At 50.7% G+C, this 44,932-nt stretch carries 37 protein-coding genes and 1 pseudogene (1 of these 38 running past the window's edge); 11 read left to right on the forward strand and 27 right to left on the reverse strand.

Going from position 1 to position 44,932, the window contains the following annotated elements; translation table 11 throughout:
- Nucleotides 1-991, forward strand: the 3' portion of a protein-coding gene (locus EXW96_RS24490) for an MBOAT family protein (RefSeq protein ID WP_174351627.1). It extends 164 nt beyond the left edge of the window; the window shows 991 of its 1,155 coding nt (coding positions 165-1,155); its start codon lies beyond the left edge, outside the window; its stop codon occupies nucleotides 989-991.
- Between the two features lie 61 nt (nucleotides 992-1,052).
- On the opposite strand, the gene EXW96_RS24495 is transcribed toward EXW96_RS24490, so the two are convergent.
- On the reverse strand, nucleotides 1,053-1,337 hold the full coding sequence (locus EXW96_RS24495) for a hypothetical protein (protein ID WP_054820281.1): 285 nt from the start codon (nucleotides 1,335-1,337) through the stop codon (nucleotides 1,053-1,055).
- Nucleotides 1,338-1,621: 284 nt separating this feature from the next.
- Here EXW96_RS24495 and EXW96_RS24500 point away from each other — a divergent pair, with 284 nt between their 5' ends.
- Complete coding sequence (locus EXW96_RS24500; RefSeq protein ID WP_054820282.1) at nucleotides 1,622-2,590, forward strand: sugar phosphate isomerase/epimerase family protein; 969 nt, start codon at nucleotides 1,622-1,624, stop codon at nucleotides 2,588-2,590.
- A 152-nt stretch (nucleotides 2,591-2,742) separates the two neighbouring features.
- On the opposite strand, the gene EXW96_RS24505 is transcribed toward EXW96_RS24500, so the two are convergent.
- The 3 genes from EXW96_RS24505 to uvrB form a co-directional block, all read right to left on the reverse strand.
- The gene (locus EXW96_RS24505) at nucleotides 2,743-2,958 is read right to left on the reverse strand and encodes a hypothetical protein (protein ID WP_062410109.1); all 216 of its coding nucleotides are present in this window, start codon (nucleotides 2,956-2,958) and stop codon (nucleotides 2,743-2,745) included.
- A 478-nt stretch (nucleotides 2,959-3,436) separates the two neighbouring features.
- The gene (gene uvrA, locus EXW96_RS24510) at nucleotides 3,437-6,319 is read right to left on the reverse strand and encodes an excinuclease ABC subunit UvrA (protein ID WP_174351628.1); all 2,883 of its coding nucleotides are present in this window, start codon (nucleotides 6,317-6,319) and stop codon (nucleotides 3,437-3,439) included.
- Between the two features lie 23 nt (nucleotides 6,320-6,342).
- Nucleotides 6,343-8,340: an excinuclease ABC subunit UvrB gene (uvrB, locus tag EXW96_RS24515; RefSeq protein WP_054817652.1), complete on the reverse strand. Its 1,998-nt coding sequence runs from the start codon at nucleotides 8,338-8,340 to the stop codon at nucleotides 6,343-6,345.
- Between the two features lie 269 nt (nucleotides 8,341-8,609).
- On the opposite strand from uvrB, the gene EXW96_RS24520 reads away from it, so the two are divergent.
- Together EXW96_RS24520 and EXW96_RS24525 are read left to right on the forward strand one after the other, a co-directional pair.
- Nucleotides 8,610-9,407 (forward strand): flagellar motor protein, encoded by a 798-nt coding sequence (locus EXW96_RS24520; protein ID WP_062410111.1) that lies wholly within the window; start codon nucleotides 8,610-8,612, stop codon nucleotides 9,405-9,407.
- Entirely contained in the window at nucleotides 9,391-10,143 is a 753-nt protein-coding gene (locus EXW96_RS24525) for a flagellar motor protein MotB (protein WP_062410112.1), read from the forward strand. Before EXW96_RS24520 ends, EXW96_RS24525 begins: the two co-directional genes overlap by 17 nt.
- A 78-nt stretch (nucleotides 10,144-10,221) precedes the next feature.
- Here EXW96_RS24525 and EXW96_RS24530 read toward each other — a convergent pair whose 3' ends face one another.
- The 5 genes from EXW96_RS24530 to ftsE all read right to left on the reverse strand — a co-directional run bounded on the left by EXW96_RS24530 (nucleotide 10,222) and on the right by ftsE (nucleotide 16,173).
- On the reverse strand, nucleotides 10,222-11,514 hold the full coding sequence (locus EXW96_RS24530) for a PDZ domain-containing protein (RefSeq protein ID WP_174351629.1): 1,293 nt from the start codon (nucleotides 11,512-11,514) through the stop codon (nucleotides 10,222-10,224).
- A gap of 225 nt (nucleotides 11,515-11,739) precedes the next feature.
- Entirely contained in the window at nucleotides 11,740-13,188 is a 1,449-nt protein-coding gene (locus EXW96_RS24535) for a S41 family peptidase (protein WP_062410113.1), read from the reverse strand.
- Between the two features lie 93 nt (nucleotides 13,189-13,281).
- Nucleotides 13,282-14,523: a murein hydrolase activator EnvC family protein gene (locus EXW96_RS24540; protein WP_174351630.1), complete on the reverse strand. Its 1,242-nt coding sequence runs from the start codon at nucleotides 14,521-14,523 to the stop codon at nucleotides 13,282-13,284.
- Nucleotides 14,524-14,579: 56 nt separating this feature from the next.
- Nucleotides 14,580-15,497 carry a permease-like cell division protein FtsX gene (gene ftsX / locus EXW96_RS24545; protein WP_054817653.1) on the reverse strand — a complete coding sequence of 306 codons (918 nt, stop codon included), beginning with the start codon at nucleotides 15,495-15,497 and terminating at the stop codon, nucleotides 14,580-14,582.
- On the reverse strand, nucleotides 15,487-16,173 hold the full coding sequence (gene ftsE, locus EXW96_RS24550) for a cell division ATP-binding protein FtsE (RefSeq protein WP_054817654.1): 687 nt from the start codon (nucleotides 16,171-16,173) through the stop codon (nucleotides 15,487-15,489). The genes ftsX and ftsE overlap by 11 nt, the downstream gene beginning before the upstream one ends.
- 344 nt (nucleotides 16,174-16,517) lie before the next feature.
- Here ftsE and EXW96_RS24555 point away from each other — a divergent pair, with 344 nt between their 5' ends.
- The gene (locus EXW96_RS24555) at nucleotides 16,518-17,990 is read left to right on the forward strand and encodes a VanW family protein (RefSeq protein ID WP_174351631.1); all 1,473 of its coding nucleotides are present in this window, start codon (nucleotides 16,518-16,520) and stop codon (nucleotides 17,988-17,990) included.
- A 188-nt stretch (nucleotides 17,991-18,178) separates the two neighbouring features.
- Here EXW96_RS24555 and argH read toward each other — a convergent pair whose 3' ends face one another.
- The 7 genes from argH to argC form a co-directional block, all read right to left on the reverse strand.
- On the reverse strand, nucleotides 18,179-19,594 hold the full coding sequence (gene argH / locus EXW96_RS24560) for an argininosuccinate lyase (RefSeq protein ID WP_062410117.1): 1,416 nt from the start codon (nucleotides 19,592-19,594) through the stop codon (nucleotides 18,179-18,181).
- 76 nt (nucleotides 19,595-19,670) lie between these two features.
- The gene (locus EXW96_RS24565; protein WP_062410118.1) at nucleotides 19,671-20,912 is read right to left on the reverse strand and encodes an argininosuccinate synthase; all 1,242 of its coding nucleotides are present in this window, start codon (nucleotides 20,910-20,912) and stop codon (nucleotides 19,671-19,673) included.
- Nucleotides 20,913-20,937: 25 nt separating this feature from the next.
- Nucleotides 20,938-21,894 carry an ornithine carbamoyltransferase gene (argF, locus tag EXW96_RS24570; RefSeq protein WP_062410119.1) on the reverse strand — a complete coding sequence of 319 codons (957 nt, stop codon included), beginning with the start codon at nucleotides 21,892-21,894 and terminating at the stop codon, nucleotides 20,938-20,940.
- Nucleotides 21,895-21,935: 41 nt separating this feature from the next.
- Entirely contained in the window at nucleotides 21,936-23,126 is a 1,191-nt protein-coding gene (locus EXW96_RS24575; RefSeq protein ID WP_174351632.1) for an acetylornithine transaminase, read from the reverse strand.
- Between the two features lie 33 nt (nucleotides 23,127-23,159).
- A complete protein-coding gene (gene argB / locus EXW96_RS24580; protein WP_174351633.1) occupies nucleotides 23,160-23,951 on the reverse strand; it encodes an acetylglutamate kinase in 792 nt (263 codons plus the stop codon).
- Between the two features lie 88 nt (nucleotides 23,952-24,039).
- Nucleotides 24,040-25,272 (reverse strand): bifunctional glutamate N-acetyltransferase/amino-acid acetyltransferase ArgJ, encoded by a 1,233-nt coding sequence (gene argJ, locus EXW96_RS24585; RefSeq protein WP_054817656.1) that lies wholly within the window; start codon nucleotides 25,270-25,272, stop codon nucleotides 24,040-24,042.
- Nucleotides 25,273-25,298: 26 nt separating this feature from the next.
- Nucleotides 25,299-26,348, reverse strand: a complete 1,050-nt coding sequence (gene argC / locus EXW96_RS24590; RefSeq protein ID WP_174351634.1) for an N-acetyl-gamma-glutamyl-phosphate reductase — start codon at nucleotides 26,346-26,348, stop codon at nucleotides 25,299-25,301.
- A gap of 286 nt (nucleotides 26,349-26,634) precedes the next feature.
- Between argC and EXW96_RS24595 the strand changes: the two genes are divergently transcribed.
- The 3 genes from EXW96_RS24595 (at nucleotide 26,635) to fdhD (ending at nucleotide 30,319) form a co-directional block, all read left to right on the forward strand.
- Nucleotides 26,635-26,997, forward strand: a complete 363-nt coding sequence (locus EXW96_RS24595) for a Na-translocating system protein MpsC family protein (protein ID WP_062410123.1) — start codon at nucleotides 26,635-26,637, stop codon at nucleotides 26,995-26,997.
- 182 nt (nucleotides 26,998-27,179) lie between these two features.
- Nucleotides 27,180-29,531, forward strand: coding sequence for an FdhF/YdeP family oxidoreductase (locus tag EXW96_RS24600; protein ID WP_174351635.1), 2,352 nt, complete (start codon nucleotides 27,180-27,182; stop codon nucleotides 29,529-29,531).
- Nucleotides 29,528-30,319, forward strand: coding sequence for a formate dehydrogenase accessory sulfurtransferase FdhD (gene fdhD, locus EXW96_RS24605; RefSeq protein WP_062410125.1), 792 nt, complete (start codon nucleotides 29,528-29,530; stop codon nucleotides 30,317-30,319). Before EXW96_RS24600 ends, fdhD begins: the two co-directional genes overlap by 4 nt.
- Before the next feature lie 92 nt (nucleotides 30,320-30,411).
- On the opposite strand, the gene EXW96_RS24610 is transcribed toward fdhD, so the two are convergent.
- The 11 genes and pseudogenes from EXW96_RS24610 to EXW96_RS24655 all read right to left on the reverse strand — a co-directional run.
- Complete coding sequence (locus tag EXW96_RS24610) at nucleotides 30,412-31,248, reverse strand: YitT family protein (protein ID WP_174351636.1); 837 nt, start codon at nucleotides 31,246-31,248, stop codon at nucleotides 30,412-30,414.
- A 268-nt stretch (nucleotides 31,249-31,516) separates the two neighbouring features.
- Nucleotides 31,517-32,636, reverse strand: a protein-coding gene (gene prfB / locus EXW96_RS24615; RefSeq protein WP_174351637.1) for a peptide chain release factor 2 whose coding sequence is annotated in 2 segments (ribosomal slippage) — nucleotides 31,517-32,563 and nucleotides 32,565-32,636 — 1,119 coding nt in all. Because the reading frame shifts where the segments join, the coding sequence is not laid out codon by codon here.
- A 90-nt stretch (nucleotides 32,637-32,726) separates the two neighbouring features.
- Nucleotides 32,727-35,240: a preprotein translocase subunit SecA gene (gene secA / locus EXW96_RS24620; protein ID WP_062410126.1), complete on the reverse strand. Its 2,514-nt coding sequence runs from the start codon at nucleotides 35,238-35,240 to the stop codon at nucleotides 32,727-32,729.
- 188 nt (nucleotides 35,241-35,428) lie between these two features.
- Nucleotides 35,429-35,983 (reverse strand): ribosome hibernation-promoting factor, HPF/YfiA family, encoded by a 555-nt coding sequence (gene hpf / locus EXW96_RS24625; RefSeq protein ID WP_062410127.1) that lies wholly within the window; start codon nucleotides 35,981-35,983, stop codon nucleotides 35,429-35,431.
- 210 nt (nucleotides 35,984-36,193) lie between these two features.
- Complete coding sequence (locus EXW96_RS24630; protein ID WP_062410128.1) at nucleotides 36,194-36,391, reverse strand: cold shock domain-containing protein; 198 nt, start codon at nucleotides 36,389-36,391, stop codon at nucleotides 36,194-36,196.
- 498 nt (nucleotides 36,392-36,889) lie between these two features.
- Nucleotides 36,890-37,225, reverse strand: a complete 336-nt coding sequence (fliT, locus tag EXW96_RS24635) for a flagellar protein FliT (protein ID WP_174351638.1) — start codon at nucleotides 37,223-37,225, stop codon at nucleotides 36,890-36,892.
- Complete coding sequence (fliS, locus tag EXW96_RS24640) at nucleotides 37,218-37,619, reverse strand: flagellar export chaperone FliS (protein WP_054817662.1); 402 nt, start codon at nucleotides 37,617-37,619, stop codon at nucleotides 37,218-37,220. The genes fliT and fliS overlap by 8 nt, the downstream gene beginning before the upstream one ends.
- Before the next feature lie 17 nt (nucleotides 37,620-37,636).
- Complete coding sequence (gene fliD / locus EXW96_RS24645; RefSeq protein ID WP_254611548.1) at nucleotides 37,637-39,205, reverse strand: flagellar filament capping protein FliD; 1,569 nt, start codon at nucleotides 39,203-39,205, stop codon at nucleotides 37,637-37,639.
- A 23-nt stretch (nucleotides 39,206-39,228) separates the two neighbouring features.
- A complete protein-coding gene (locus EXW96_RS24650; protein WP_309225213.1) occupies nucleotides 39,229-39,612 on the reverse strand; it encodes a flagellar protein FlaG in 384 nt (127 codons plus the stop codon).
- A gap of 83 nt (nucleotides 39,613-39,695) precedes the next feature.
- The gene (locus tag EXW96_RS28715; RefSeq protein WP_375256476.1) at nucleotides 39,696-39,872 is read right to left on the reverse strand and encodes a DegT/DnrJ/EryC1/StrS family aminotransferase; all 177 of its coding nucleotides are present in this window, start codon (nucleotides 39,870-39,872) and stop codon (nucleotides 39,696-39,698) included.
- Nucleotides 39,873-40,062: 190 nt separating this feature from the next.
- A pseudogene (locus tag EXW96_RS24655) lies at nucleotides 40,063-40,539 on the reverse strand (nucleotide sugar dehydrogenase); the annotation flags it as partial.
- Nucleotides 40,540-41,600: 1,061 nt separating this feature from the next.
- Between EXW96_RS24655 and EXW96_RS24660 the strand changes: the two are divergent.
- The 3 genes from EXW96_RS24660 (at nucleotide 41,601) to EXW96_RS24670 (ending at nucleotide 44,916) form a co-directional block, all read left to right on the forward strand.
- The gene (locus EXW96_RS24660; protein ID WP_375256423.1) at nucleotides 41,601-43,181 is read left to right on the forward strand and encodes an IS5 family transposase; all 1,581 of its coding nucleotides are present in this window, start codon (nucleotides 41,601-41,603) and stop codon (nucleotides 43,179-43,181) included.
- Nucleotides 43,182-43,512: 331 nt separating this feature from the next.
- On the forward strand, nucleotides 43,513-44,304 hold the full coding sequence (locus tag EXW96_RS24665) for a recombinase family protein (RefSeq protein ID WP_375256479.1): 792 nt from the start codon (nucleotides 43,513-43,515) through the stop codon (nucleotides 44,302-44,304).
- 138 nt (nucleotides 44,305-44,442) lie between these two features.
- Entirely contained in the window at nucleotides 44,443-44,916 is a 474-nt protein-coding gene (locus EXW96_RS24670) for an IS110 family transposase (RefSeq protein ID WP_174351640.1), read from the forward strand.
- The last annotated feature ends 16 nt before the right edge of the window (nucleotides 44,917-44,932 follow it).

Below are 44,932 nucleotides of genomic sequence, written 5' to 3' on the forward strand. Positions count from 1 at the left end.
TACATCGCTGAATTACATGGCCTTCCTGTTTCTGTGCCAAACCCGACACTTCCGCAAGGGCTGGTTTATTACGCTGATCGGTGCCAATGTGGCGGCGGTGTCCACACTGCGGCTGTTCGGCATGGAGGTGTTCACGAACCCGCTTTTTGACGCGGTCATGCTGCTCGGCTTGATTTACAATGTCCTGAAGGTCATCGACGCGCTCTATTTCGCCTATTTCTTCGGAAAAGACGCCCGTACGCCGGTTTTGGACTATTTTAACTATATTTTATTTATTCCTACCTTTACGTCCGGCCCGATTCTAAAATTCCGCGACTTTATGGCCGACACGAAACAGCCATACCAATTGAACGCTGCGCAGACCGAACAGGCCATCAAACGGATCATTCTGGGCATGTTCAAAAAGATCGTGCTCGTCACCTGGATGACGGACGTGTTCAATCAGGTTTCCCAGCAGCCGGATCTGCATACCCACCAGTCGCTCTTTCTGATGGTCTGGTTTTACGTACTGATCTTCTTTGATTTCTCCGGCTATTCGGATATTGCGGTCGGTTTCGGACGGCTCATGGGCTACAACATCCCGGAAAACTTCAAGAAGCCGTTCTCTTCTCCTACTTTGACGCAGTATTGGCGCAACTGGCACGCCACGCTCGGCGATTGGTTCCGCGACCATATCTTTATCTTCTTCTCCCGGCAGGCACCCACCAAATGGACCGCAGCGGGCTTATCCGTCCTGATCATGGTGCTGATCGGCTTATGGCACGGATTCAGCTGGCTGTATCTGCTTTGGGGCATGTATCACGGTGTGCTGCTTGCACTGGAGAATCTGCTTGGAAAATCTACGGTCAACAAGAAAAAGGTATCCCGCACTTACTTCTACGCCCGCTGCGCTTTGACGCAGTTGTTCGTTACAGCGGCCGTTATCGTATACAGCGGTCACGAAGAAACCGTGCTACACATTTATCGCGGCCTCATGAATTGGCCCGTCTGAATGTGATAAAGCAGCGTCCCGATCCTACGGGCGCTGCTTCTTTGTTTAAGCTCATTCGTTTTCAGCTGGCATCCGATTGCTGCAAAGATCTGTCCTCTTCCGGATTCTGCGCCGAAACGGCCGAGCATTGCAACTGATTCCCCGTCGAAGAGATAAAGACATCGCCTATGTACTGGTACACATGGTTTCCGTCTTTTTTGTACACATTCACGCTACCGTTTTTCACATTAATGTTCAATGAAATCTGATCGGGCAGTTCTACCAGACAGTGAGACTTTTTGAAGCTGTTTGGAAAGCGAAGCCATGTCCCGGCGACCGTTTCAACGATTTGGGTGTCTTTGTTCATCTCTCAGATCAGCCCTTTCATTCCAGTTATCCAAACCACTGTTTTTCATGAAACAATATTATATTAAACTTCGCCGGGTGCAAAAAAACAGGAACGCTGTAAATTTTTTTGTCGAATTGCATTTTATTCCACATATGATGTCCATTGTGAACCTTTTTACGCTAACCGATAAACTTTTACTTCCTAAACTAAAAAAGTTTGCGTTGCCTGGATTCAATGATATAATTTGGATGGAACGTTATGTTGTACACGCGTTCATTTCCAATATTTTTCGGAGGTGTCCCATGAAATTAGGCGTTTTTACGGTATTGTTCCAACAAAAGCCTCTGGAAGAGGCTCTGGATTACATCGCAGCCCAAGGCCTTGAGGCTGTAGAGCTCGGTACGGGAGGCTATCCCGGTAACGCTCACTGCAATCCTGACGTGCTGCTGAAAGACGAAAGCAAGTTAAAGGAATTCAAAAAAGCGGTGGAATCCCGCGGACTCATCATTAGCGCTTTAAGCTGCCATGCGAATCCTTTGCATCCGCAAAAAGCGATTTCCAAGGCCGACCATGAGGCGATCCTCAAGACCGTTGATCTCGCGCAAAAACTGGAGGTTCCCGTTGTCAATACATTTTCCGGGTGCCCTGGAGATTCCGAGGACGCCAAGTATCCGAATTGGCCTGTTGCTCCATGGCCGCCGGATTATCAAGAAATTTTGGACTGGCAGTGGACCAATAAAGTCATTCCGTACTGGACCGAAACCGGTAAGTACGCAGCCGACCGCGGCGTCAAGTTCGGTCTGGAGCTTCACGGCGGATTCTCCGTTCATACCCCGGCAACCCTGCTTCGTCTCCGCGAAGCGGCAGGGGAGGTCATCGGCGCGAACCTTGACCCGAGCCATATGTGGTGGCAAGGCATCGATCCCGTGCAAGCGGTTCAAATTCTCGGACGTGCCGGTGCCATTCACCATTTCCATGCCAAGGACACAACCATTGACCCGATCAACGTCAACCGCTACGGTGTAACCGATATGCAGCCATACACGAATATGCTGGACCGTGCTTGGCAGTTCCGTACCGTTGGTTACGGACACGACATCAAGACTTGGGCGGATATCATCAGCGCGCTGCGTCTTACGGGCTACGATTACGTGGTCAGCATTGAGCACGAAGACGGACTCATGTCGATCGAAGAAGGCTTCACCAAAGCCGTTCAAAATCTGCAGCAAGTGCTGATTAAAGAGCCGCTCGGCGAGATGTGGTGGGTATAACATAGGCTAAAATCACTAAGAGGTGCGGCTTGGCCTGCAGCAGGCGGAGACCGCATCTTATTTTTGATGTACGGAAAGTTTCGAACAACAAAAAAAACAGTGCCTGAGCACTGCCTTTGATACGTCTCTATTTATGTTTGTGAAACGTATACTTACAATTTACCCAACCAACCCATCACCATGACAACGTCCAAAGTTAAAAAAACCAACAAGCTTACGATCGTAAAACCAATGGCAAAAGGATTCTTCTTAGGTGCAGCCAGCAGACGTACCAAGCCAATGGCGATAATAATCGTAAACAAAATTACAAATGGATCGAATCCGGTAAATTTGCTTGCTGTAGCTGCTGCCTCTTCAGCCAAAAACATGGAGAGACCTCCTTCAATATACAAAAATGCTTAGTTTCTATCTTATCTTGACTCGTCCGGATGTGCAAGCGATTTTATCCGCAGAGCGTTTTGCAAAAGGCATAAAACCTCAAATGTAACAAGATTGTCAACTTTTCACCGGTAAATTCCAACTCCAATTTCGTTAAAACCATCTGTTCACCGGTTGTATGCCGGAGACATTGACGTGCCGCCCCAAAAGGGTCAAATGCGGCCGTGATTTCTTGAACCTTCCACGTAAATATAAAATGTCCATTTCTTCTAATATTTATAACGTTCGGACATGCCGAAATTCAATGTTAGGCATTTAGTCCCGCAGCGAAAGGGGATCGACGGGAAAAAAGTTATCAACGTCCAGTCGAACATCACGAAAAAGGGGTAACCCGATAAGTGAGCATTTCACTTAAAGGGTCAGCCCTTCCTGTCATCTGCCTTCAATAAATGGCTTCCGAAGGCATCGTTACACCACTGCGTCTTCCATCTCTTTCAACCGCTGACGGTAATCCTCCGAACGGGCGGTGTCCCGTTCAAGAATCGGTTTTAAATACTTGCCCGTATAGGAGGCTTCGACGTTTACGATATCTTCCGGTTTACCGGTAGCTACAATCGTTCCTCCGCGATTTCCGCCCTCCGGTCCGAGGTCGATGATATAATCGGCCGTCTTGATCACATCAAGATTATGTTCGATGACAAGTACGGAATCGCCGTTCTCCACTAAACGGTGCAGCACTTTAAGCAGACGGTCGATATCGTGGATATGCAGGCCTGTAGTCGGTTCATCGAGAATATAGATCGTCTTGCCGGTACTGCGCCGGTAGAGCTCTGCAGCCAGCTTCACACGCTGCGCTTCGCCGCCCGAAAGTGTCGTAGCAGGCTGTCCAAGGTTCATATATCCGAGCCCGACATCCAGCAATGTCTGAAGCTTCCTGTGGATACGAGGAATGTTTTTAAAGAACTCGCAGGCGTCCTCGATGGTCATCTCCAGTACATCCGAAATACTTTTCCCCTTGTATTTGACCTCCAGTGTTTCCCGGTTGTACCGCTTGCCCTTGCACACCTCGCACGGAACATAGACATCCGGCAGAAAATGCATTTCTATTTTGATAATCCCGTCGCCGCGGCAAGCCTCGCAGCGTCCGCCCTTCACATTGAAGCTGAACCGGCCTTTCTTGTAGCCCCGTACCTTCGCTTCGTTCGTCGCCGAGAAAAGATCACGAATATCGTCGAACACGCCCGTATAGGTAGCCGGGTTGGAACGGGGCGTCCGCCCGATCGGAGACTGGTCGATGTCAATGACTTTATCGATATGCTCCAGCCCTTTAAACTCCTTATATTCACCTGGACGCACCTTGGCCCCGTTTAGCTCTTTGGCCAGTGTTTTGTACAAAATCTCATTGATCAGCGTACTCTTGCCCGAGCCCGAAACGCCAGTCACGCAGGTGAACACGCCCAGTGGAATCTTGACATTCACACCCCGCAGATTATTTTCTTTGGCGCCCCGGATTTCCAGCCACTTGCCGTTAGGCTTACGGCGCTCCGCCGCAATCGGGATAAACTTGCGGCCGCTCAGATATTGCCCCGTCAGGGAGTTGGGATCCTCCATGACCTCTTTCGGCGTGCCTTGAGAGATCACCCTGCCACCGTGAATGCCCGCCCCCGGTCCGATGTCAATGATATAATCCGCAGCCAGCATCGTATCCTCGTCATGCTCTACCACAATCAGCGTATTGCCGAGGTCGCGCATGTGCTCCAATGTCTTGATCAACCGGTCATTATCCCTCTGATGCAGACCGATGCTCGGTTCGTCCAGAATATACAGCACGCCCATTAAGCTGGAGCCAATTTGCGTAGCCAACCTGATCCGCTGCGCTTCCCCGCCGGATAAGGTGCCTGCCGCGCGATGCAGCGTTAAATAATCCAGCCCTACATTCACCAGGAAACCGAGTCTTGCTTTGATTTCTTTAAGGATCAGGTGTGCGATCTGCAGCTCCCGGTCGGTCAGGGTGAGCGATTCAAACCACTCCTGTGCCTCGCCGATGGACAGCGACGTTACATCGGAAATGTTTTTCGAATTAATGAAGACTGCGAGCGACTCAGGCTTTAGACGGTGTCCTTTACATTTGCCGCAAGCCTTCGCGCTCATATACGTTTCGATGTGCTCACGAATGCCGTCGGAGAACGTCTCCCGGTAACGGCGCTCCAGGTTGTGCACAATTCCCTCAAAGGCGACCATAGCTTCTTTTTTATGGCCAAAATCATTCTCGTAACGGAAGCGCACCTTTTCCCCGCCCGTTCCGTAAAGCAGCTTCTGCATATGGTCCTTGCTGAGCTCGGCAGCCGGCTTATCCTGCGGGATTCCGTAATGTTCGCACACGGCCGCCAAAAACTGCGGGTAATAGTTGGAGGTGCTGCCGGCCCATGCTTCAAAAGCCCCTTCGCGGATCGTCAGCCTCGGGTTTGGCACGAGCATCTCGGGGTCAACCACCATCTTCTGTCCGAGACCGTCACACTCGGGGCAAGCACCAAACGGACTATTAAACGAAAACATCCGCGGCGCCAGCTCCTCGATGCTAAAGCCGCATTCCGGACAGGCCAAATTTTGGCTGAACAAGAGCTCCTCCTGTTCCATCACATCGACGATAACGCGGCCTTCCGCCAGCTTCAGCGCGGTCTCCAATGAGTCTGCCAAGCGGGTCTCGATATCTGCCTTCACCACAATACGGTCGACAACGACTTCAATATTGTGTTTTTTGTTTTTCTCCAGCGTAATCGATTCCGATAACTCCCGGATTTCACCGTTGACCCGCACCCGTACAAAGCCCTGCTTTTGAATCTCCGCTAGCAGCTTCGTATGCTCGCCTTTACGTCCGGAGACGATCGGCGCCAAAATTTGCAGCTTTGTCCGCTCCGGATACTCCATGATCCGGTCGACCATTTGTTCAACCGTTTGCGAAGTAATTTCGATGTGGTGCACCGGACAATGCGGGCGTCCAATACGTGCAAACAGCAGGCGCAGATAATCATAGATTTCGGTTACCGTTCCGACCGTGGAACGCGGATTTCGGCTTGTCGTTTTCTGGTCGATCGAAATGGCGGGTGACAATCCGTCGATCGAGTCGACATCCGGCTTATCCATCTGACCCAGGAACTGCCGTGCATAGGCGGACAGAGACTCTACGTACCGTCTCTGTCCTTCGGCATAAATCGTATCGAATGCTAGCGAAGATTTGCCAGAGCCGCTAAGCCCCGTAAGTACGACGAACTTATCCCGCGGTATGGTGACGTCGATATTTTTTAGATTGTGCGCTCTCGCGCCTTTAATTACGATATTGTCTCTGGCCACGCGCCTGTCCACCCTTCCCTTCGTTACAGCTCCGCCTTCAGCTCAAGCACAGCATCGCGCAGCTCTGCCGCGCGTTCGAACTGCAGGTTTTTGGCTGCTTCCTTCATTTCCTTCTCCAACCGTTCGATCAACGACATCCGGTCCTTCTTGGACATCTTGGTCTGCTTGATATCCGCCAAATATTCCGTCTTCTGCTCGGCGACTTTCGTCGCTTCAATCACATCGCGCACTTTCTTTTGTATCGTTTGCGGCGTTATGCCGTGCTTTTCGTTATATGCCATCTGAATGCGGCGGCGGCGTTCGGTTTCTTGAATCGCTTTGGCCATGGAGTCTGTGATCTTATCGCCGTACATGATGACACGACCGTTCGCGTTCCGTGCAGCGCGGCCAATCGTCTGAATAAGCGATCGTTCGGCGCGAAGAAAGCCTTCCTTATCCGCATCGAGTATGGCCACCAGCGACACCTCCGGAAGGTCAAGTCCTTCCCGTAATAGGTTGATCCCTACCAGCACGTGGAATACGCCAAGCCGCAGTTCCCGTAAGATTTGCATGCGCTCCAGCGTCTTGATATCCGAATGCAGGTAGCGCACCTTGATGCCGATTTCTTTGAGATAGTCGGTTAAATCTTCCGCCATTTTCTTAGTCAGCGTCGTCACCAGCACGCGTTCGTCCTTCTTGATGCGGTCCTGAATTTCTCCGACCAGATCGTCGATTTGGCCCTTCGTGGGTCTGACGTCGATCTCCGGATCCACCAGTCCGGTGGGCCGGATGATTTGCTCGACCATTTCCGGACAGTGCTCGATTTCGTACGGTCCCGGCGTAGCCGATATATATAAGATCTGATTGATCTTTTGTTCGAATTCTTCGAATCGGAGAGGCCGGTTATCCAGCGCCGACGGAAGCCGGAAGCCGTGCTCCACCAATACTTCCTTGCGCGCCCGGTCGCCGTTGTACATGCCCCGAATCTGCGGAAGCGTGACATGGGATTCATCAACGATGATCAGCATATCGTCCGGAAAATAATCCAGCAGCGTGTATGGTGTGGCTCCGCGTTCGCGGAATGTCAGCGGACCGGAATAGTTCTCAATGCCCGAGCAAAAGCCCATTTCCTGCATCATCTCAATGTCATAGCGTGTACGCTGCTCCAGCCGCTGGGCTTCCAGCAGCTTACCCTGTCCTCTCAGCTCGGCCAGCCGTTCCTCCAGCTCCCGTTCAATATTGACGAGCGCCCGCTTCATATTATCCTCGTGGGTTACGAAGTGCGATGCCGGAAAAATGGCGATGTGATCCCGTTGGCCGATAATTTCTCCCGTGAGCACGTCGATCTCCGTAATCCGTTCGATCTCGTCTCCGAATAACTCGATGCGAACCGCCTGTTCCCCCCGTGAAGCCGGGAATATTTCAATGACATCACCGCGGACACGGAATGTGCCGCGGACAAAGTTAAAATCATTTCTCTGATATTGAATATCGATCAACCGATGCAGAATTTCATTGCGGGAGCGTTCCATCCCCACCCGCAGCGACAAAACCAAATTGCGATACTCCATTGGCGAACCGAGACCGAAAATACAGGACACGCTGGCCACGATGATCACATCTCTGCGTTCAAACAAGGAACTCGTAGCGGAGTGCCGCAGCTTATCAATTTCTTCGTTGATGCTGGAATCCTTCTCGATGTAAGTGTCTGTCGACGGGATATACGCCTCGGGCTGATAATAGTCATAGTAGCTTACAAAATACGATACTGCATTATTCGGGAAAAACTCCTGCAGCTCGCTGCATAACTGCGCAGCGAGCGTCTTATTGTGAGCAATCAGCAGCGTAGGCCGGTTCAACTGGGCAATAACATGAGCCGCCGTAAACGTTTTGCCTGTGCCCGTCGCTCCTAGCAGTGTTTGGTGTTTCTGTCCCGAACGAATGCTTTCCACCAGACGCCTGATCGCTTCCGGCTGGTCTCCCTGAGGCTCGAATTCCGATACCAGCTGAAACTTCTTATCGCTTACCACTACCTCGTTCATCTCATCACCCGCTTCATGGAAAAGAGTTCTCTATATAAACTTTTATTTGACTGTTTCCGATGAAATATATAGGCACCAAACGCACAGATTCGATGCTGTCCGTACAATTTTTGCTATAGGAATATTTGTTCCCATATATTATACCTTTTTTCCCTCTTTGTTGCAAATGGCTTCCATTTCCTCTTTTTCCAATGAGGAACGTTTACACCGCTAAACCAATCAACCGCGATATGGCTATTATACAAGAAAATCTAGGGGTGGAACCAATCATGGATATCACTGCAGTTCTTGGAATTCTTATCGGTTTAGGAGCTTTGATCGGAGGGTACATCTGGGACGGAGGGCATGTAGAGGCGCTATTCGTCCCCAGCGCGGCATTAATTGTCATCGGGGGCACGATCGGTGCGGTCATTGTCAGCTTTCCGATGTCCCAGTTAAAACAAATCGGCAAGGCCCTGAATATGGCCTTCAAAGAATCCAAAACCGATTCTTCGTTGATCATAGAAGAGCTTGTCGACATGGCTACCTCCGCGAGAAGAGAAGGCGTTCTCTCTCTGGAGCAGCGGGCGTTGGAGCACCCGAACGAATTTCTGCGGGAGGGTCTGGTCATGGTCGTTGACGGAACCGATCCCGAATTAACACGGCAGATTCTCGAGCTGGAAATGGACGCGCTGGAACACCGGCACGAAGGCTGGGCCAAAATGTTCGAAGCGGCGGGAGGCTTCGCGCCGACCATGGGAATTATCGGAACCGTGATGGGTCTTATCCATGTTCTCGGGAACCTGTCCGATCCCGGTTCTCTGGGTCCTGCGATCGCCATTGCCTTCTCCGCTACGTTATATGGCGTTGCTACAGCCAATGTGATTTACCTGCCGATTGCCAACAAAATCAAAACCCGCAGCAAAGAAACCATCGCTGTAATGGAACTAATGCTTGAGGGTATTTTGGCGCTCCAAGCCGGAGAAAATCCCCAGCTGATCAAGAAAAAACTGAATTCCTTCCTTCATCGGGAGAACAAAACCGTTGAAGGCGCAAGTGCAGGTGACAGCGATGGCGAGGAGAAATAGGCGCAAACACCAGCAGCAGGAGAATCATGAACGCTGGCTGATCACATATGCCGATTTGATTACACTGCTGCTGATTTTCTTTGTCGTAATGTACGCCATGAGTAAAATAGATGCCAAGAAATATGATGTATTGTCGCAGGCGCTGAAATCGGAATTTCTCAAAGCCGATTCGATCATGCAGCAGGGGGAAGGTGTCATGGGTGCAGCCAACCCGGCCAAAGGCGGATCGGACGAAACGAAGCGCGAGCAGCAGGAAAAAGAGCATGAAGAAAAGCAGCTTGAGAATTTGCTGGAGCAAATTCAAGCCTATATCGATGAACACCAGCTTCAGACCCAAATTTCAGCGGCCGACACTCCTCGGGGGGTCGCCATTACGTTAAACGACCTGTTCCTGTTCGATCTGGGCAACGCCGAGCTGAAGCCCGCCGCTTTCCCGATCCTGAATCAGCTGGCAAGTCTGTTCCCTTCGCTGGATGCGACCATTAGTATCGAAGGACATACGGACAATCTGCCGCTGGCGACCGGTTCGGTCTTTCGGGATAATTGGGGATTATCCCAAGCCCGTTCATTATCGGTTCTGCGCTATTTCGTCAATCATGCAAAACTTGACGAAAAAAAGTTTATTTCGACCTCGTATGCGGATACCCGGCCGGTGGCGGATAACAACACGCCGGAGAACCGCGCCAAAAACCGTCGCGTAGAAATCGTCGTGCTGAGGGAAAAATCGACCCCTTGAAGGCATGAACACCGAAAGGCGTTCCTAATCTCCTGCTGCAGCAGGAGATTAGGAACGCCTTTCTTACGTTTCTTTTTCTTACATCGACTCTGAATTTCGCTTATTGTTATTCAAGCCTGCAGGTTTACGCCTAAAGTAGGCCCAAATCGAGGTCTGCTTCTCCTCCGCGTAGTATAACGCGTCCTGATCCGGAGCCAGAATGATTCCCAGTTGATGATGATCCCCGGAGAACACCGCCCGTTTCAAAAATTTGCTCTCTCCCGCCAAATTCAATACCTCCAGCTTACAGAAGGCCGAATTTTGCTGCATGGCCAGATGAAGCTCTTGTTTGGTTCGTACAGGCACACCGTTCACTTTATGAACGATTTCCCCCACGACAAGCCCCATTTCCTCAGCCGGACTACCAGGCAAAATCCCCAATATTTTAAGGCCCTTGCTGCTGTGTACGAACAATGGTGCTCTCTTTGCTTCATCCCAGCGGCTGTAGGCGATCAACGCTTCGTGCATGGCAATGCACAGCAAGCAGGCGGCAGCCGTGAACGCAGGCCACAGCGCTGTCATTCCCGCAAGCAGCAGCAGCACTGCGGAATACAACACAAGCCAATTCGAGCTGACCTTGATCTTTTCCTTCGGAAGCCTTGACATGGTCATCTCCGTAAAACCGATCATAACGGGAAAGCCAATGACGGTCCAGCCGCTATTCCATAAATCTCCCCCAAGCAGCGGTGTCCACGGAAGCGGTCCAACTCCGCCGTTCTGCACGGGTACCAGCAAAAACAGCGCCACCGGCCAAAATCCTTGAAGCTGGTATCCGCCGACGATTTTACCCCGCTTGCTCTCGAAAAACATCGGCGTACCGAATCGCGCTCCCTGACGGCGTATAAGCATCGCCTCGACCAAATGGAGTATGGCAATAAGCGCCAGCATGGACGGCATATTCACTGCAAGCAATGGTGCCGTGAACCAAGCCCAGGACGCACTGCTGTCCTGCAAAGCCGGAACCGCCAATACAATCGCCTGAAGCACGCCGATGACGCCGATAGCGTAAGCCCAGCACAAAAACCGCACGCGTATCAAAATCAGCAGCAAAGAGATCAACCAGATCAGAATTACCGCCTCAGGGTCGATCGTTGCTCCCACTCCCGCCATGACAACAGAAGCGGCGATGCCGCCGATCCAACCCCACAGTACGGTTCGCCAGGTCTCCGAAAGAAGCGAGTGAAGCTTAGTGGAGAAAAGCTTGCGTTCAAACGCAATTTGCCTGCGGTATTGTAAGAGGATAAACAATATTCCTGTGTAATAAAATGGGTGCATGAACAATTGCAACAGAGCATGAAGCCCTTGAACGCCCAATTCCATAACCCAATTCATGGCCTGCTCCTTCGCCAAATAAGGATAAACGGCTCCGGTGTTCTTTGAAGAACACGAGCGTTTGTCATCTTGATGTCTTGCACCATGCCGACATCTTTTCTGAAACATAAAGACAAGAAGGCCGGGCTTCATTCCTCAAGCCCGCCTTCTTAATACCATTTCGACGCCGATTTCGCTTTTCCTGCCATCGACCGGAATTTGCCGACATCGAAAACCGCCGAATGCCTATTTGATGACCGAATGCATATGCTCCACGGCTGCCTTCAGCTGCAGATCGTTCTTGGTATCGCGGATCGCTTCCAAAATTGCTTTCTCCAGCTTTCCGGCCGTGGCCGTATCTACTTCCCCGGTCACCGGAAGGTTGTTCATCCGCTGGAACGCTTTGACTGCGAGAGCCGTTTTGTCGCTAAAGTACCCGTCCGTACGGTCGGGATTCAGGCCCAACCCCTGCAGCATGATCTGCAGATTTTTGATGTCCTCGTTGTTCATATCCGGCTTCAGCGTCTCTTTTTTACTGAGCGGTGCAACCTTGAAATAGGCCGGCTGTTCTACGGCAATATTGGGTTCGATTCCTTTCTTATGAATCCATGTCCCGTTTGGCGTCAGCCATTTATAGACGGTCATCTTGATATTGCTGCCGTCACCCATTTCCTTCTCGAAGTTCACTTGTACCGTACCTTTGCCGAAGGTGTTTTCGCCGATCAGCTTGCTTCCTGCCGAATCGTGAAGTGCTCCGGCCAATATTTCCGATGCGCTGGCGCTGCCTTTATTAATCAGCACCGAAACCGGATAAGGTTTTCCTGTCCCCTTGGACTTCGTTTCTTCACGTTCTCCCTTTCGGTTTTCGATTTGAACGATCGTCTTGCCTTTAGGGATGAAAGGCTCTACGATTTCCACCACCGCCGAGAGCAAGCCCCCCGGATCGTTTCTTACATCAATAATCAGGCCTTTCATGCCTTGATCTTCCAATTTTTTCAATTCATCTTTAAAATGTTCGGCCGTATTGGTTGCAAATTGACGAATTTCGATTTTCCCGATCTGTCCCGGAAGCATCTCCGCATAGACCGTCTCCACATCGATGTCGTCACGTACGACGATGACAGGTATCGGTTCGGGCGACCCGCTTCTCAAAATCTCGAGCTTGGCCTGCGTCCCCTTCGGACCGCGAATTTTCATAATCGCCTGGTTCAGGGACAGTCCCTCGAGCTTCTCACCGTTCACCGAAACGATGACGTCATTGGCATGCAGTCCCGCCCTTTCCGCGGGAGACCCTTTAATCGGGGCGACAATGACCACTTTTCCGTCCTCAGAGGTCACTTCCGCGCCAATTCCCTGGAACGATGAGGTGATATTCTCATCAAACTGCTCCGCTTCCTTTTGATCCATGTACACCGTAAACGGATCCTCCAGTGTGGACAGCATGCCGTTAATGGCCCCGTTCACAACCTTCTCGCGATCAACCTCCGTTAAAAACTTGCTCTCAATCAACTGGTACGTTTTTGCGATCTTGGAGATATCCTTGCCCGTCAGCCCCGATTGAACATCCGTCTGCAGTCCCGCTTCCTTCCCGACCGAAGCAAAAATGGACGGATGCACTATCGTAAGCGTCATAATGCTGCCGGCAAACATCGACAACAAAACGAATACCAGTACCGTTCGCCCTTTGAAATTCATTTCCGTTTCCACACCGCCTTTGCTGTTCCCTGCTTCTTACAAAACTTGTCTTTTTAGTGTATGACAAGCTCTGCCTATTTATGAACAGCTGGATTAGCGCAAATACGGCTTTGGATCGACAGTCGATTCATTAACCCGCACTTCAAAATGCAGATGGTTTCCCGTAGATCGGCCCGTAGAGCCGACCTCGGCAATCTTCTGCCCGCGTTTGACGGAATCGCCTTTCTTGACAACAATACCATCGTTACGGATGTGTCCATACAATGTCCAGACACCTTTGCCATGATCGATAATGACCGTATTTCCGTAGCCGCTCCACCAACCAGCCAAAATGACTACACCATCTTCTGCAGCCAGAATACTCGTGCCGGCCGGGGCAGGAAGATCAATTCCGCTGTGCGTTGTTTTGCGTCCTGTGAACGGGTCGGTACGCGTTCCGAAATCGGATGACATCCGAACGACATTCGGCAGCGGATAGGCAAACTTACCTCCGCTGTAAGTGTATGCCGGAGCGTAATTTTGACCCTGCTTGGACGCTGATGCCGCTCTTTGCTGCTCCAGCTCCCTTGCCCTTGCCTGCTGGTACGACCGCTGCTTCGCCGCTTCCTCCCTGGCTAACTTCAGCATTTGCCGCTCTTCTTCCTGGCTGATATCTTCAAGTATTCGCTCCTGATCGGACAAGCTCGCGATTTTGACTTGCTTCTCCTTTTCTTTGACTTCAAGCTCCGCTTTGATCGCCGTCGATTGGGCGATTAAATTGGCAATCTCAGCAAACTGCTTTTCAATGACTTTGCGCTTTTCCGCAACGAGATCGCGATCGCGCTTGTTCGCTTCCAATATTTCCTTATCCTGATTTACGATGGACTTCAGCGCATACAGCCTGTCGAGAAAATCGGTAAAATTGGTCGAGCTGAGCAATACATCGACATAAGAGACAACGCCGTTCATATACATAAGCCGCAATCGCGATTTGAGCATTTGGTCTCGGGAAGTAATGCGCGCTTCGGCTTCATCCAGCTGGGCGGCATTTTCCTCAAGCGAAGCGGTGACCTTGTCCTCCTGGTCTTGCAGCTCATTCAGCTTTTTGTTCGTTGAATCGATTTGCTGCAAGATGGTATTGAGATCATTTGCGGTCTGCTGCTTCTCCTGCTGTACTTGTGCGATTTGCTTTTCCGTTTGCGCAGCTTTTTGCTGAATAGCCGATTTTGTTTTTTTCAACTGATTGAGTTCCTGCTGAATCCGCTGCGACTCCGATAGAGCAAAACCGGACTGCGGTACAAGCAAGGTGCCCAATAAACCGGCAGCTGCGACAAGTGGCAGTAGAGACTTCTTCAATACAGCTCCTCCTCCGACTCTTCATCATCTCAGTCAAGTCTTGGTGGTTTTAACCGTTATACCTTCAAAAATTTCCGAACGGAAATCGTACTGCCCCATATGCCAATCAAAACACCTATGCCGATCAAGAGACCCGCGGTTTCCCAACGGATGCTTTCAAAAGGAAGCAATTCGATGAGCATCAGGTTCAAATCGAGTTGAATCGACTGCATCATCTGCCAATAACCGTAGAGCAGAATGACTACAGGGATTAACGAACCGATCATACCGAGCAGCGCCCCTTCAATAAAGAACGGCCACCGGATAAAAGCATTGGTAGCCCCAACCAGCTTCATAATCGATATCTCGCGCCGGCGGGCCACAATCGTCAGTTTGATGGTATTGGCGATAAGGAACATGGCGGTCAGAGCCAGCCCGACGACAATAACAAGCCCTATGTTGCGGACAATGGACGTGATTTTGAACATCGTTTCCACTGTTCCTTGGCCATAGCTGACGCGCTGAATCGGTTTTTCCGGCTTGCCGTTATTGAGACTGCTGATTTGCTGTGCCACAGCGGCCACTTGTCTGGGCTCCGATACCTCGACGGTAAACGAGTCGTTCAGCGGGTTGTTATCCCCGTCAAAGCCTTCAAGCAGTTGGCGGCCGCTCTCGCCAAGCTTTTCCCGAAGAAAGACAAGTCCTTCTTCTTTGGATACGAAAGTGACTTTATTGACTTGCGGAATAGCCGCAATTTGGCTCTGAAGCAGATTGATTTCATGATCGGGTGTGTTCACTTCCATGTAAACGCGAATTTCCACCTGCTGTTCGATTTGCTGGGCCAGGAAATTAACATTCAGCGTTAACAGCAGAAAAACTCCTAAAATAAACAAAGAAATGGCAATCGAACTGATCGAAGCGAACGACATCCAACCGTTGCGGATGACATTCTTTCCGCCCTCCCGCAGATGCCTTACGGCCGTGCTAATCTTCATAGCCGTATTCACCCCTCGCTTGATCACGCACGATCCTGCCGGACTCGATAGCCAGTACCCGCTTGCGTATCGTATTGACGATTTCTCTGTTGTGTGTTGCCATCACAATCGTGGTTCCACGAAAGTTAATCTCCTCCATCAGTTTCATGATTTCCCACGATGTGTCAGGGTCGAGGTTTCCTGTCGGTTCATCGGCAATAATGACTGATGGCTTGTTGACTATTGCCCGGGCAATAGCCACGCGCTGCTGTTCCCCTCCAGACAGTTGTGTCGGAAGCGAGTTTGCTTTATCTTTCAGGCGGACCAGCTCGAGCACCTCGAGCGTACGCTTCTTGATGACTTTCTTGGGCGCCTCAATAACCTCCATCGCAAAAGCCACGTTCTCAAATACCGTAAGTTTGGGCAGCAGACGAAAATCCTGGAAAATGACGCCAATATTTCGTCTGACATACGGGATTTTGCGCTGTTTCAGCTTTTCCAAATTGAAGCCATTCACGAAAATTGTTCCTTTGGTAGGCCTTTCTTCCCTATAAATCATTTTCATGAAAGTCGATTTGCCGGCACCGGACGGGCCAACGACATAAACAAATTCGCTTTGGTCTACCTTGACGCTGATGCCTTGTAAGGCGTGACTTCCGTCTGGATATGTCTTCCAAACGTCTTGCATTTCGATCACGGTATCACATCCTGAATTTTGCGAGTTTTACCCCATTCAACGGGCAAGCTTGAGCTAGGAAGAAGGACAGATTTCTACCAGACTTATTAAGTTCGACATAGAAACGCAAAATCCTTTATACAGTTTTTGTTTTTCTACAGATTGTCACATTCATCAAAAAATTGTTGTATCGTCCGTTATTTATGAGCAGGCCGATCGCCAATTCGACGATTCCGGGCATAACCCGTCATCTTCCGACGCCGCGGCTCTAAGCCAGGCCCGTGATGTTTGAGGCAAGTTTTTGGGCTTGGCCGCATAATTATATGAAGGGAAACGGTTGAGTTTTCAAAAAAGGAGATTTGGGGATGGCCTTTACAAATTCACGTCTGGTCTGGCTGTGGATTAGTGTCCTGACACTATCCTTATCCGCCTTCCTGACCGTTGCCGTTTATGGCTCGCTGCAGCGCATTCCAAGCGATGTGAGGGTCGGAGATTGGGTCATCGGCGGTCTGACCCTGCCCGAATTCGAAAAGCAGTTGGAGGAAAAAAAGAAAAGCCTTTCGGCATTCAAAATTCGGTTACATGTCGAAGGTGGACGCCTGTCCGCTGAACGTACGCTGCAGCAGCTCGGACTGGAAATGAATACGCAGGAGGTGCTTGCCCGGCTCGAGCCGCTAACCTACGGATCGCCTTTTCAGCGGGCGGTTTATCGCTGGCGCCTTCGTCATGAAGTGTTGACGCTGATTCCCCGCTTCCCGGAAGAGAAAGTGCAAGGAGCCTTGAAGGAGGCCTTCCGCGAGGTATATGCCCGTCAGCCGATCAATGCCCGGCGGGTGATTGGACCGGATGACACGATTCGTCACATCCCGGAAATCCGGGTACAGCACATCGACGAAGAGAAATTGAAGGAGCAGCTGGAAAAGTTACTCTCTTCCTGGGAGACGCTGTGCGGATCGGAGAATCAGCCGCTTTCCTTAGATGTTCCCATGCGGACCGTAGATCCCCAAATTACGCTGCGTACGCTGCAGGAGCAGGGAATCATTCGAAAAATCAGTGAATTTACAACGAATTTCCCCAATACCCAGTCACCCGCCGTCAGCAGTGAAGGCCGGGTTCACAACGTCCGGTCTACGGCAGCTTCGCTTCAGGATGTCCTGCTAAAGCCAGGTGAAGTGTTCGACTATGCTCCTTATATCGAGCAAACGGAAAAACGGTTCGGCTTCAAGGAAGCGCCGGTCATTGTCAATGGCAAGCTCGTCCCCGGCATCGGCGGCGGCATATGCCAAGTATCGTCCACGCTGTACAACGCCGTACTGAGAGCCGGGCTTACCGTCGTGGAACGGCGAAACCACTCCCTGCCGGTCAGCTATGTACCGCTGGGTCAGGATGCTACCTTTGCAAGCGGACATATCAATTTCAAGTTCCGCAACAGCACGGAGCATGCAGTGCTCATCCGAACAGCAACGGACCGTCACAGCCTGACAGTGAAGTTATTCGGCCAAACACCGCCGGACATCACGTATGAGGTCAAATCGGAAACGGTGGCGACGCTTGCTCCTCCAGTCAAATACGTGCTGAATCCTTCCCTGAAAATCGGCGTACAGGAGACAATATCCAAAGGTAAGCCCGGTTATATCGTCGAAACCTATCGCTACAAGAAACAAAACGGCAGATTGGTTTCCAAAGAGAAGCTTTCGCGCGACACCTATACCGCTCAGCCCACGATCATCGCCTCCAATAGCGGAACGGGCACAAGCGACCGTTCTTCGCTAGATCCCGGGGCCGACAAGCCCAAGCTTTTGATCGAGGATGGCGTCCAGGGTCCCCATTTCCGGTAGAAGATCGGGCTCTAATGACTTGAAAGCATTACACCGGCCGAGGCGCTTGGCTGACGTTTATGCCCCCCTGCTCCGTGATCCGGCAAGCAGCCGCGGTACACGCCTGGAACGACCTTTGCCGGCACATTGATGGGGCGCCCATCGGCCAATGATCCGGCCGGGGCGCCCCCGTTAAACGATTTCCGCTATTATCTGCTTTTCTCGTAATACTCTTCAAACCATGCGTTCGATCCGGCCAGAGCGGCTTCCGCACGCTCGATCGCCCCGGCCACCTGAGCCTCCGCCGTTCCGCCGTATACGTTCCGCGCGTTCACGACGCTCTCCGGCTGCAGTACGGTGTAAATATCCTGATCGAACAGCTTGGAGAATTGATGAAACTCCTCCAGCTTCAGGTCAAGCAGGTACTTTTGATTTTGAATGCAATAGAGCACCGTTTTGCCGATCACTTCATGCGCTTGACGGAACGGCATGCCCTTGTTCACCAAATAATCGGCGATATCGGTCGCATTGGAGAAGTCCTGGTTCACCGCTTGCCGCATCCGATCCTTGTTCACCTTCATCGTGGCAATCATCGGAGCGTACAGCTGCAAAGCGCCCTGCAGGGTGCGAACCGTGTCGAACATGCCCTCCTTGTCTTCCTGCATGTCCTTGTTGTAGGCCAGCGGGAGCGACTTGAGTACCGTCAGGAGACCAAACAGATTGCCGTACACACGGCCCGTTTTGCCGCGCACAAGCTCGGCCACGTCCGGATTTTTCTTCTGCGGCATAATGCTGCTTCCGGTACAGAAGGCGTCGTCCAGCTCGATGAAACGGAACTCGGTACTGGACCACAGCACGAATTCCTCGCTCAGCCGCGACAAATGCATCATAATCATCGAAGCGTTCGACAAAAACTCAAGAATAAAGTCGCGATCGCTAACCGCATCAAGCGAATTTTCGTATACCCCGTCGAAACCGAGCTTTTGCGCAACAAAATGGCGGTCGATCGGGAATGTCGTCCCGGCCAGAGCCCCGGCCCCAAGCGGCAGCATGTTGACGCGTTTGTAGCTTTCCTGCAAACGCTCGATATCCCGCTGGAACATCGAAACATACGCCATCAGATGATGAGCGAACAAGATCGGCTGCGCCCGCTGCAAATGTGTGTAGCCCGGCACAATCGTATCCAGGTTTTGTTTGGCCTGCTCGATAAGCGCCTCCTGCACTTTGTTCAAAAGCCCGACAAATTCGACAACGCGCTTGCGCAGCCACAGGTGCATATCCGTCGCTACCTGGTCATTCCGGCTGCGCCCGGTATGAAGCTTACCGCCGACGGAACCGACCTCATCGATCAATGCCTTCTCAATGTTCATATGGATATCCTCATCGCTGATCGAGAACTCCAGTTCACCGCGGCGAATCATGCCCTGTACCTTCAGCAGACCGTCTTTGATTTTGTCTACGTCCTCCTCCGGAAGAATCCCGCATTTACCCAGCATCGTCACGTGCGCAAGGCTGCCTTGAATGTCCTCCTCAGCGAGTTCCTTATCGAACAGGATTGAAGCCGTATATTCTTCCACCAGTTGGTCTGTTTTTTTCGTAAAACGTCCACCCCAAAGCTTAGACACAACATTGCCCCTCCTCATATATAGGCTTAGGGCTTTCCAAAGGCGGAAAACCCTAAGCTCTTAACCGCATTGCAATTTATTTTCCTGCTTTCTGCTGCTCTACGCCGGAAGCGACGCGCAAACGCAGCGCATTCAGGCGGATAAAGCCGGTAGCGTCGCCTTGATTGTAAGCCTGCGTCGGATCGGCTTCCATCGTCGCAATGTTCGGATTGTACAAGCTCACCGGACTCTTCACGCCGGCAGCAATGACATTTCCCTTGTACAGCTTGAGACGAACCGTACCGCTTACGTTCTTCTGGCTTTCGGTCACGAGCGCCTGCAAAGCCAGACGCTCCGGCGCGAACCAGAAGCCATTGTACACGAGCGATGCGTAACGCGAAATCAGCGAGTCACGCAAATGCATGACTTCGCGGTCCATCGTGAGCGACTCCATTTTGCGGTGCGCGGTAAACAAGATTGCACCGCCCGGTGTTTCATACACGCCGCGGCTCTTCATGCCGACAAAGCGGTTTTCCACCATATCCACGCGGCCTATGCCATGCTTGCCCCCAAGCTCGTTAAGCTTTTCCATCACATGAAGAGGAATCATCCGTTCGCCGTTTACGGCTACACAGTTGCCCTGTTCGAATTCCAGCTCGACATACTCGGCTTGGTCCGGAGCATCCTCCGGATCCACGCTGAGCAGGTACATGTCTTTATTCGAAGGTGCGCTGGCATCAAACCACGGATCCTCCAATACGCCGCTCTCATAGCTGATATGAAGCAGATTGCGGTCCATCGAATAGGGTTTGGAAGCCGATGCCGTAACCGGAATGCCGTGCTTTTCCGCATAAGCAATCATTTCTGCGCGTCCCGGGAACTGCTCGCGGAACTGCTCCAAGCGCCAAGGCGCAATGACTTCGATGTCCGGAGTCAATGCAGCAGCCGCCAGCTCGAAACGAACCTGGTCGTTCCCTTTGCCTGTAGCGCCGTGCGCAATCGCTGTAGCACCTTCCGCACGGGCGATCTCGACCATCCGCTTCGCGATCAATGGACGCGCAATGCTTGTGCCGAGCAGGTATTGACCTTCATACAGCGCACCCGCCTGAAACATGGGATAAATAAAGTCGCGGGCAAATTCTTCGCGCAGGTCATCGATGTACACCTTGGAGGCGCCTGTGTTCAGCGCTTTTTCCTCCAGCCCGTCAAGCTCTTCCTTCTGCCCGATATCGGCTGTAAAAGCGATAATTTCCGCATCGTACGTTTCCTTCAACCATTTCAAAATGATCGACGTATCCAAACCGCCTGAATACGCCAAAACAATTTTTTGCTTTGCCATTCGTTTCCGCTCCCTTAAGCTAATTCTACATAATTGCAGCCATGACCGCTTTTTGCGCGTGCAGACGGTTTTCTGCCTGATCGAAAATGACCGAATTCGGCCCGTCAATGACACTCTCGGAAACTTCTTCCCCGCGATGCGCCGGCAGGCAGTGCATGAACAGATAATCCTTTTTCGCGTATTTCACGAGCTCATCGTTCACTTGATAATGCTTGAACGCGATCTCCCGCTCCTTCTGCTCCGCCTCGAAGCCCATGCTCGCCCAAACATCCGTATATACGACATCGGCATCCGCAATCGCTTCCTTGGGATCTGTGCCTACGTAGATGCTGGCGCCCATCTTTGAGGCCATATCACGGGACATCTCAAGCACTTCCTTGTCCGGCTCATAACCTTCCGGCGTCGCCACCGCAAAATTCACGCCGAGCTTAGCCGCACCCATTAACAGAGAGTGTACCATATTATTCCCGTCGCCGATATAAGCTACTTTGAGCCCTTGCAAACGGCCTTTTTTCTCAAAGATCGTCTGGTAATCCGCCAGGGCCTGGCAAGGATGCGACAGATCCGTCAAGCCGTTAATCACAGGGACGGTAGCCCCCCGGGCCAGCTCGATCACCGTGCGGTGGGCGTACGTACGTATCATAATGCCGTCGAGATACCGAGACATCGTCTGCGCCGTATCGTGAATCGTCTCCCCGCGGCCGATCTGCAGATCGTTCTTGCTGAGGAACAGGGCGTGACCGCCCAGCTGATACATCCCGACTTCAAAAGAAACCCGGGTCCGAGTGGAAGACTTCTCGAAAATCATCCCGAGCGTCTTTCCTTTGAGCGGCTGGTACACCTCTCCTGCTTTTTGCTTCTTTTTCAATTCAATCGCCAAATGGATTAAATATTCAATCTCCTCTGGTGCATAATCCACCAACCCGATGAAATCGCGTCCTTTAAGCTGAACCGCCATATCCTGTTCAGTTGCTCCCGGCATGGATACATCCCCTTTCTGTTTATCCGTGATACCAGCTGATATTAAACCGCAGCCCCGGCCTTTTTCGCTAAAATGCCGCAGATCGCCTGAATGCCGCGATCCAGATCTTCTTTTGAGATCAAGAGGCTTGGAGCCAACCTGATCACGTTCGGTCCTGCCGATACGACGAGTATGCCCTCCGCATGCAGCTCGCTAATCAGCTCCGCCGCCGGCCGGTTAAGCCCGATACCGATCAGCAGTCCCAATCCGCGAATCTGCTGTACAAGCGGATTGCCCGCCAGCTTTTGCTCCAGCTCGCCGATAACGTATTGGCCAAGCTCCGCCGCCCGCTCCGGCAGCTTCTCCTCGAGTATCGTCTCCACCGTAGCAACCCCTGCCGCAGTGGACAAATAATTGCCACCGAACGTGGAGCCGTGGCTCCCCGCGGAAAACGCTTCGCGCAGCTTCTCTTTACCGAGCATCGCGCCGATCGGCATGCCGCTGCCGAGGCCTTTGGCCAGTGTGAACACATCGGGCTCGATGCCGTAATGCTCATAGGCGAACAGCTTGCCTGTACGGCCCATACCGGTCTGAATTTCGTCAACGATCAGCAGCAATCCGTGCTGCTCGCACAGCTCCGCGACCCGTTTGACGAATGCCGGATCCGCCGGATTCACGCCGCCTTCCCCCTGCACCATTTCCAGCATAATCGCACATGTCCTGTCGCCGATCAGCTTTTCCAAAGCTTCCGCATCGTTAAAAGGCGCATACACGAAGCCTTCCGGAAGCGGAGCGAAGCCTTCCTTCACTTTGTCTTGACCAGTCGCCGTCAGCGTAGCCAGCGTCCGTCCATGGAACGACATGTGGAAGGTGATGATCTCGAAACGTTCCGGCTTGCCGATGACCTTCTGGAAGTAACGCCGCGCCAGCTTGATCGCCGCCTCGTTCGCCTCCGCTCCGCTGTTGCAGAAAAACGCCGCATCCGCACAGCTGTTAGCGACCAGCAGCTCCGCCAGCTTCTGCTGATCCGGGATGTGAAACACGTTGCTCGTATGCCAGAGCGTATCGACTTGATTTTTCAGGCGTTCCTTCACCTGCTTCGGAGCATGGCCCAGGTTGGTCACCGCCAGCCCGCACATCAGGTCCAAATATTCTTTGCCGTTCTCATCCCACAGCCTGCTGCCTTCCCCCTTCACAAATGTGAGCGGGTAACGTCCGTAGTTCGGAAACAATGCGCTTTGAGACTCTCCCATGTCGTTCACTCCTTCATCCTTCAAAAAGGTTCTTTATTGCCTGACGATGCGCGTTCCGATGCCGCCGCCCTTGAGCGCTTTGCTCAGCACTTGCGGCTCAGCTCCGTTGACGATCACAACCTCGCGCACCTTTCCTTGAATACATTGCACCGCCGCGCGCACTTTCGGGATCATTCCGCCGTAAATTTCGCCGCTTGCGATCATTTCATCGATTTCCTGCACCGTCACGGAGGGCAGCACCCTTTTCTCTCCGTCTACGGTCTTCATAATTCCCGGAACGTCCGTTACCACGATCATCCGCTCCACGCCGATATGAGACGCTACCGCCCCTGCCGCCGTGTCCGCATTGATATTGTAGCGCTGGCCGCCGTCGGCTCCAATACCTACAGGCGCGATGACCGGTATATAACCCATGTCCACGATACCCTGTACGAGCTCAGCGTTCACATGCATTACATCGCCGACAAGCCCGACCTCATCAGCGTTGGCCACAGGCGCCGCTTGAATCAGGTGGCCGTCGACTCCGGAGAGGCCAAGCGCTTTAGCTCCGGAGCGCTGGATTTTGCGGACAATCTCTTTGTTAATTTGTCCCGCAAGCACCATTTCGACTACATCCAGTACGGCTTCGTTCGTCCGGCGCAGGCCGTTCACGAACTCGGTCTCAATGCCGAGCTTTCCCAGCGTGTCCGATATGGCCGGACCTCCGCCATGGACGATGACCGGAATCAGGCCTTCCTCCTGCAGCCTTTTCAAATCCTCAAAAAAAACATCCGGCAGCGCCGCCAGCGTACTGCCGCCGCATTTCATTACAAAACAATTGCTCATCCGAACCGTTTCCCCTTTTTGATCGGCCGTGCCCTTTCCCGTTCCAGTCCAGGCCGCAAAAATACTCTTTTATTTGTATATGTACGCACTATGTCCTATAAGCTGCGTTGATCCTTACATAATCATACGTCAAATCGCAGCCCCAGCCGGTGGCGGTATGGTTACCCATGTTCAGATTCACATGGATTTGCACGAACTCGCCCTTCAGATATTCGGCCGCCCGTTCCTCATCGAATTTCACCGGACGCGACTGCGTCAGCACGACAATGTCGCCAAGGCGGATGTCTACCGTCTCCGTTTGCACCGGATGCCCCGCACGGCCGACGGCCGCAATAATGCGTCCCCAGTTCGCATCGGCGCCGAAGCAGGCGGATTTCACCAAACTCGAGCCGATCACGGTTTTGACGATGGCGCGCGCCGCTTCCCGGGATGCCGCGCCGCTCACCGTTACCTCGATCAGCTTGGTCGCGCCTTCGCCGTCGCGAGCGATCGCTTTGGCCAAATATTCACCGACATAGTGGAAGGCTGCCGCAAACGCCGGCCAGTCTTTATGCTCCGGTGTCAGGCTCTCTCCGCCCGCAAGGCCGCTTGCCATGACAACGACCATATCGTTTGTGCTCGTATCGCCGTCCACTGTAATCATATTGAAAGTGGAATCCGTAACCTCGTTCAGCAGCTTTTGCAGGTGTGCGCTATCGATGTTCGCATCCGTCGTCATGAACCCGAGCATCGTTGCCATATTCGGATGAATCATGCCCGAGCCCTTCGCCGCGCCGGCGATATGGACCGTACGGCCGTCCACGGTCAGGCTGACACAAATCTCCTTTTTCACCAGATCCGTCGTAAGAATCGCCTGGCAGAAATCGTCCCCGCCGTCAGCCTTCACCTCGCCCGGCAGCCTCTCGATCCCACTTAGCACCTTGGGCATCGGCAGCAGCTCGCCGATCACGCCTGTAGACGTGACGCCGACCAGATGCTCGGCGACGCCGAATGCCTTGGCGCCCGCCGTTCGCATGGCACGGGCATCGTCTTCTCCCTGCTGACCGGTGCATGCGTTCGCGTTCCCGCTGTTCACGAGCATCACCTGCAGGGTACCTCCTTGCGCAATGCTCTCTTGAGTCACGCGCAGCGGCGCCGCCTGAAATTGGTTCAGCGTATACACGCCTGCAGCCTGCGCCGGCACCTCGCACACGATGGCGCCAAGATCGTGGCGCTCCGTCTTTTTCAGACCGCAGTGCAGTCCGCCTGCCCGAAATCCTTTCGGTGTCGTTACGGACCCTTCCGATAAGATCACGAACGAATCCTTGCCTAACATAGCCATCCTTCTCCTCACCGTTCCTTAGCGCGTTATGGATACACCGGGGTGAATGCAAGACCCGTCGCTTCATCCCAGCCCATCATCAAATTCAAGTTTTGGACCGCCTGCCCGGCCGCGCCCTTTACAACATTATCTATAACGGATATAATCGTCAAACGACCCGTCCGCGGATCAAGGGACAAACCGATATCGCAATAATTGGAGCCCCATACTTCTTTCGTGGCCGGATACTTGCCTTTGTCACGAATACGGACGAATCTGCGTCCCTCGTAGTATTTGCGGTAAAGATCGAATATCTCGTCCTCGCTGCGGCGTTCTTTCAGGTTTACATAAATGGTCGACAGGATTCCCCTTGTCATCGGAACAAGGTGAGTCGTAAATGTCATGACGATCTCTTCACCGGCCAGACGGCTCAGCGTCTGCTCAATCTCCGGCGTATGCTGATGCTTATTTACTTTGTAGGCGAGGAAATTCTCATTAATTTCCGAATAATGAACCGTCAGACTAAGCCCGCGGCCCGCTCCCGACACGCCCGATTTCGCGTCCGCAATGACGGATTTCGGATCCATCCAACCGCTCGCTGCAATCGGCGCCAGCCCCAGCAGCGTGGCGGTCGGGTAACAGCCAGGGTTCGAAATAAACTCAGCCCCCCGTATCTCATCGGCGAGGACCTCGGCCAATCCGTAAACCGCCTTTGCGATATAAGCGGGATCCGCAGCCTTGTGTTTGTACCAGGCTTCGTAATCCCTGCCGGATTTCAGACGAAAATCACCGGAGATATCGATCACTTTCAACCCCGCATCGACAAGCTTCGGCGACAGCTCCGTACTTACGCCATGCGGCGTCGCCAGAAAGACAACATCCGCCTTCTCCCGGATCAAATCGACATCCACGGCATCCAGCTTATCGGTCAGGATTTGATTCAAATGCGGATATCCGTCCGCGATCGACGCCCCGGCGTTGGAAGACGAGATCACCGAAGTGATGGCCACATGCGGATGCGCCAGCAAAAGCCGGATGAGCTCTACCCCCCCGTAGCCCGTCGAACCGACGATGGCCGCTCTTAATTTCGTAGACATGGTTCCGTTCCCTCCACATAAAAACTATGTATTATTATACATTCGAAAGTATAATAATTCAATGCGTTTCCTCTTATATATGGCCTGTTCATGATGATTTCCGCACCAAATCCAGCCATTCGGGCAACTGACGTTATTCCCCTTCTCATCGTAACCCACCCAGGCGGCTCAATCAAGAGCAACGTCTCCGTTTGAGTCGAAATGGCCTTTTTTATCTTGAAACAGCTATCCGTGCATGCTAAAATAGATTTGGAGAAAACGTTGCCACAAAACGGAGCTGTTCGGAATGAATAAAACAGAAGCCGAATTCAGTAATTTGGTGAGGGCGTTTCGTAAACGCCATATAGGAAAGGGACCTCGTGAGATTCGCACCACTTTCTGCAAAAACTGGGCGATCTGCGAAATGGAAGGGCATCTGTCCCCCGTAGAGAAATTTATTGCTTCCGCAAGCGACGGCAAGCATGCGCTTCGTACAGCCCGGACCGAAATGATCAAGGAAATGTACCGGACCAACCGTCCTGTCGAAATGGAAGAGCTTCTTGGGGCACAGTTCCTCGATTTGTTTCTGGATATTGATTTGGATAAAGATGTAGGCATGAGCATTTTTGTATTCGATCAGGATATTCAAAAGAAATTTAGCTCCTCATAAGAATATGCACACTAAAATACATGTGCCGTTGGCACTTGGCAGCGAACCTGCTCAAGACTAACCGCCGCAACAGATTCAATCCTTTATTCCGACTAACGGACTTGAGGAAACCGAATCTTTGCGGCTTTTTTCATTCCATCAAATTTCCCAAAAATAAAATTCATACAAGGTGGTCATTATTCATGGGTAAAACAAAACATTCAGGGCGCATCAGCCTCCCCAGTCGTCCGGACCCGAAGCTGTGGGTCAGCAAAATGCCGTTCGGTCTCAATCGGATCAAACCCCGGCATATTCGTGACACATTAAAAGTCGTTTGGGATAATCGCGACCAGCTTCCATACGCTTACCGTATTCTGACTCAGGGCGTTTGCGACGGCTGCGCGCTGGGAGTGTCCGGTTTGAGAGATCAGACGCTGGAAGGACCTCATTTGTGTACGACGCGTTTGAACGTGCTCCGGCTCAACACCATGCCGGCCATTCCCGAAAAAATTCTGCATTCGGATATCGAAGAGCTCCGTAAGCTGAACAGCACGGAACTTCGTAAATTGGGCCGTATTCCCTATCCTTTAATCCGCCGCTCCGGGGAGAGCCGTTTCAGCCGTTTGTCATGGGATGAAGCACTCGACACGATTGCCGGCAAAATCCGCAGCATCGATCCCAAGCAGCTGGCTTTTTACTTGACGGCCCGCGGAATTACCAATGAATCCTATTATGTCGCTGCGAAAGTGGCCCGGTTCTTAGGGACGAATCATATCGACAACGCCTCCCGGATCTGCCACTCGCCGTCCAAAACCGCTCTGAAGCGTTCGGTCGGTATCGGGGCGTCCAGCTGCAACTACAAAGATTGGATCGGTACGGATGTGCTGGTGTTCTGGGGCAGCGTAGCCGCAAACAACCAGCCGGTATCCACCAAGTATATGTATGCCGCCAAACGGAAAGGGACCAAGATCATTGCGATCAACCCTTACCATGAGCCTTCTATGGATCAATATTGGATTCCGTCTGTTGCCGAATCCGCGCTATTCGGTACGAAAATTACGGACGATTTCTATCAGGTGAACATCGGCGGGGACATTGCCTTCATGAACGGCGTAATGAAGCATTGGTTCGAAATGGAAGAAGCTGCTCCCGGATCGGCCGTAAACCTGGATTTCGTCCGTGAGCACACGAACGGCTATGAAGAGCTGCGTGCCCATGTCATGAAACAGGATTGGGCGCTGCTCGAACAATCGTCCGGACTCTCGCGCGAAAGAATGCGTGAATTCGCCGTATTGCTCGCTCAAGCGAAGTCGGCTGTCTTCGTCTGGAGCATGGGGCTGACTCAGCACCGCTTCGGTACGGACAACATCTCGCAAGTGGCTAATCTCGCGCTGCTTAGGGGGTTCCTCGGCCGCGAACACTGCGGACTCATGCCCATCCGCGGACACAGCGGCGTACAGGGCTCCGGCGAGATGGGAGCAGACCCGTTCAGCTTGCCCGGCGGAGAGTTTAAAGGCGCCGACATTGCAAGAATCGAAAAGGTATGGGGCTTTAAGCTGCCCGAGTGGCAGGGGGACATCGTTGGAGTCACGCTCGAGAACGCGCTGCTCCCCGATGATCACGAACGGAAGCTGAAAACATTCTACACTTCCGGCGGCAACTTCCTGGAGACGATGCCTGACCCTGACTTCGTGGAACGCTGTTTGCAAAACGTAGAGCTGCGGGTACACCAAGATATTATGCTGAACACGTCTACACTGGTGGATGCCAAAGAAACGGTCATCGTCCTGCCTGCTATGACCCGCTATGAGCAGCCGGGCGGCGGAACGTCCACGTCAACTGAACGCATGGTGTACTTTTCGCCTGAAATTGACGGGCCCCGTATGCCGGAAGCCCGTTCGGAATGGGAGATTTATGTCGACTTGGCTTCGCGTGTAAAGCCTGAGCAGGCGCATTTGATCCAGTTTAAAGACGCTGCTGCCGTCCGTGCGGAAATTGCAAAGGCTGCGCCAAATTACGACGGCATTCAGCACCTGAGCAAACGTGGTGACGTGTTCCAATGGGGTGGAGCATGGCTTTGTGAAGACGGAATCTGCCCTACGCCGGACGGACGGGGGAATCTGATCCCTATTGAGCTTCCTGAGCTGCGCAAGCCGGAAGGCCATTATTTTGCTACGACCAGACGAGGCAAGCAGTTCAACTCTATGGTGTACAGTGAAACCGACCCGTTCAACGGGGCGGACCGTTACGACGTCCTGATGAATGCGGAGGACGGCAAAGCACAGCAGCTGCAAGAGGGCGACGCCATTGTCGTTTACAATAAATATGGCGTATTCCATGGCCGGGCCAAATGGGCTGAGGTCAAATCCGGCAATATCGAGGTTCATTGGCCGGAAGGAAATGTCATCATTCCCAAAGGAGTCTATGAACCGCACGCGGGGATTCCGGAATACAACACCACTGTTATCGTGGAAAAGGCTGAAACGTACTATGCCCATAAAGATACAAAATATGTGGAACGCAGAATCGACGAATTGGAGCTGGTAAGCGAATGACCGCCGTGGATGTCTCGGTTTCGACCCGAACGGTATGGCGTTATGACGGGCAGCTGCTTAGCGAGCAGGAAGATCCTATTGCCAAGGAAACGCCGTTAACCATCCGGTTGGATGGCGAAGAATTCGCCACCATCGTATGCACCCCTTCGGATATAGAGGACATGGTTTTCGGATTTTTAGCCTCCGAAGGAGTGATCCGGGAAGCGAACGAGGTTACCCGCCTGCAGCTCAATACGAGCCGGGGATTCGCCGATGTTACACTGCTGTATCCCGAGCGCGGGAAAGTGATGGATCATTCCAAGCGCGTGATCGGATCGTGCTGCGGCAAAAGCCGCCAGTTCTACCTGCGCAGTGATGTGCGGACGGCCAAAACGGTGATGACCCGTTCGCGCATTACACCCGACGAATGCCTCAAGCTGATTCGCCAATTGCAAGAAGGCTCCGATGTTTTCCGTCAAACGGGCGGGGTGCACAATGCGGCGCTCTGCTCCAGAGAGAAGCTGCTCGTTACCCGGACCGATATCGGCCGCCACAATGCGCTTGACAAGGTGTACGGGCACTGCCTGAGGGAGCGTGTGTCCATGAAGGATACCGCCGTCGCCTTCAGCGGCCGGGTAAGCTCGGAAGTGCTGCTCAAGACAGCCAAGATGGGCGTTGGCATTCTGCTTTCCAAATCGGCGCCCACCGATCTGGCGCTGGAGCTTGCCGACGACCTGGGCATTACCGTTATAGGGTTTATAAGAGGAAATACATTTAATGTATATTCGCATCCGGAGCGTTTGGAATAAGAAAACCGCTAACGGCCTATTCGTGGATGAGCGAAGTATTCAGTTTTGAACATTTAGACTTCTTTATCAAAAAACAGGAGGAACCGGTCCTTTTATGGGCTGGTTCCTCCTGTTCCGTTTAGCTTAAACCCTTCTCCGAACACTTCGTTCGTATCGCTCAGAATAACGAAAGCGCCGGGGTCAATCCTGCGCACCAACTCTTTGAGCCGGCTCACTTCCGTCTGCCCTACGACAACCATCAATACCGTCTTTTCCTCTCCTGTATAGCCGCCGGTAGCTTGCAGCTTCGTAAGTCCCCTGTCGAGCTCATAGAGAATAGCCTTCTGCAGCGCTTGCTCCGACTTCGAGATAATAAAAGCCACTTTAGAGTAGCTTAAACCTACCTGCACCACATTGATGGTCTTGCTCGTCACAAAAAGTCCGATCAGCGCATACATGGCCTTCTCCGGTGAAATCAGCAGACCCGCTGTTCCAATCACCAGCCCATCCAGCAGCGCAATGCATAAGCCCAGACCAATACCTGTATACTTATGCAAGATTTGTGCCGCCAGATCCAAACCGCCGGTCGATCCCCTGCCCCGGAAAACCAGCCCGAGTCCAATCCCTATGAGTACCCCGCCATAAATACTGGCGAGCAGCATATTGTCGGTCAGCGGCGGCAGATTACGTGTAAGGAAAACGAGCAGCGGCAGCAAAACCGAACCGAGGGCCGTTTTCACGCCGAATTGCTTCCCCAGCAGCACTGTACCGGCCAGAAACAAAGGAATATTCAGCGCCCATTGTGTAATCGCTGGCTCGATCCCGAACATGCTGTTGACAATAATGCTGATGCCCGATACCCCGCCAGACGCCACCTGATTCGGATTCAAAAATACATTAAAGCTGACCGCTATGATCACCGATCCGAGCAAAAGCAGCGCATATTCCATTAAACGGTGGCTCCATGTGCTTTGTGAACGTCTGCTGCCCCCCGCCGGCGGCGGGAGCCGTATTTACTCATTCTAGTCAATGCAGTCTCACTCTGATTTGTCATGGCATCCTGCACCCGTCATACCCCCTGCCCTATGCAAAAAAATCCTACACTTCACCCGCGGCCTCCCCTGATAGCTCACCGGCTCCATATAGAGGCCGAGGGCAACCAGGAGGATTTGTGCGTTTCTAGTGTAGGATGAGCTTGGACACTCCGCTTTATGTTTCTCAGCTTTCTTTTTCCGGCTTCGTAATCTGCTGGCGCAGGTAAGCATCTATAAACATATCGAGCTCACCATCCATCACGGCATTCACGTTCCCGGTTTCCGCCTGCGTCCTGTGGTCCTTCACCATGCTGTACGGATGGAATACGTACGAACGGATCTGGCTCCCCCAGGCGATATCGGATACCTCTCCGCGGATTTCCGCCAGCTGCTTCTGCTGCTCTTCAATTTTCTTCTCGTACAGCTTCGACCGGAGCATCTTCATCGCGCGCTCCCGGTTCTTGATTTGCGAGCGCTCCGTTTGACAGCTAACCACGACGCCGGTCGGAAGGTGCGTAATCCGCACAGCCGAGTCGGTCGTATTGATGTGCTGTCCGCCGGCGCCGCTGGAACGGTACGTGTCCACCTTAAGATCCTCGGTTCGGATCTCGACCTCCACGTCATCATCGATTTCGGGCATAACATCGCACGAAACAAACGACGTGTGCCTGCGTCCGGATGCATCGAACGGCGAGATGCGCACCAGCCGGTGAACGCCTTTTTCCGCCTTCAAATAACCGTAGGCATTATAACCCTTAATCAGCAGCGTTACACTCTTCACACCGGCCTCGTCGCCCGGCAAATAGTCGAGCACCTCGACTTTGAAGTCTCTCTTCTCCGCCCAGCGGCGGTACATGCGAAGCAGCATCTCGGCCCAATCCTGCGACTCCGTGCCGCCCGCACCCGGATGCAGCTCCAGAATGGCATTCAGCCGGTCATACGGCTGGCTTAGGAGCAGCTGCAGCTCAAAGTCCTCGAGCTTCTTAACGAGAGCGGCAATCCCCTTTTCAATGTCCTCGGCCATGCTCTCATCTTTCTCTTCCTGCATCAGCTCCACCAGCACTTCGAGATCCTCGTACTCCGAAGCCAACGCTTGAAACTGATCCACCACGCTTTTAACTCCGTTCGCTTCGGCAATCAACTTCTGCGCACGCTCGTTGTCGTCCCAGAAATCGGGCGCCGACATTTTTTCCTCATAGTCCGCCACTTGCTCCAGCTTGAGATCTAAGTCAAAGAGACCCCCTAAGCTCAGCCAATCGCTTGGCCGTTTCTTGTAAATCGCGCTTCACATCTGCTTCTAACATGTCAAAACACCTCTGTCCGTAGTTTTAGCAGAAAAAGAGACCGGAGCGATTCCCCCGACCTCCTTTTCCGACGTCTTGTTCTCTTTATTTTTAAACTCCGTGGCACTGCTTGTATTTTTTGCCGCTGCCGCATGGGCACAAATCATTACGGCCAATCTTGTCTTCGTTCACGACAGGCTTCTTCGGCGCGGGCGCTCCATCGCTGCTATTGGTGGCGATCTCATGTTCCTCGGCCACGGCTTCACGCACGAGATTGGTCTCTACATGGGCCTTCATAATGTAAGTAGCTACTTCCTCCTGGATGCTCTGGATCATCTCCTGGAACATCTCATAGCCCTCGAATTGATATTCGCGTAAAGGATCCGTACCGCCGTACGCGCGAAGATGAATCCCTTGGCGAAGCTGGTCCATCGCATCAATATGATCCATCCACTTGCTGTCGACCGCACGAAGCACTACAACCTTCTCAAATTCACGAATGAATTCTTCGCCGATCTGCTTCTCGCGCTCTTCATACAGTCTTCTCAAGAGATCCTTCATGTACTCGATGATCTCTTCTTTTTCTTTACCCCACAGCTCTTCGGCCGTCAGCTGACCTTCATGCAGGAACGTTCCGTTGGCGTAATCGACAATCGCCTGCAGGTCCCAATCCTCCGGTACCTGATCATCGGAGCAGTGGGCTTCAACGATGCGGTCGATGACCGGCATCATCATCCCGAGCACGATATCACGGATATTTTCGGATTCGATCACTTCGCGGCGCTGCTTGTAAATGATTTCCCGCTGCTGGTTCATCACGTCGTCGTACTGAAGAACGATCTTCCGTACATCGAAGTTGTTGCCTTCCACACGCTTCTGTGCGGATTCGATGGCTTTGGTAATCAGCTTGCTTTCAATCGGTTGGTCTTCCTCAAAGCCCAGGCGATCCATCATGCCCATAATGTTCTCCGCACCGAAACGGCGCATCAGGTCATCTTCCAGCGACAAGTAAAACTGGGAAGACCCCGGATCCCCCTGGCGTCCGGCACGTCCGCGCAGCTGGTTATCGATCCGTCGGCTTTCGTGGCGCTCCGTACCTATAATATGCAGGCCTCCGATTTCGGCTACACCTTCTCCCAGCATAATGTCGGTTCCGCGGCCCGCCATGTTGGTGGCGATCGTTACCGCGCCAGGCTGGCCCGCACGGGAGACAATTTCCGCCTCCTCGGCATGGTATTTTGCATTTAGAACCTGATGCTTCACGCCTTTTTTCTTCAGCATTTCGGACAGCCGCTCGGAGTTCTCAATCGATACCGTACCGACCAGCACCGGCTGGTTCTTCTTATGGCGCTCTACGATCTCATTCACTACGGCACGAAACTTGCTGCCTATCGACTTATATACAACGTCCGGCAAATCTTGACGGATCATCGGTTTGTTGGTCGGAACGACAATAACGTCCAGCCCGTATATTTTCTTCAGCTCTTCTTCCTCTGTCTTGGCCGTACCCGTCATCCCCGACAGCTTGCGGTACATCCGGAAGTAGTTCTGCAGCGTAATGGTCGCCAGCGTCATCGACTCGTTCTGTACTTGCAGTTTCTCCTTCGCTTCAATCGCCTGGTGAAGCCCTTCGCTGTAGCGACGGCCCGTCATCAACCGTCCGGTAAATTCATCGACAATGACGATCTCGCCGTCATTCACGACGTAATCTACGTCGCGGCGCATAATTGCGTGTGCTTTCAATGCCTGTTGGATATGATGGTTGAGCGTCACATGCTCATGATCGAATAAGTTCTCAATGCCGAACGCTTTTTCCGCTTTCTCCACCCCGGCCTCCGTCAACGTAACCGAGCGCAGCTTCACATCAATCACATAGTCTTCTTCTTCCTTCAGACCCCTTACAAAATTATCCGCTGTCAAATACATGGCGGTCGATTTGGCAGCTTGTCCGGAAATAATCAGCGGTGTACGGGCCTCATCGACCAAAATAGAATCGACCTCGTCGATGACCGCATAATAAAGCGGTCTTTGCACCATCTGTTCTTTATATACGACCATGTTGTCGCGCAAATAGTCGAATCCGAACTCGTTGTTCGTACCGTACGTAATATCGCAAGCATAGGCTTGCTGTTTCTCCGCATGCCCCAGATTCGCCAGGTTTACGCCGACGGTCATGCCCAAAAATTCATATATTTTGCCCATCTCGGCGCTGTCGCGCTGAGCCAAATAATCATTGACCGTGACCACATGAACGCCTTTGCCCAAGAGCGCATTCAAATATACCGGAAGCGTACCGACCAGTGTCTTTCCTTCACCTGTCCGCATTTCTGCGATCCGGCCTTCATGCAGTACCATACCGCCGATAAGCTGTACGTCATAATGACGCTTGCCAAGCACACGTTTGGAGGCTTCCCTTACAACCGCAAAAGCTTCCGGCAGCAGATCGTCCAGATCCTCGCCATTCTCCAAACGGTTGCGGAATTCGTTCGTTCTATTACGCAAATCTTGATCGGTTAGCGTCTGAATGGATTCTTCCAACGAGTTGATATATTCAACCGTCTTCCACATCCTCTTCAGTTCGCGATCATTCGAATCGCCAAATATTTTTTTCACGAGTCCTAGCATGCAGCTAATCCCCTTTCTCCTCTTCGAACAATATCATATAATCTAAATTGTAGCAGTTTGCTCTTCTCGCCGCAACAAACCGCTGTATTTCCTTATATTACTGAAAAGAGCCTGCCATCATGCGCCGCAGGCATCTTACGATGTTCCATCGGCGTTTCAGGCAAGCTCAGATCTTTCAAATGATCAGATTACCGGGCCGGCTCAATTAAACCGTATCTCCCGTCGTCGCGTTTATACACCACGTTGACCTGTTCCGTATCGGAGTTAGCAAAAACAAAGAAATTGTGGCCTACCATATTCATTTGCAGAATGGCTTCTTCCACATCCATCGGCTTCAGCGTAAACCGCTTCGTCCGTACCAATTCGTATTCGTCGTCTTCTTCAAGAGCAGAGGAAGCGCCTGGTTCCGATTCTACCCGGAATAAATCTTTAAGACCGCCTTCTTGGCGGATTTTGCGGTTAGCCTTCGTCTTGGCCTTCCGAATCTGCCGCTCCAGCTTGTCTACCACCAGATCGACCGAGGCATACATATCGGCATGCTTTTCTTCCGCCCTCAACAACAAGCCTGTAAGCGGGATCGTCACCTCAATGGCATGCATGCCTTTCACGACACTCAATGTTACGTTAACTTCAGATGTAGGGGGAGCTTCAAAGTACCTTTCCAGCTTACTCAGCTTTTTTTCAACATGATCTCTCAACGCTTCTGTCACTTCGATGTTTTCACCACGTATGTTGAATTTCATGTAGTACTCCTCCTTTCATACCTACATTATACCATATTCTCCTGCCGCATTAAAAATCCTTTAACATTCCTTTCACAAGAAATACACATACCATTTTCCAGCCGATTGGAAGGTATGCGCATACAAAAAAACACCCTGGAATTGCTCCCAGGGTGTCAGCCATCTTCAAACATAACCATCTATAAATGCGGCCGAATCCCGACCGGATGATTACAACTTGATGACGTTAGCCGCTTGAGGACCGCGTGCGCCCTCTACGATATCAAACTCAACGGATTGGCCTTCTTCCAGCGTCTTGAAGCCATCGGCTTGAATAGCGGAGAAATGCACGAATACGTCGCCCCCGTCTTCGCGTTCGATGAAACCGTAGCCTTTTTCTGCATTAAACCATTTAACTTTACCTTGCATGCAAAAACATTCCCTTCGTTATCAAATAACTGCAAGCTCTAGCCTACATTTCGAATATATCACTCCAAACTTACCCATGTCAATGCGACATCAGCGTGTTATAAAAATATTTTGAAAATTCTCGTATTAACATGTTCTCAATAACATACTCACAGCCAAAAAGCCCGTCCTATCGCGGTTTTTCGACATTTCCCGCAAAGTTATCAACAGAGTTATGCACATTGTCCACAGGCAAAATAATACTCACAGCATGTCTGTGAGTATTATTACTTACTTATTCATTGAAGTACAGTCCGCGCCATTGGGTTAGCATGAGCCAACATCAGCCTGGACGTTTGACTTACCTTATTCTTTTAACAAACTTCATCTCCCGGTTCCTTTCCATACGCCGAAAACCCGGGTAATCAAAAAAGACCGCAGCCACCTCGCTTTTGAAGCCAGGAGCAAAACGATCTTTCACTAAACCTCTGCGGGAATAATCATCCAGAGTCATCTCATCTATTTCTTCCGATCAAAGAACACACTATCCGGAACAAATTCTGTTTCATACGCCGTTTTTTGCAATCGACCCCGGTTGATTTTACTTGTCCCTTGCAAGCCCTCATCTCTAAGCTCATTCATTTTGGCAAGGATTAGCGCATCATGCTGAAGCAAGCGCTGTACCCGGGCCGTATACTTGTTTCGTTCCATTGGGGATAAAGAGTGGCTCTTCATCCTTTCAATGATTTGTTCTCTACTGTCAACATATGCTGATATCTCCTCATAGGTCATGTTCGACAGAGACTGCATCCAATCTCCCATGAGTTGTTCCAATTCTTGAATGAGCTCATCCATGGGTTACTCCGGCAGCACTACCCTGATGAACTAGCTTTGAGGCTTGAAACCACGTTTCCTTCAGCTCAATTAAATATCCCAGTACTTCTTCAGCGGGTTCAATATTTTTCTTTGTATTTGCTTGAATCAACCTGTAATTAAAATATTCATAAAGCTTCATCAGATTATCCGAAATAGGCGATTGGGGGTCTAAGGTAATCATAAATTCGCTGATAATATCTTGAGCCCTGCAAAGATTGGTATTCGCTTCATCATATTTATTTTGCTTAATAGCTTCAATCGCCGCTCTGCAAAAACGTATAGCCCCGTCACATAACAAGATCAACAACTGCGCTGGGGTTGCCGTATGAACGGAGGCCTCCAAATATTTGTTTCTTTGTACTGATTGTATCATTTTCCATCCTCCTGCTATTAAGCTCCGCCGAATGCGTTGGCTAAGTATAAGGATTGAGAATTGTATCTGCTAATAGCACTCTCCATGGCAGTAAATTGTCTGTAATATCGATTTTCAATTTCGTTTAACCGTACATTCCATTTATCAATCTCTTTATCCATTTCATATAATCTTTTCCCAAGAACGCTATTATCTGAAAGAGATACGGCTGTTCCCGCTCTGCTCGTCAGACCGTCTAATGTTATTTTCAATTGATCATAAATCCGTTCTGCAATTCCCACATCAGATTGGTCTGCATCGCCATTTCCATTAGCCGTAAACATCGCGATGACAGCATCAGGATTTTCCTCGATGGCTTTTCTCAGCTTTTTTTCGTCAGTAAGATAAAGCTTCCCGTTTTCAACATATTGACCGGTCTCTATACCGATGGAGCTTAACGTTTTATAATCCTTGCTCCCTGTTTCCACTTGAGCCATGATCGCCATTCTCATGCCGCTGACCGCTTGGCTAAGATAGGAGTCGTTCCTCAAAAGACCGCTTCGTGCCCTTTTGGTCCAAAGCTCAATGTCGCTATCCTTCATTTCTTTTTTCTGCTCGTCACTCAGCGGTGGATAGCCTTGAAATCGGCTTTCGTTGATTTTGTCCTGCATCGTTTTTAAGATTTCGTTGTAATCATTAATGAAGCCCTTTATGCTCTCAACCATCTTGTCCGTATCTGTTTTTACTGTGACTGTAGTTGAAGAACCTGCCGGGGCCAGTGGATTTAACGTAAGCTCCACGCCATTAATGGTAAAGGTATTGCTCTTTTTCGTTATCCCGGTTACCCCGTTGATGTCTACAGATGCATCCGTTGCTGCTGTACCTGCCCCCGTTATCTTTAATATGTCCGTAGTAAAGTTCCCTTTTACGTTTTCGAAGGTGATGTTGGCTGAATCCTTATTGGCGCCATTCACTGTTCCCGTCTGCTTCGAAGTAAACGAGACCAATCCTCCCGTACTACCCACTTCATAAAAAGCCGTAACATTCGTATTTGCATTGATACGGGCAATCACATCATTAAGCGAATCTACATTCGGATCGATCGTAATCACATTACTGCCATTGATCTTAATTTCATAAGTCTCATATGTAGGAGGGTTCGTCGCCGGAGTAACCTGTGTTAGCGTGCCTGCCAAATTAGCCGCTTGACTCGCTAATGTTTTTGTCGGGTCGAATGACGAATTCGCTCGTATATCGCTTGCACTTCTATTTGTAGCGGCTGTAGCTACATTGTTTACTTTAATATTCAATTGGCCGATCTGCGCATTGCCTGTCGCTCTCGCTGTAATAATATCCGCGTTAGCGGAAGTGGCCGTTCTGGAACTTAAATTACCTTCCAACTTAAAGTTAAACAATTTGTTGTTGCGATAATCCCACAGCTTCGTATTCATATCGCGATAATCTTCACGCTGCCATTCTATTAACTGCTTTTTTTGTTTAAGGACGTCCAATGGTTTTCTATGGGCCATCATTAGGCCTTTAACAATGGAATCGATATCCATGCCGCTAGCCAATCCACTAAAGCGATTAATGGGCGTAACCATCATTTATCAACTCCTGCTTCAATAAATTATCTTTTTTCATCTATGATGATTCCAGCCATCTCCCATATCTTAGCAATTAAATCGAGGTTCTTCTCTGGCGGTATTTCTCTAATCAGCTCTCCGGTTTCCTTATTCAGTACCTTGACAAGGATTTGCTTCGTTTCTTTATGTACAGAAAATTCCAAGAAGGTTGACGCCCCTTCAATGGACTTAATAGCCCGTTCGATCGCTTTGATGAACTGTTCCTCACTAACAGGAATGTTCTCTCCCCTAAATTCCGCTTCTTTTAAGTCCTTTACTGAATGCAGGTTAGCCGCAGATGTAACACGCCATTCGCTACCCCCAGACTCGCTTATTGTCGATGGGTATTTATTCTTCTCAGAAGCTCCGGTCGGTACATTTATATCCACCTCAAACACCTCCATGACTGGGTTCATATAATAGTAATATCGGACAATCATATGCATTGTGTTAGAGGAATTGCGGAAATCAACTATATTTTTAATAATGATTCCAGCGCTTTTACTACAGTCTTCTGGGTCTCGGTCTCCATCTGCGCCCAGATCGGCAAACTAATGACCTCCGACGAGGCCTGCTCGGCAATAGGCAATGAAATGGAGTCGTCTTGAAAAACCGGTAATCGATGGACCGGGATAGGATAGTAAATCATTGTATCTATACCTTGGTCTGCAAGGTTTTTTTGCAAACGATCTCTCTTCCCATCTAAGTATACGAATAGTGTATTGATGGAAAACGTGAGATGATCTGTGGAAGTCAGCTGACTCTGGAAGAACAATCCCAGGTATACCACCGTGATATCTGCTTTTTTGGATATTTTCTTTACTTAATTTAACACCCTCGTAGTTCTTTCCTTTGTAGGTGAAGGCAGGAATTCTCGTATCACTAAATACAACGTTAGCTCCACGTATTTCGAGTAATTCCATAATTTTAATTACAGGCGATTCTCTAAAATCATCAATATCCTTTTTATATGCAATACCAAGTAAATGGATTGTTGACCCATTAATAGGTTTTCTCTCTTCATTTAATATATGTCCTATTCTCTCTACAACAAATTCCGGCATACTGTTATTGATCTCGCCGGCTACCTCAATCAATCGTGTATGGTAGTTGTACTCACGAGCCTTCCAAGTCAAGTACCACGGATCAATCGGAATACAATGACCTCCAAGTCCGGGTCCTGGATAAAACGCCATAAATCCATAGGGCTTCGTCTTAGCTGCATCGATAACTTCCCATATATCTATCCCCATCCGGTTACAAAGGATAGCCATCTCGTTAGCTAAAGCAATGTTTATATTTCGAAATGTATTCTCATTAGAAAAAAATCTGTTGGCGGATAAAAGGTTCGGGTTGTCGCAAAAAGCACTATTAATAAAGAAAAAAAGTAATTCGGATAAGTCCTTACTGGAAAAAAACGGCTTGAATATAATCAAACATCTCTTTGACTATTTGGCCATTATCTTTTAGCATTTTCCTGTCAAAAGGATAATTCATAAAGAAGGATACGGGTAGAACACTCACTATTTCTAGCCCAGCACTATCCAATACGTTGTTAACATAAGACATATCTCTAATTACTACATGGGGAGATTCGCTTTGAGTCCCGATCATGGAGATGAGATCGAAAAGTTCAGCGTAACCTGTATTTTTTAAACTCGAGGAAATATTGCTAATAGCGCTTCTATACTTCTTTTCATCTGTTAAATGCAATAAAACATCGGCGGCAAATACCAAATCATACCGGTCCGTTTCATATTGGCCGCAATGGATATATCTCCTTCGATAAATTCGAATTGATCGTATTTTTTTCAAGTTCGATGATTGACTTTTTCGCGATATCGATGGCTTTATAATATCCAGGCTTTTGGGTTGCAAAAAATTGTGTAAACATGCCAATCCCCGGACCCAATTCCAAAACAGACGCATTCTTGAAGTTATCGAAAATTTGGTTAAAGAGATTAATTCAATATATCCAGTCTGATCTGATACATATATCGATTGTAAATCTCCCCCAAACCCAGATAACCTACACCCAAACAGTCAAAATCCTTTGTTCCATAAATGGCTTTAGCATTTCTGCAACGTAAGGGTATGCCTCAGCAGCTTCTTTATAGTATGTGACGCGTATTTTATACTGCCTTTTGCTTTAGCCTCTTCGGCAAGGTGCATCATAATAAAAAACTTATCTTCAGCGCTGTCTATCGTTTTATATACTAAACGGATTGGCGTCAGTTGATATAAATAAGTAATATAGGGCTTGCTGAAAAATCAAAAAATCCTTATCTCACAAGGGTTTAGAGGCACTTTTGTCGAATTCATCTGCAAAGAAAACACGGAAAATCGGTAAAAAACCTTGCAGATGGAGTGAGCGAAAGTGTTCGTGCTGAATCGAGATATGGCAGACTTGTTGGAAAACTTCTATTTGCCCTTTGGCGGAAAATTAAATCCAACCAATCGGTGGGTGCAGCTTGCGGCGATCATCCCTTGGGACAAAGTAGAAGAGAAATATGTGAGCTCGTTCAAGTCCCCAGCCATCGGCCAAAAGGCGTACTCGGCACGTATCGCCCTCGGCTCGCTCATCATCAAGGAGCGCCTTGGTTTAAGTGACCGCGAGACCACCTTACAAATCCAGGAAAATCCATATTTGCAGTTCTTCTTGGGCTACACTGCGTATGTCGATGAAGTGCCGTTTCATCACTCCCTGCTCACGCATTTTCGGGAACGGCTCGGCTTGGAAATCCTAGCTGAAGTCAACGACTGGATCGCCCAAGCCGCGCTGCAAGCAGAGCGAGAGGTCGAGGCGAAACCGAAATCGTCCAAGCGAGATCGCGATGACGACGACAACGACGCGGGCGGCTCGCAGCTCACCATGGAGGTAGGGGACGCTTTCTCTATTCCCGAGGAGCCCCCTGTTGTGGCGAAGAAACCCCGCAACATGGCGAAAAAGCTACACGTCCTGCCATCTACAGCCGCACCGACAGCGGAAGTCATGAACAAGGGCACCCTCATGCTGGATGCGACATGCGCGCCTGCGGACATCAAGTATCCGACTGACTTGGGGCTGCTGAATCACGCCCGTGAAATCCTGGAAGACATCATCGACGTACTGCACCGTCCCCATGTCGGAGCGATGGAGAAGCCGCGCACGTACCGCGAGAAAGCCAGAAAATCGTACCTGAGTGTTTCCAAGCAACGCAAGGCATCGGGCAAGGTGATCCGCAAAGCGATCAAAAAGCAACTTGGCTACGTGGGACGGAATCTGCGGATTATTGAAGCCCTCGTGAAGTATACGCCTCTCACGGAACTGAGCAAAAGACACTATCGCCAGCTTCTGATCATCTCGGAGCTCTACCGTCAGCAGCGCGAAATGATGGAGAAGAAGACACATATCGTCGCCGATCGCATCGTGAGTATCGAACAGCCGCATGTACGTCCGATGGTTCGAGGCAAAGCTGGAGCGAACGTGGAGTTCGGCGCCAAAATCGCCGCCAGTCTGGTGGACGGTTACGCTTGGATCGAAACGGCACAATGGGACAGCTTCAACGAGGCAACCACGCTGCAAGCATCGGTGGAAGCGTACAAACAGCGATTCGGGTATTATCCCGCCGTCATTCTAGCCGATAAAATCTACCGCAATCGAGACAACCTGAACTATTGCAAAACGCTAGGGATTCGCCTTAGTGGCCCGAAGCTCGGCAGACCCTCGAAAGAGCAAAGTGAAGTCGCCGATCGTCGGCAAGAGCGCCAGGACGCTGTACAGCGTAATGCGATCGAAGGAAAATTTGGAGAAGGCAAGCGCAAATTGGGCCTAGGTCGCATTCGGGCGCGTGGCGCCGAAACCAGTTTGACCGTCATCGCCCTTCAGTTTCTGGTCATGAATCTGGAGCGGCGACTGCGTGTTCTCTTTTTGCATTTTTTCAGACTGCTTGGGTTTAGAGACTTACGTTGGGTGTAAATGGAACGAATCTTGTTCAGCAAGCCCTAATATATTGAATCCCGCGTTCGGTATATAAGTTAAATATGTCGTGATATTCTCTGTCTATTACGGATTTTTCTTTCTTAGAGCGCTCGATTGCCGTTAATAAGATGACGTTGGCAACGGCGCAATACACCCGATTGCTTTGATAATCATTAGGCCTGATCTTTTCACCTTTTAAATACTGCATAAAATAATCTTGGGCTTAGTCAAACTTATCCAGCAGCATCTTAACATACAACTTTATATATCCGTTCTCCAATGACTTAAAATAAGAAATCACAGGCAAGCCGCGCTTTATAGCATACCGATAAATTTCAAAGTAGGACTATATCCGTGTATCCGTGTCTCTACACAAGGACAAGCCAAGGAGGGATACAGCCTTTCGTACCAACAGGACGAAATTCAAGCATACTGCCAGAAACATGAGTGGAATCTACTTCATGTGTTCCAAGATGAAGGTATACCAGGGGCGAAAGTTGACGAGGACGCTTTAGAAGTGGACAGGGAGGGCTTTCATGATATGCTAGCCTTCCTCTCTACCCAATCCGTCAATTACGTTGTTGTCCTCAATACAAGCCGTTTATGGCGGTCTGACATCGTAAAAGTTCTGATTCATCGGGAGTTCAAGAAATACGGCGTTGATATCCGCAGTATTGAACAACCGACATACAGCATACACAAGAAAGACCCTAGCGATTTCCTCATCAATGGTCTGATGGAATTGTTAGACCAATACCAACGGCTAGAAATCGCCATGAAGCTAGCCAGAGGAAGACGCAAGAAAGCACAAGGCGGCGGCTATGCAGGTGGAAAAGCCGCATATGGCTACCACGTACAGAAGGGAACAAAGCAATTATCCATTTCCCTTGAGAACGCCAGAGCCGTCCAGAGAGTGTTTACCATACGGAAGCAGTATCCGTCTTGGTCTCTCTCTCAAATCGCTTCACAATTGAATCTGGAGGGATTTCAGACAGCCCAAGGCAAAGAGTTTACCAAGGTTCAGGTCAAGCGTATTCTTGACCGCGAACCGTTCTACAAAGGGCAATATTCCTACGCAGATGTGACCTGTCTCCACGGTCAGCATCCTGCCATTATCTAGCATCCGATGAAGTGAGATATAGGAAGCGATAGACTTACGTATCATTGCGAGCCTTCCCCCCCGTGGGGGCTAACGCTATAACTGACGCTGTCACGCTCCTATATCCCCCACTTCATTATCCTGAGGGGGAACGATTACATGGCTTCTATCGACAGAACGAAATACTTGTTTGTTGGCGTTGATTTGCACAAGAAAACCCATGTTGCCGTGCTATGCAACTGTTTTGGTGATGTAATGAAGCAGTTCAAAATCACCAATGCACCGAATCACTTCCCTGTCTTCTTGGAGGACGTTAAAAAACATGCGGAGGGCAAGGACATCATATTCGGTTTGGATGACGTTAACTTTTACGGACGTTCCCTTGCCAAGTTCCTGATTGCGAACGGTTATATCGTCAAGGAAGTCAATTCATCCTACACGAAAAAGAAGCGGAACAAAGGGACAAACCGTAACAAGACGGACGAATTGGACGCAAAAGCCATCTGCATAAACCTGATTATGGAGTATGACGCTCACCCTGTCGCAAATCCCCAAGACATCTATCTTGCCATCAAGCAGACTCTAAGCACCCGTAATAACTATGTGAAAATGGCGGCAACCATGAAACTGTAACCGTCAAGCCCTTTTG

The sequence above is a fragment of the Paenibacillus sp. JMULE4 genome, assembly GCF_013337105.1.
GTDB lineage: Bacteria > Bacillota > Bacilli > Paenibacillales > NBRC-103111 > Paenibacillus_G > Paenibacillus_G naphthalenovorans.

Excerpts from the sequence above, each read along its gene's own strand:
- EXW96_RS24495 (WP_054820281.1), bottom strand. The coding sequence starts at position 1,337 with ATGAACAAAGACACCCAAATCGTTGAAACGGTCGCCGGGACATGGCTT.
- EXW96_RS24500 (WP_054820282.1), top strand. The coding sequence starts at position 1,622 with ATGAAATTAGGCGTTTTTACGGTATTGTTCCAACAAAAGCCTCTGGAA.
- EXW96_RS24505 (WP_062410109.1), bottom strand. The coding sequence starts at position 2,958 with ATGTTTTTGGCTGAAGAGGCAGCAGCTACAGCAAGCAAATTTACCGGA.
- uvrB (WP_054817652.1), bottom strand. The coding sequence starts at position 8,340 with ATGAACGAGGTAGTGGTAAGCGATAAGAAGTTTCAGCTGGTATCGGAA.
- EXW96_RS24520 (WP_062410111.1), top strand. The coding sequence starts at position 8,610 with ATGGATATCACTGCAGTTCTTGGAATTCTTATCGGTTTAGGAGCTTTG.
- EXW96_RS24525 (WP_062410112.1), top strand. The coding sequence starts at position 9,391 with ATGGCGAGGAGAAATAGGCGCAAACACCAGCAGCAGGAGAATCATGAA.
- EXW96_RS24530 (WP_174351629.1), bottom strand. The coding sequence starts at position 11,514 with ATGAATTGGGTTATGGAATTGGGCGTTCAAGGGCTTCATGCTCTGTTG.
- EXW96_RS24535 (WP_062410113.1), bottom strand. The coding sequence starts at position 13,188 with ATGAATTTCAAAGGGCGAACGGTACTGGTATTCGTTTTGTTGTCGATG.
- ftsX (WP_054817653.1), bottom strand. The coding sequence starts at position 15,497 with ATGAAGATTAGCACGGCCGTAAGGCATCTGCGGGAGGGCGGAAAGAAT.
- EXW96_RS24555 (WP_174351631.1), top strand. The coding sequence starts at position 16,518 with ATGGCCTTTACAAATTCACGTCTGGTCTGGCTGTGGATTAGTGTCCTG.
- EXW96_RS24565 (WP_062410118.1), bottom strand. The coding sequence starts at position 20,912 with ATGGCAAAGCAAAAAATTGTTTTGGCGTATTCAGGCGGTTTGGATACG.
- argF (WP_062410119.1), bottom strand. The coding sequence starts at position 21,894 with ATGCCGGGAGCAACTGAACAGGATATGGCGGTTCAGCTTAAAGGACGC.
- EXW96_RS24575 (WP_174351632.1), bottom strand. The coding sequence starts at position 23,126 with ATGGGAGAGTCTCAAAGCGCATTGTTTCCGAACTACGGACGTTACCCG.
- argB (WP_174351633.1), bottom strand. The coding sequence starts at position 23,951 with ATGAGCAATTGTTTTGTAATGAAATGCGGCGGCAGTACGCTGGCGGCG.
- argJ (WP_054817656.1), bottom strand. The coding sequence starts at position 25,272 with ATGGCTATGTTAGGCAAGGATTCGTTCGTGATCTTATCGGAAGGGTCC.
- argC (WP_174351634.1), bottom strand. The coding sequence starts at position 26,348 with ATGTCTACGAAATTAAGAGCGGCCATCGTCGGTTCGACGGGCTACGGG.
- EXW96_RS24595 (WP_062410123.1), top strand. The coding sequence starts at position 26,635 with ATGAATAAAACAGAAGCCGAATTCAGTAATTTGGTGAGGGCGTTTCGT.
- EXW96_RS24600 (WP_174351635.1), top strand. The coding sequence starts at position 27,180 with ATGGGTAAAACAAAACATTCAGGGCGCATCAGCCTCCCCAGTCGTCCG.
- fdhD (WP_062410125.1), top strand. The coding sequence starts at position 29,528 with ATGACCGCCGTGGATGTCTCGGTTTCGACCCGAACGGTATGGCGTTAT.
- EXW96_RS24610 (WP_174351636.1), bottom strand. The coding sequence starts at position 31,248 with ATGGAATATGCGCTGCTTTTGCTCGGATCGGTGATCATAGCGGTCAGC.
- secA (WP_062410126.1), bottom strand. The coding sequence starts at position 35,240 with ATGCTAGGACTCGTGAAAAAAATATTTGGCGATTCGAATGATCGCGAA.
- hpf (WP_062410127.1), bottom strand. The coding sequence starts at position 35,983 with ATGAAATTCAACATACGTGGTGAAAACATCGAAGTGACAGAAGCGTTG.
- EXW96_RS24630 (WP_062410128.1), bottom strand. The coding sequence starts at position 36,391 with ATGCAAGGTAAAGTTAAATGGTTTAATGCAGAAAAAGGCTACGGTTTC.
- fliT (WP_174351638.1), bottom strand. The coding sequence starts at position 37,225 with ATGGATGAGCTCATTCAAGAATTGGAACAACTCATGGGAGATTGGATG.
- fliS (WP_054817662.1), bottom strand. The coding sequence starts at position 37,619 with ATGATACAATCAGTACAAAGAAACAAATATTTGGAGGCCTCCGTTCAT.
- fliD (WP_254611548.1), bottom strand. The coding sequence starts at position 39,205 with ATGATGGTTACGCCCATTAATCGCTTTAGTGGATTGGCTAGCGGCATG.
- EXW96_RS28715 (WP_375256476.1), bottom strand. The coding sequence starts at position 39,872 with ATGATTTACTATCCTATCCCGGTCCATCGATTACCGGTTTTTCAAGAC.
- EXW96_RS24670 (WP_174351640.1), top strand. The coding sequence starts at position 44,443 with ATGGCTTCTATCGACAGAACGAAATACTTGTTTGTTGGCGTTGATTTG.